The sequence below is a fragment of the Polaromonas sp. AER18D-145 genome (assembly GCF_002379095.1).
Classification (GTDB): Bacteria; Pseudomonadota; Gammaproteobacteria; order Burkholderiales; family Burkholderiaceae_C; genus Polaromonas.
Genome location: NZ_NBZV01000023.1, coordinates 1 through 57,671, shown reverse-complemented (window position 1 = coordinate 57,671; position 57,671 = coordinate 1). Strand labels below are relative to the sequence as shown.

At 58.3% G+C, this 57,671-nt stretch carries 47 protein-coding genes and 1 pseudogene; 19 read left to right on the top strand and 29 right to left on the bottom strand.

Features of this window, described 5'->3' with window-relative positions; all coding sequences use genetic code 11:
* Positions 1–42 precede the first annotated feature (42 nt).
* Positions 43–786 carry an IclR family transcriptional regulator gene (locus B7G52_RS12885; protein WP_096697989.1) on the bottom strand — a complete coding sequence of 248 codons (744 nt, stop codon included), beginning with the start codon at positions 784–786 and terminating at the stop codon, positions 43–45.
* Between the two features lie 148 nt (positions 787–934).
* Here B7G52_RS12885 and B7G52_RS12880 point away from each other — a divergent pair, with 148 nt between their 5' ends.
* From B7G52_RS12880 to B7G52_RS12850, 7 genes are all read left to right on the top strand, one after another.
* Positions 935–2,209, top strand: coding sequence for an aromatic ring-hydroxylating dioxygenase subunit alpha (locus tag B7G52_RS12880; RefSeq protein WP_096697988.1), 1,275 nt, complete (start codon positions 935–937; stop codon positions 2,207–2,209).
* A 39-nt stretch (positions 2,210–2,248) separates the two neighbouring features.
* Positions 2,249–3,226 carry a tripartite tricarboxylate transporter substrate binding protein gene (locus tag B7G52_RS12875; RefSeq protein WP_096697974.1) on the top strand — a complete coding sequence of 326 codons (978 nt, stop codon included), beginning with the start codon at positions 2,249–2,251 and terminating at the stop codon, positions 3,224–3,226.
* 7 nt (positions 3,227–3,233) lie between these two features.
* Entirely contained in the window at positions 3,234–4,013 is a 780-nt protein-coding gene (locus B7G52_RS12870; protein WP_096697973.1) for an SDR family NAD(P)-dependent oxidoreductase, read from the top strand.
* Between the two features lie 50 nt (positions 4,014–4,063).
* The gene (locus B7G52_RS12865) at positions 4,064–5,044 is read left to right on the top strand and encodes a PDR/VanB family oxidoreductase (protein WP_096697972.1); all 981 of its coding nucleotides are present in this window, start codon (positions 4,064–4,066) and stop codon (positions 5,042–5,044) included.
* Positions 5,045–5,388: 344 nt separating this feature from the next.
* Entirely contained in the window at positions 5,389–5,613 is a 225-nt protein-coding gene (locus tag B7G52_RS12860) for a hypothetical protein (RefSeq protein WP_096697971.1), read from the top strand.
* 117 nt (positions 5,614–5,730) lie between these two features.
* Complete coding sequence (locus B7G52_RS12855) at positions 5,731–6,174, top strand: DNA-binding transcriptional regulator (protein ID WP_096697970.1); 444 nt, start codon at positions 5,731–5,733, stop codon at positions 6,172–6,174.
* 283 nt (positions 6,175–6,457) lie between these two features.
* Positions 6,458–6,712: a hypothetical protein gene (locus tag B7G52_RS12850; RefSeq protein WP_141397461.1), complete on the top strand. Its 255-nt coding sequence runs from the start codon at positions 6,458–6,460 to the stop codon at positions 6,710–6,712.
* A gap of 550 nt (positions 6,713–7,262) precedes the next feature.
* Here B7G52_RS12850 and B7G52_RS12845 read toward each other — a convergent pair.
* Positions 7,263–7,643, bottom strand: a complete 381-nt coding sequence (locus B7G52_RS12845) for a hypothetical protein (RefSeq protein ID WP_141397460.1) — start codon at positions 7,641–7,643, stop codon at positions 7,263–7,265.
* 101 nt (positions 7,644–7,744) lie between these two features.
* Positions 7,745–8,047 carry a hypothetical protein gene (locus B7G52_RS12840; RefSeq protein WP_096697967.1) on the bottom strand — a complete coding sequence of 101 codons (303 nt, stop codon included), beginning with the start codon at positions 8,045–8,047 and terminating at the stop codon, positions 7,745–7,747.
* 1,123 nt (positions 8,048–9,170) lie between these two features.
* On the opposite strand from B7G52_RS12840, the gene B7G52_RS12835 reads away from it, so the two are divergent.
* Positions 9,171–9,404, top strand: coding sequence for a hypothetical protein (locus B7G52_RS12835; RefSeq protein WP_096697966.1), 234 nt, complete (start codon positions 9,171–9,173; stop codon positions 9,402–9,404).
* A 55-nt stretch (positions 9,405–9,459) separates the two neighbouring features.
* On the opposite strand, the gene B7G52_RS12830 is transcribed toward B7G52_RS12835, so the two are convergent.
* Complete coding sequence (locus B7G52_RS12830; RefSeq protein WP_205853059.1) at positions 9,460–10,491, bottom strand: phosphoadenosine phosphosulfate reductase family protein; 1,032 nt, start codon at positions 10,489–10,491, stop codon at positions 9,460–9,462.
* On the bottom strand, positions 10,481–10,777 hold the full coding sequence (locus tag B7G52_RS23365; protein ID WP_141397459.1) for a hypothetical protein: 297 nt from the start codon (positions 10,775–10,777) through the stop codon (positions 10,481–10,483). The genes B7G52_RS12830 and B7G52_RS23365 overlap by 11 nt, the downstream gene beginning before the upstream one ends.
* 232 nt (positions 10,778–11,009) lie before the next feature.
* On the opposite strand from B7G52_RS23365, the gene B7G52_RS23360 reads away from it, so the two are divergent.
* Positions 11,010–11,357, top strand: a complete 348-nt coding sequence (locus B7G52_RS23360; protein ID WP_141397458.1) for a hypothetical protein — start codon at positions 11,010–11,012, stop codon at positions 11,355–11,357.
* 70 nt (positions 11,358–11,427) lie between these two features.
* Here the strand turns inward: B7G52_RS23360 and B7G52_RS12820 are convergent, their stop codons facing one another.
* The 16 genes and pseudogenes from B7G52_RS12820 to B7G52_RS12745 form a co-directional block, all read right to left on the bottom strand.
* Positions 11,428–12,021: a hypothetical protein gene (locus B7G52_RS12820; protein WP_096697963.1), complete on the bottom strand. Its 594-nt coding sequence runs from the start codon at positions 12,019–12,021 to the stop codon at positions 11,428–11,430.
* Positions 12,022–12,103: 82 nt separating this feature from the next.
* Positions 12,104–14,092 carry a hypothetical protein gene (locus B7G52_RS12815; RefSeq protein ID WP_096697962.1) on the bottom strand — a complete coding sequence of 663 codons (1,989 nt, stop codon included), beginning with the start codon at positions 14,090–14,092 and terminating at the stop codon, positions 12,104–12,106.
* Positions 14,093–14,333: 241 nt separating this feature from the next.
* The gene (locus B7G52_RS12810) at positions 14,334–15,113 is read right to left on the bottom strand and encodes a hypothetical protein (RefSeq protein ID WP_096697961.1); all 780 of its coding nucleotides are present in this window, start codon (positions 15,111–15,113) and stop codon (positions 14,334–14,336) included.
* A gap of 115 nt (positions 15,114–15,228) precedes the next feature.
* Entirely contained in the window at positions 15,229–15,579 is a 351-nt protein-coding gene (locus B7G52_RS12805; protein WP_096697960.1) for a hypothetical protein, read from the bottom strand.
* A gap of 176 nt (positions 15,580–15,755) precedes the next feature.
* Entirely contained in the window at positions 15,756–16,055 is a 300-nt protein-coding gene (locus B7G52_RS12800; RefSeq protein WP_096697987.1) for a hypothetical protein, read from the bottom strand.
* 264 nt (positions 16,056–16,319) lie between these two features.
* Positions 16,320–16,517 carry a hypothetical protein gene (locus tag B7G52_RS12795; protein ID WP_096670653.1) on the bottom strand — a complete coding sequence of 66 codons (198 nt, stop codon included), beginning with the start codon at positions 16,515–16,517 and terminating at the stop codon, positions 16,320–16,322.
* 38 nt (positions 16,518–16,555) lie between these two features.
* Positions 16,556–16,963: a polymer-forming cytoskeletal protein gene (locus B7G52_RS12790; RefSeq protein WP_170954763.1), complete on the bottom strand. Its 408-nt coding sequence runs from the start codon at positions 16,961–16,963 to the stop codon at positions 16,556–16,558.
* A 29-nt stretch (positions 16,964–16,992) separates the two neighbouring features.
* Positions 16,993–17,538 carry a polymer-forming cytoskeletal protein gene (locus B7G52_RS12785; protein ID WP_096697958.1) on the bottom strand — a complete coding sequence of 182 codons (546 nt, stop codon included), beginning with the start codon at positions 17,536–17,538 and terminating at the stop codon, positions 16,993–16,995.
* A 9-nt stretch (positions 17,539–17,547) separates the two neighbouring features.
* Positions 17,548–18,999 carry a DUF1173 family protein gene (locus tag B7G52_RS12780; RefSeq protein ID WP_096697957.1) on the bottom strand — a complete coding sequence of 484 codons (1,452 nt, stop codon included), beginning with the start codon at positions 18,997–18,999 and terminating at the stop codon, positions 17,548–17,550.
* A 158-nt stretch (positions 19,000–19,157) separates the two neighbouring features.
* Positions 19,158–21,290, bottom strand: coding sequence for an ATP-dependent DNA helicase DinG (gene dinG, locus B7G52_RS12775; protein ID WP_170954762.1), 2,133 nt, complete (start codon positions 21,288–21,290; stop codon positions 19,158–19,160).
* 35 nt (positions 21,291–21,325) lie between these two features.
* Entirely contained in the window at positions 21,326–22,252 is a 927-nt protein-coding gene (locus B7G52_RS12770; RefSeq protein ID WP_096697986.1) for a DNA/RNA non-specific endonuclease, read from the bottom strand.
* 184 nt (positions 22,253–22,436) lie between these two features.
* Positions 22,437–23,123: a hypothetical protein gene (locus tag B7G52_RS12765; protein WP_096697955.1), complete on the bottom strand. Its 687-nt coding sequence runs from the start codon at positions 23,121–23,123 to the stop codon at positions 22,437–22,439.
* A 214-nt stretch (positions 23,124–23,337) separates the two neighbouring features.
* Positions 23,338–23,919 carry a hypothetical protein gene (locus B7G52_RS12760; protein WP_141397457.1) on the bottom strand — a complete coding sequence of 194 codons (582 nt, stop codon included), beginning with the start codon at positions 23,917–23,919 and terminating at the stop codon, positions 23,338–23,340.
* 276 nt (positions 23,920–24,195) lie between these two features.
* Positions 24,196–25,767: an SAM-dependent methyltransferase gene (locus B7G52_RS12755; protein ID WP_141397456.1), complete on the bottom strand. Its 1,572-nt coding sequence runs from the start codon at positions 25,765–25,767 to the stop codon at positions 24,196–24,198.
* Positions 25,768–26,030: 263 nt separating this feature from the next.
* Positions 26,031–26,552, bottom strand: a complete 522-nt coding sequence (locus B7G52_RS12750) for a hypothetical protein (RefSeq protein ID WP_141397455.1) — start codon at positions 26,550–26,552, stop codon at positions 26,031–26,033.
* A gap of 531 nt (positions 26,553–27,083) precedes the next feature.
* Positions 27,084–27,565, bottom strand: a pseudogene (locus B7G52_RS12745) (IS3 family transposase); the annotation flags it as partial.
* Between the two features lie 285 nt (positions 27,566–27,850).
* Between B7G52_RS12745 and B7G52_RS12740 the strand changes: the two are divergent.
* The 6 genes from B7G52_RS12740 (at position 27,851) to B7G52_RS12715 (ending at position 47,749) form a co-directional block, all read left to right on the top strand.
* A complete protein-coding gene (locus B7G52_RS12740; protein WP_096697951.1) occupies positions 27,851–33,175 on the top strand; it encodes a DEAD/DEAH box helicase in 5,325 nt (1,774 codons plus the stop codon).
* Positions 33,176–36,010 carry a helicase-related protein gene (locus B7G52_RS12735; protein WP_371329021.1) on the top strand — a complete coding sequence of 945 codons (2,835 nt, stop codon included), beginning with the start codon at positions 33,176–33,178 and terminating at the stop codon, positions 36,008–36,010.
* 2 nt (positions 36,011–36,012) lie between these two features.
* The gene (locus tag B7G52_RS12730; protein WP_096697950.1) at positions 36,013–41,097 is read left to right on the top strand and encodes an Eco57I restriction-modification methylase domain-containing protein; all 5,085 of its coding nucleotides are present in this window, start codon (positions 36,013–36,015) and stop codon (positions 41,095–41,097) included.
* A gap of 9 nt (positions 41,098–41,106) precedes the next feature.
* Complete coding sequence (locus B7G52_RS12725; RefSeq protein ID WP_096697949.1) at positions 41,107–43,104, top strand: hypothetical protein; 1,998 nt, start codon at positions 41,107–41,109, stop codon at positions 43,102–43,104.
* Between the two features lie 19 nt (positions 43,105–43,123).
* Positions 43,124–46,948, top strand: a complete 3,825-nt coding sequence (locus tag B7G52_RS12720) for an RNA-directed DNA polymerase (RefSeq protein WP_096697948.1) — start codon at positions 43,124–43,126, stop codon at positions 46,946–46,948.
* Positions 46,949–47,014: 66 nt separating this feature from the next.
* On the top strand, positions 47,015–47,749 hold the full coding sequence (locus B7G52_RS12715) for an HNH endonuclease (protein ID WP_096697947.1): 735 nt from the start codon (positions 47,015–47,017) through the stop codon (positions 47,747–47,749).
* A 25-nt stretch (positions 47,750–47,774) separates the two neighbouring features.
* Here B7G52_RS12715 and B7G52_RS12710 read toward each other — a convergent pair whose 3' ends face one another.
* The 4 genes from B7G52_RS12710 to B7G52_RS12695 form a co-directional block, all read right to left on the bottom strand.
* Positions 47,775–48,305 (bottom strand): hypothetical protein, encoded by a 531-nt coding sequence (locus B7G52_RS12710; RefSeq protein WP_096697946.1) that lies wholly within the window; start codon positions 48,303–48,305, stop codon positions 47,775–47,777.
* Between the two features lie 281 nt (positions 48,306–48,586).
* Positions 48,587–50,098, bottom strand: coding sequence for an integrase domain-containing protein (locus B7G52_RS12705; protein WP_096697945.1), 1,512 nt, complete (start codon positions 50,096–50,098; stop codon positions 48,587–48,589).
* Positions 50,099–50,123: 25 nt separating this feature from the next.
* The gene (locus B7G52_RS12700) at positions 50,124–50,576 is read right to left on the bottom strand and encodes a hypothetical protein (RefSeq protein WP_096697944.1); all 453 of its coding nucleotides are present in this window, start codon (positions 50,574–50,576) and stop codon (positions 50,124–50,126) included.
* A gap of 1 nt (position 50,577) precedes the next feature.
* Positions 50,578–51,057, bottom strand: a complete 480-nt coding sequence (locus tag B7G52_RS12695) for a hypothetical protein (protein WP_096697943.1) — start codon at positions 51,055–51,057, stop codon at positions 50,578–50,580.
* A 1,686-nt stretch (positions 51,058–52,743) separates the two neighbouring features.
* Between B7G52_RS12695 and B7G52_RS12690 the strand changes: the two genes are divergently transcribed.
* The 4 genes from B7G52_RS12690 to B7G52_RS23355 all read left to right on the top strand — a co-directional run bounded on the left by B7G52_RS12690 (position 52,744) and on the right by B7G52_RS23355 (position 55,415).
* Positions 52,744–53,817, top strand: coding sequence for a hypothetical protein (locus B7G52_RS12690; protein ID WP_170954761.1), 1,074 nt, complete (start codon positions 52,744–52,746; stop codon positions 53,815–53,817).
* 11 nt (positions 53,818–53,828) lie between these two features.
* Positions 53,829–54,185, top strand: coding sequence for a hypothetical protein (locus tag B7G52_RS12685; protein ID WP_096697942.1), 357 nt, complete (start codon positions 53,829–53,831; stop codon positions 54,183–54,185).
* Between the two features lie 261 nt (positions 54,186–54,446).
* Positions 54,447–54,785 carry a hypothetical protein gene (locus tag B7G52_RS12680; RefSeq protein ID WP_096697941.1) on the top strand — a complete coding sequence of 113 codons (339 nt, stop codon included), beginning with the start codon at positions 54,447–54,449 and terminating at the stop codon, positions 54,783–54,785.
* Between the two features lie 309 nt (positions 54,786–55,094).
* The gene (locus B7G52_RS23355) at positions 55,095–55,415 is read left to right on the top strand and encodes a hypothetical protein (RefSeq protein WP_141397454.1); all 321 of its coding nucleotides are present in this window, start codon (positions 55,095–55,097) and stop codon (positions 55,413–55,415) included.
* Positions 55,416–55,627: 212 nt separating this feature from the next.
* Here the strand turns inward: B7G52_RS23355 and B7G52_RS12675 are convergent, their stop codons facing one another.
* The 4 genes from B7G52_RS12675 to B7G52_RS12660 form a co-directional block, all read right to left on the bottom strand.
* The gene (locus tag B7G52_RS12675; protein WP_096697940.1) at positions 55,628–55,900 is read right to left on the bottom strand and encodes a hypothetical protein; all 273 of its coding nucleotides are present in this window, start codon (positions 55,898–55,900) and stop codon (positions 55,628–55,630) included.
* 89 nt (positions 55,901–55,989) lie between these two features.
* Positions 55,990–56,418: a hypothetical protein gene (locus tag B7G52_RS12670; protein WP_096697939.1), complete on the bottom strand. Its 429-nt coding sequence runs from the start codon at positions 56,416–56,418 to the stop codon at positions 55,990–55,992.
* A 314-nt stretch (positions 56,419–56,732) separates the two neighbouring features.
* Positions 56,733–57,071 (bottom strand): hypothetical protein, encoded by a 339-nt coding sequence (locus B7G52_RS12665; RefSeq protein ID WP_096670597.1) that lies wholly within the window; start codon positions 57,069–57,071, stop codon positions 56,733–56,735.
* 190 nt (positions 57,072–57,261) lie between these two features.
* Positions 57,262–57,671 (bottom strand): DnaB-like helicase C-terminal domain-containing protein (locus tag B7G52_RS12660; protein WP_305790840.1); only part of this gene is annotated, 410 nt, incomplete at its 5' end.

The following is a 57,671-nucleotide window of genomic DNA, read 5'->3' as shown; positions in this document are numbered from 1 at the left end:
GGGCTAAATTACTCGGCCTTTACTCCGGAACTGCCAACAACCTTACAACCCAAACGTTTTCGATAGCTCGCTGGACTCCTCTAGCAAGAGGGCAACAATTTTTTCTATTCTGGATTCGTCTACGCGAGCACTAGGGCCGTAAACCACGAGCGATCCCATTACCTTCGAACCTCCCGTGAAAAACGGCGCGGCCACTGCAACGGCGCCTTGGATCAGTTCGTCTTTGCTGACGGCGTAGCCAACTGACTGGATGCGCGTCAACTCTTGGCGATAGGCCTGCCGATCCTGATCGGTCACCAATTCAGCCAGGTAGTGCTCAGCATCCGGAGAGAACGCCAAAACCACTTTCCCACTTGCACCCAAGGTGATCCTTTCGCGATGCCCGACTCCGCGCTTGAAGCTCAGTGGATGAGCACTGGGTAGCTCCGCTACGCAGATCCGATCGCGGCCCTGCTGTACCAGCAGGGCAACCGTCTCGCCGGTCTTCTCCCATAGTCGATGCATCATGGGCTGGGCCAATGTGGCCATGTCCAGCCCTGAGGTCCAGACATGCGCCAGATGGGCGACCGCAGGGCCTAGTTGAAATTGTTGAGGCTCGCCGGACGAGGCGACGAATCCCCTCAATTCCAGAGTTCGCAGCAGGCGATATAGCGTCGGACGGCTCAGATCGACTCGTTTGAGCACTTCGCTCGCCGTAAGGCCTCGATCTCCTGCCTTGAAGGCCAGCAAGATGTCTAGCGCTCGGTCAACCGCCCGGACGCCCTCTCCACCTTTTTCTGTTGTCACGCTCAATCCCCTAAGAAACAAGATGGTCGGATTGTACTGATTTGTCCACCACGTGGACAAATAAATCAATTATTGATCTATGTCAAACAAATGCCATATAATGGACATGCGTCTCACCAGACGTACAAATCATAGAAGGAGATAAATGATGAACAAGGAAATGTCGGAAACCCTTACTCGCGTTCGCTCGAGTACGCCCATGGGTCAACTGATGCGCCGTTACTGGGTGCCAGCCCTGATGTCCACGGAAATCGCGGCTCCAGACGGCCCGCAAGTGCGAGTGCAGTTACTCGGTGAAAAATTGCTGGCGTTTCGCAACTCAGACGGCAAAGCGTGCTTGATCAATGAGTTCTGCTCGCACCGCGGGGTGTCTTTGTATTTCGGTCGCAATGAAGAAAATGGCATCCGCTGTGCGTATCACGGTGTCAAGTTCGACGGAGACGGCAAGTGCGTCGACGTTCCGTCTTCCCCGCAGGCCTGTGCCCGCATGCACATCAAGTCCTACCCTTGCATCGAGCGCGGCGGTATCGTTTGGACCTACATGGGGCCGGCCGATAAGCAACCTGCACCGCCCGAGTTGGAGTGGTGCACCCTGCCCGAAAGCCACGTTTTTGTATCCAAGCGCCTGCAGCATTCAAACTACCTTCAGGCAATGGAGGGCGGCATTGACACCGCTCACGTTTCCTATGTACACAGCTTCGAAGTCGATACCGATCCGATGCACCAAGGCTGCAAAGCGCTGGACTACATCAAAGCCGACGGCAATGTCGTATTCGAGATAGAAAAGACACCATTCGGTCTGAGCCTGTTTGGCCGACGCAACGGTGAATCTGACTCCTACTACTGGCGAGTGACGCAATATCTGTTTCCCTGGTTCACCCTGATTGCCCCGTTCGGCGAACATGCCCTGGGTGGTCACGTCTGGGTGCCCATCGATGACCACAGCTGCTGGGCGTGGAGCATCAATTGGCATCCGAACAGGCCGCTTTCGACTGAAGAGCTTGAAGCCATGCAGGCCGGGAAGGGCATACACGTCGAGTATGAGGCCCCGGGCAGTTTTACTCCCAAGGCCAACCGCGATAACGACTACGGGATGGACCGGGTCGCGCAGCAGGAAAAACGCGCCTACAGCGGCATTTTTGGCTTCTCCGCGCAGGACTACTCGCTGCAGGAAAGTATGGGGACGATACAGAACCATGAAGCCGAGCATTTATTGCCGACCGACAAAGCCATCGTGATGGCACGGCGTATGTTGCACGAGGCTGCGCTAGGCCTGGAGCAAGGGATTGAACCACCGGCACTAGACGCCAGCCAACAGCGTGTCCGTCCTGCGGGCGTACTGCTGCCAAAGGGCGAAGACCCCGTCGAGTGGGCGAAGGACAACCTGGCTGAAAGTATCAACAAGCCGGTCTACAGCCTCTAAATACACAATACACAACATTTCAAAAGTCAGGAGACAAACATGCAATTCTTCAAAAAAATACGCTGGGCCGCGCTTCTCGTTCCAGCCTTGGCGCTGAGCGTTACCGTGTACGCACAGGAATGGGCGCCCACCAAGCCGGTGCGCATCGTCGTGCCCATCACCGGCAGCACCAACGATGTCCTCGCCCGTCTTTTGGCGCCCAAGCTGCAGGAGGCACTGGGTCAGCCCTTCGTGGTCGAGAACAGGCCCGGTGCCGGGGGCAACATCGGTGCCTATGAGGTTGTCCGCTCTGCCCCCGACGGTCACACGCTGCTGGTGGGCTACAACGGCCCCTTAGCCATCAATGTCTCGCTGTTCGATAAGATGCCCTACGACCCCGTGAAGGACTTGGCCCCTATCACCCTGGCGGTCAAGTCGTCGCAATACTTGGTGGTCAACCCCGCGACCGAAATCCGCGACGTAAAGGACTTCATTGCCAAGGCTAAGGCCAATCCCACCAAATACTCCTACGGTTCGGTGGCTCTAGGCAGTGCCTCACACCTGACGATGGAAATGATGAAGTCGGCGGCTGGCTTTCACATGACCCACATTCCCTACCGGGGGGCTGGGCCCGCGGTCAGCGACTTGATTGCAGGGAACATACAGGCCGGCTTCTTCGTTCCAGGCAATGTTCAAGGTTTCGTCAAGGACGGTCGCCTCAAGCTGATCGCCACAACCGGCCAGGCGCGCTTTCCCAGCACGCCCGATATCCCGACACTGAGTGAGTCCGGGTTGAAGAATTTCGAGGCAACCTCATGGATCGGTTTTCTCGCGCCAGCCGGAACGCCTGCCCCCATCGTCGACCGCTACAACCGTGAGATGGTCAAGATCCTGAAGCAGCCGGACGTCAGCAAGAAGCTGGAGGACATGGAGTTTGAAATCGTTGCGAGCAGCCCCAAGCAGTTCGGGGACTGGATTGGCTCCGAGATTAAGCGCTGGGGCAAGGTCATCAAGGACACCGGGGCCAAGGCCGAGTGATCACATCATGAGCACTCCTAGACTTTCGAACAAGACCGCCCTGATCACGGGCAGTGGTGCAGGAATTGGCGCGGCTACGGCACGCCTATTCTGCCAAGAGGGCGCTGCAGTGATGCTGGTTGATGCAGACGGGCAAGCTCTGGAGCGCACGCGGCAAGCCCTGCAAGAGGAGTTTCCAACCGCTTGGGTGTCGGCCGTGACAGCCGACGTGACAGATGAGCAGGCCGCTCAATCTGCCGTCAATCGTTGCATAACTGAGCGTGGCGGATTGAACATCCTGGTGAATAACGCTGCCATGCGGAACTATTCGGCAGCCGCCGACGCAACGGCGGAGGAGTGGCTGGCCATGGTGAACGTGAACTTGGTGGGCATGTCCCACTACTGTCGCGCCGCCTTGCCGGCCTTGAGACAGTCCAACTCAGGTAGCATCGTGAACGTCTCATCGTGCTACGCGGTAACAGGGCGTCGGGGCATGGCCCTCTACGATGCGACCAAGGCGGCACAGCTAGCGTACACACGGACGCTGGCATTCGAGGAATCCACACACGGGGTCCGTGCGAACGCCGTCTGCCCTGGCGCCACCCTTACCGATTTCCATGTCGGTCGCGCCCAAAACGCCGGAAAGAGCGTCGAGCAGCTCAAGGTCGAACGCAAGGACTCCTCGCTGATCGGTCGCTGGGCCAGCCCTGAAGAAATCGCCTGGCCTATCGTTTGGCTGGTATCGTCCGAAGCGTCGTTCATCACCGGCACCACTCTGATGGTCGATGGCGGTCTTCACATCATGTAAAAGCCCCGGGGTCAGGCGGCGCATGACCCCGCCTTACACGTCACTTGCCCATGTCTTCTCCCAATCTGCAAGCACTCGTCTTTAACCTGAGGTATGAGGCCAAGGGAATTGTTAGTATCGAGTTGCGACCGGCCCGTCCAGATGTCGTATTTCCCGTCACCGAAGCAGGCGCCCACATTGACCTTCATTTGGGCAACGGATTGGTCAGAAGCTATTCGCTGACCAATCCCGGCGACGAGCAGCGGTACGTGATCGCGGTGCTAAACGATAGGAACAGTCGTGGAGGCTCCCGCTATGTGCACGAGCAACTGCGGGTGGGTCAGGTCATAGAAATCTCGGCAGCGCGCAACCATTTCAGGCTCAACGAAACAGCTGAACACAGCGTCCTTCTGGCAGGCGGCATAGGTGTCACGCCCATATATGCCATGCTTCAGCGTCTGCTGGCCCTGGGTCGTTCCGTCGAACTCGTTTACTGCGCTCGCAATCGCGATGAAGCCGCTTATGTCGAGAGCATAGAAGCACTGGCCAAGAACACCCAGGCGGGGAAAGCGCCACTTTCTATTCGGTTGCACTTCGATGACGAGCAGGGTGCAGCCCCAGATCTAAAGCAGTTGCTGGCCGGACGACCACTTGACACGAACTTCTACTGCTGTGGTCCCGGCCCCATGCTTGATGCCTACGAAAAGGCGTGTGAAGCTTTGGGGCAGGTCCATGTGCATCTGGAACGATTTGCTGCCGCGAAGGAGGTACCGCAGGCGGTGGCAGGTACCTACTGCGTCGAATTGAAAAAGTCAGGCAAAACCGTGCAGGTACCACCGGGCGTCAGTCTCTTGGACGTCTTGTTGCAGGCCGGACTAAAGCCAGACTTCAGCTGCCGCGAGGGCGTATGCGGAGCCTGTGAAACCAAGGTTTTATCGGGTGAAGTTGATCACCGCGACCAGATCCTAACCAAGCAGGAGAAGGCGGCCAACAAGTCCATGATGATCTGCGTCTCGGGATGCCGCTCCGGCACCCTCGTGCTCGACGCCTGAGCTATCGTCCGTCGCCTGGTCGATGTCAACTATCCTGACCGGTGGAAGCGGAGAATGAATCGAACTGGTTACGTTGTTGAACGAGCCTTTCTTGCAGGCGGGGCATGTCCCGCCTGGGCGGCACGCCGACGGTAACTTCGGTGATTATTCCCGCTAACTTCGGTGATGCCCAGCACGAAGCCTCACCGCCGGGACCTGGCAAGGGACGCCGCCGCCCAACGCTCAGGCTTTGATCCGAGGGACGATGATCGCGACGTTGAGCGTCCGAGCGGCGAGGTGTAGGGTGACTCAGGAAGTGCGACACGCACCCTTGCGCGAAGCTGTTTGTGGAATATCTTGGAAGCATGAATACCCAAACACATGAAACCACCGGCGCGGCCGCCGCCGCAGTAACCATTCAGCATCGAGATTTCTCCGAGGCGCTGGTCAATGAGCTCAAGGCGATGAAGGCAATCGGGCTGCGGGTGCCGAAGAAGGCAATGACGATGGCCTCTGACCCCGCGACTGTGAGCGCCTATTCGAACATGCGCATCAGCGAAGCCGCCGATCTGTTGATTGACCTCTCATAGGCGGAGCTGGCACAACGCCGACCTTGCGAATAGACAGGGCTGGAACCCGCGGAGGGGCATCCTACAATGGCCAGTCCTTCACTGATGCATAGGCAGCAATGCCGACGCCACCCTGTCATGACTAGCCTAGCTGTTGTTTTAAAAAGTGAAATCACACGGGTTGCCCGGAAAGAAGCCCGCGCCCAAAACTCACAACTGAAAAAGGCATCCTCACAGCACCGGACCGATGTCGCAGCGTTAAAGCGCCGCGTTCTCGAACTAGAAAAGCTCGTGAAAGGCATGGCAAAACGTGGCCCGAAGAGCATAGCGCCTACCGATGTTGATGCAGATGATGGACCAGCGGTCCATCGGTACAGCGCCAAGGGGTTCGCTGCCCAGCGCAAGCGCCTCGGCCTCTCTGCAACGGAGTTGGGCGTTTTGCTTGGCGTCTCCAATCAGTCGGTGTACAAATGGGAAGAGGCCATGACACGGCCCAGGGCCTCCAACATGCCGGCGATTGCCGCTCTGCGACGGATGAGCAAAAAAGAAGCGGCCGAGAAGCTGGCCTCACTGTCGGCATAGGCGCGAACTTGCAGCTGGCTCCAATTGGGCGGGTGGCCTCGGAGCGGATGCTGCAATACGTTGAGGGTGCCCGGCGCAGGTTCATGGGCTTCGATGGGTACAGCGATGCCCATCTCCTGCCGGCGTGGGAGAACTGACCCCAATCGATTGACGGGCAACGCCCGGTGGTTAAACTTCGACCACTTGGCTTTTGCCAGTACGCTGGTCCAGAACCAGCCTTACCTTACCTTGACGGGGACCTCCCGTCAGGGTCGGTTCCCGTCTTTCTACAGAAAGAATGAACGTGAACCAAGTCTTCAAAATCATCGCCGGCGGCAAACAGGTCGGCATCTCCGTCGCTCCAAACAGCGAGGCAGCTCTCGAGTTTGCCCGCAAGGCCCTTACCCGGCGTACGGCTTCGAAATGGGACTCAGAAGCGGACTACCCAGTCCTGACCGCTGAGCCGCTCACGCCTCCAGAGCCGATCACGCAGAACTTCGTGAAGAAGCTGTTGGCGCGAATCTCCACGGTGGCCAATTCGCGCTTCGCGGAGGTCTGACGGGAAATCGAAATCAAAAAAAAGCCCACCCTGCAACGTGTTACAGGGTGGGCTTTTTGCATTGAAATCGCTAATCTTCCAGATGACATCAGTCAGCGGTACCGGCAGCCGACTCCTGGATGTCGAAGATCTTCCGGCCGGCCGCGGTGGGATCGAGCGAGTTCACGACCGTGATACCCGCGTCATCCTTGGTGATCAAACCCAGCGTGTAGGTTCCGTTGGACGGAACACGCACTTCCTGAGCATAAGGACTTGAGGGAATCGAACCCGTCCAAGCATCGCCAGTGGCATGTTTTGTAGGACCCAATCAGCATTTGATAGCTAAAGATACCCCTTTCGGGGATCGCCTGCGTCAGGGCGATGCATCGCTCTTCAAGCCACAGAGTCAATGCATCGCAGGAGGTGAAGGCCACATGGGGGTGTGCCTGCGCTTGTACTGTGAACCAGTGTCCAGCGCGCCTATTCAGCTGCTCGTTCAGCGAGACAAGCACAAGTTGGGAGTGGTGTTTTGTGCAGCAGCGACTCGTATCTGCTTGCAGCATCTTCATGTTCAGGCACCACCTGCCGTCAGTTCCCTGAAGGCTTTGTGAATCGCACCACGGAGCGTGCGGTCCTTAGGCACGCCATGACGGTCCAGTGTTTCCTTGAGCGTCAGGAACGCCGTGAGGTTGCGCTTGGCTTCCTGCAGGCGTTGCTGCAGCACTGGGGAGGTTTTGAGCAGCAAGTCTGCCGGCATGTCACCGTCGAGGATCATCAACGATGCTGCCTCGGAGGTTTCTGCGACCGCCTCGAGGTACGCGATACCCTCCGGTTGGGTAGTAAAGCGATGTGAAACATGCTGGCCTTCAGCAAAAATCACAATCGTATTTTCGATGCTGCTGCTGTCCGGCGCCACCACAGGGGGGACAGTTCCGGGATCAATTTTTGTCATTTGCATTCACTTTTCGTAAGTGTCATGCGGGGCGCCCATGCAGGCGGGCCCGCATGGGTTTGGTTTGGATCCGCGTGAGCCTGGGCGATGCCCTGGCGCAGTTAGGCTTCGGTTGGCGTCATGCCCACTTCAGGGAGGCATTCAACGAGGGCGTCGCCCTGCAAGGTGAAGGCAACGATGCCGTCTTCGCTCAGCGCTTCCGTCTTGTTCCGGAGCATGTAGCTCTGAACGAGCGCGCTTTGCCCTGGCATGAGCGGAACCTGAATTCCGCCCGGCTTGAGGAAACGACCCAACAGACTGGCATCGTCGCTTGGGCGCGGGATGTCCTGAATGACCGGCAACAGTTCGAGCTTGCGCTTTTTCGCGGTGTGGACCGTGATGGGAACGGTGAGGTGGATTTGCATGAATTTCCTGGTGATGGTGGAAATTCATGTCCCGCGGGACTTGAATTCCCGAGGGTTATTGAGGACGTGCTAGAAAAGGTTTCTGCACGCGGATTCGCAAGGTTGCGAAAGCAGTGGAATTTTGCCATGCGGCCGTTACCGCCGCAAACGATGGTGGCCTGCCGCGCCGGCTGGGATCTCCATGCGCTTTGCTCATAAGCATTTGCTTCAACGCGCGGGTATTGGCCCGTTGAACGTCAAGGGCACCGCGCCGGTGGGCCTGATCCTTTGCAATCGCCCACAGTTCGCGTAAACTAAAAGCTTGTTTGATGCTTGCATCACTCGCGTGCCTTGTGTACGCCTTACTTAGGATTTTCAGCTTGCTGACTTTCCGACATCGCTAACCCGATGGATTTGCAGCTGAACACTACGGTGTTTGGCAACGGCTTCTCGACGCTTTGGTCATCTTTAGGTTCACACCTTGAGGGACTCTCCAAAACGCCGTGCCGAGAAATCGGCAGTCATGACGCTCCTTGCGGGCTGGGCGAGTCCTCCTTTTTGCGCTTTTCAACAAGAGTTCAAAAAGGGCGACTTGCCCAGATTCCAGATAGGAGAGTTCCATGACTGCAACAGGTGTGAATCAAACTCGCGGCGTCTCGGCGTCTGCGAATGCAGGTGTATCGAAGGGTGACCTCGTGTGGCTCCGTGCCATGCGGAACTCTCCGGTGAGTCAAACGCCGCTCTACCAGCGTGCGAAAGCAAGGGCGCAAGCCTCTGGTCTCAATCTCGCGGTAGCTTCAGGCTAGTGTCGAAATCTGCATTTACACAGGAAACGGGGGTCCCCAATAAAGGACCTCCGTTTTTTTTGTCCGTTTTCTCTTCTCCCCTCCTCCATTGCGTTACGTCTTCACCACCCATGCCAACACCTTCCATTGCCACTATGGCGGCCGCGCGCCGTGCGCCGGCGGATCTGCCGGGCACCTTTGATCTGAATTCGGGTCGATACCGCCTATGCTCCGGCCCATGCAAGTCCACCAGGCCTGAGACGGGCGGGGTAGAGACATCAGCAGGCCGGTGGCGCTGCGCGGCGTGCTGGACGACCTTCGCTGCTCACCTACGAATCAAATGGCGCTGAGGCCGTGCAATGGCCTGGAAAGTACATGAAATTGTCGAGGCGAACTTCCGGGGCAAGCCGCATCGCTTTCTGGAGTTCGAAAGCGACACCACAGACGAGCTCGATGGCCTGGTGGCCCGTTCTGTCGAAAAGGGCTGGGCCGAGTATGTGACCGGGGCCCGGGTTGGTGCCAGTCAGGTGCAGGTTGTCATCATGTTCAAGCCTCGCGACGTGCAACACACCGCCCTCTCCCCTGGCGAATAGCCAAAAAAAAGCGCGCGTCCGAAGACTGCGCGCTTTTTCCAATCAATTTCCCATTTCAGGTAGGTCCACAGGACTCACCGAAGGCACCAGGTGGAAGGATCCATGGATCCACGAACACCGGCGCGTTGAACTCGCGGCTATTTGCCACCTCGACCCAGAACGGATCGCACTCAAAAGGCGTGCCGGCATCGGCCTGTGCCACAACGCTCATCTTCCGGTGAATCGTGACCTTGAACTCACGCTCATAGGCGGCGATTGTGTTGAATTGTTGAGGTGCAATCTCCCGGAGAGTGGCCCACTGGTTTCGCCCGGAAAATATACATGCCCTGCAGCTTGCCCTGGACCAACCTAAGAGATAGGACACATGTGGGTTTACACGATGGGCTTTGATGATGTCCCAGACTTGGTGCTCCGTCCACGCGTGTACTGGGCGCCAGTGATCGACGTGTCGCTTTACCTTCGTGCCATTGCGGTTGTCGGTGCGATGAGGCTCGAATTGCTTGTAGTTTGCTCGAGAGCGACTTTCCTGCGCCCTCTCACCAGTGACTACCAACGTCTTCCCGTCGAGGAACATTTCTTCGTTGTTAAGGTAGCGATCAAAAACGTCTATTTTCCCAGCCGAGGAACACCAACGCGATTGTAAAGAGGCTGAAACCTGCGGAAACTTTCGCCTGGTGCCCAATGGGCCGTTGCCACCCAGAACACGGTTCACACCGGTCGAAGTTGGAATGGAGACAGGTGCAGTTGCAGAGTCCTGTCGTAGCATTTCCCTCTCGATTCCTCCAACCCTGTAGCTGTAGTTAATCGGAATGCCGAACGCCTTGGCGATCGCTTCACAGTACGCCTCGGTCACAGGCCAGTCCATCAGCGTGCTTTCCCGGCCATCGACCAGGTTGTGATGAAGGCTAAGCTTGCTGCGATCAACCCCTTGGTCGATCAAATGCAGCAGGCACGCCAGAGAATCCTTGCCGCCTGAAAATGCGACGATGACCCTGTCATATTCATCCAAGATGGGGGATGCACTGGCCGTGAGGCCAGTGCTGATCTGCTCTTGGAAGCCAAGATGCAGGCCACTTTCAATGCCCACAGTAGCCCCGCACTTTGCGTTTCGGAACTTGTGGAGCATTCACGACCACATCGCACGCGATCAGCGCATCCACGATTCGCTTTTGGGTCTGAGTCAGCGTTTCAACGACCGAGCTCACGGTCTTTTGCGGATCCTGCAGCAGTTCAACAGCCTCCCCCTGGAGTTTGAAGACATGCGCAGTACGCCCGAATACTGACGGGCGCCTCGTGGCCTTGATGCCGAAGTTCATCAGTTGCGCCACCCAGTTCGTGGGCGCGCAGGATGACGATTTCATAGTGATTTGCATGGGTCCTCCAAAAAAAAGAGGACCATGCCCCGCTGGGATGATCCCCAGTGGGTTGGTAAAGGCGCACGAAACGGTTTGTCTGTGCGCGAAGTCGCAAAAATGCGAAAACAGTGCAATTTTATGGCGGCTTTCGCGCGTGCACAACAGATTGGAGTCGGACCTCATTGACAGTGCATTCACTGGTGATAATCTGATATTCAGACCTCCGAAGTGGAGGGATCAGGAGAGCGAGATGATGTTGGTTGATGGTCGAATTCGGATGTCGGACCAGGAATGGCAGGCTTTTCAGCGCATGAACTGGGCACCTTGGCGCCCGCGCACGCCGGCTGAATTTAATGCGATCTGCGAACTGGCGAAGGTCCGGCACGAGATCGAAAATACAGACGGGATGGGTGGCGTGTATGCGTTGGCCACTGAGAAGATGAAGTTCGGTCCGAACAACGAAGTCAATTTCCCGGAGGACAAGAGACGTCTCGCAGCCATGAAGACGACAGGAACCTGGCTTAATGATGAGCAGCTGGCCGCCTTCGAAGCCGCTGCGCCTGCCGGCCCAGGTTTGACCCTCGTTCCTTCAAGGTAGGATTCAAAGCCAAAAAAAAGCCCCCGGAGCGCTCGCGAGAGCGCTCCGGGGGGGTTTATATTTGTCAGTCTTAAAGTTGCACCACTAAGAAGTCATCGAAGACCTCCGAGCCGGCCTTCCGGATGGCAGTCTCCACGCTTTGCGCATCCGGCGGTTGTCGATACCACAAGTGAATCTCGAAATCGTCGCCGCCTTCTTCCGGGTGGATCCATGCGCTGACGAGATACGTAAATCCTGCCTTCTTCTTCCGCGCACGCAGCTGGAGCGCAGCTGCAAGGGCCTTTTGCCTGCCTCTTGCAAATTCAGCGTTGAGCTTTTTCATGAAGCATGCTTCACACTTGCCTTCGCGGTTTGTGTCACATGCTTCGGGATCGAACGCGGGCTTGCCACAGCAGCTGCAGCTCACGGTCTTCGCTTTGTCGAAAAGTCGTTCCAGATCAGCCGACGTTGCGGATTCAAATGGTGTCGATTTGTCGAGTATGTAAGCGCCGCCGCCGTCCATGGTGATCGCCACCTGCAAGCCGTAGCCGCGATACATCCAGGAGCAAGGCGAGACCTGCAGCGTCAATTTCACGCCTTCAATCTCGCGCTCTAACTTGACGAAGCGCAGCGAGGGCCTCCGCCGTGGCGGCGACGCGGCGCCTTCAGTTTCACTAGTTGTCATTCAATTTTTCCTGTGTTGATGAAACTGCCCCCCAGCGCGCAGCTGGAGGGCATTCCTGGCCAGAAAGGCCGTTATGGGGACTTCAGGACGTGGAGCCTTGAATCCGTGTCTCGTTCGACGAGTCCGCCGTGAGGCCGGCACCAGGTACCAGCGAGCCGGCAGCAGTCAGAAATGCCTTTTTGAGATCCTCTGGTGATCCGCCGGCAGTGGTGGCCAAAAGGTTGGCCAGCGCCAGCCAGAATTCCGGGGCGTTCAGGTCGACGATCTCCATCTGCGGCGAGACATTCTGGACGGATGGTTTCGACCCATGAGCCGCCCCATAGACCAATGCCATCTGCCCGAGGTTGTGGTTGCCGAGTGACATTCGGACGTCCGGAAGCGCCGCCGCGAGCTGGTCTGCCAGGCTTGCGCCCTTGAGTCCCGCGACAATTGAGCGCCACGATTTCCGTGCATCGTCCTCCCATTCTTCGCGGTAGACCTCATGTTCGTCGCGGTAGCTGGACAGCAAGGTTCCCGGGAAGTCCCAGGAGGCCCCCGACTCCGTCACAAAGCAGTTGAACTGAGTGACTTCGCCTGAGCTGTCGTGACCCACTTCTTCCAGGATCCAGCCTCTGTCGACGGCCGTCGCAATTTCAAAGCTCGGGTCTGTGGTGGACGTGACGAGCACCTGCGCTGATTTCACCAGGTATACATCAACGCCGTTGCCATCGAAGTCCGTCGAATCGCTCGCGATGATCCCCGAGTGGGTGATTGCCACCTTGAAGTCGACCGCCGATGGCGTAGCTTCAAAGATCCAGTGTCCTTTATCGAGGCCGCTGGTATCGACCTCGACCACATTTTCGAGCTGCATGACCCGCCAAAGCGCGCCGGCCTGCTCACCTTCAGAGTTGCCGAGGTAGGACGGCACGTCGCGCCACACCTTGACCTCGCCGCTCAGGATCTGCTGCCGGGTGATGAATTGCGTTTCGCGGGGCAAAGATCCCAAACGACTTCCACTTCCCGCCGCAAGGGTTTCGATTGTCGAAATGATTTCCCTGGGAAGCAGCGGAATGTCATTGAGCAGGGTAGGCGCATCGTGCCGAAGGCACGCGGTCCAGTACTTCGCGACAAACGCCTCTGACGGCAGCGCAGCCTTTTGTTCAACCAGGAACTGCTGCACGAGAGTACGCAACGTGATCCGCAGCTCTTCGAGCTGGTCGGCCGCGTTGTACAGGGACTTACGGTCCGGCATGATCGCGGCGAAGCGCTGGCTGTCGAGATGCACAACTGTCTGGGCATAGTTTTCATTCTTGACCTGGATAGGCAGGCCCTGGAGATACAAGGCCCTGCCGGTTACCACGTCAAGGACTTCGCCTCGCACGTTCTGGTCGTGGTCGCGAGCCGTGATGTGCGAAATGTGAACGTGACCAACTGGCGTGAGAACACTTTGGAGGTTCTCGAGGGCGTGCGGTCGGGGGACCGAGACACCATTGAATTGGACATCGATGGGGAAACCCATCGCCAGCTCGATGATGCATGCCTCCATGCGGGAGCTCGCGTTGGCCGTTGAGCGACCGAAATGAGGCCCGACACTTTTCCCAAGGAGGTCCTTGGTGAGGCCTTCAAGCTGGAGGACGGTTCCGAGGCGCACGGGATCGTCGTCGATCACTGCCACGAGCTGGCGCTTGTTGACGATGTCGTCCAGGCTGGTTTGCAGCTTCAATCCGTTGGAACGGAATGTTGCCCGTGAGCAGGCGAAGTGCAACGAGAAGAGGCCCATGCCGTACGGAGAATCCGCCAGCGTGACCTTCTCATCCCAGCCGCTGTCGCACAGCGCGAGCAATTTGCCGAAATCGCTGATGCCGCATCCGTCATCGATGACTTCCAGCGTTTTCGCCTCTGGATCAAAGTTGAACAGGATCTGCGTTGCGCCGGATCGCCTGGCGTTCTGCATCAACTCACCGACCAGCGAAAAGCTGGTGGCAAAAAGGTGCTTCATCGTAGAGAAGAGCTTCTTCTCGTTCACGCCGGCGACGACGCTCTGCTCGGGGATCTGAGCGGGGGCGGTTGCGAGGGTGGTAGTTGTTGTCATGTGAGGTTTCCAAAAAAAATGGGAACCACACATCCCATCGGGAAGGTTGGTTCCCGATGGGTGAAGGCCGCAAGGGCCGAAAAGTATGAGGCTGGCACGGAGGTCAGCGGAACTGGTATGCACCAATAACGGGGTGAATCCTACACCTGGCGGGGGTTGGCCGCAAACGGTGGCGGCCTGTTTCCCCTGCCGCGCGGGCAAAAAAAACCGCCTGCCTGAAGTGGCAAGCGGTTTTCAATTTTTAGTCAACGATCCCGGACAGAACGTCTTTTGCTGTCGGGAGGTTCGATGCCATGGTTTCGGCCCAGGCTTCGAAAGTTTCAGTCGTCGATCCTTGCTTGCTGGCCTTTGCCCAGTCCTTTTCGGTGAAGGAGCTTTTCGCTTGTACCCGGGTCATGAAGGCAGACTGCATGGTCGAAACGACGCGGACCAGTTCCGTGCCCAGCCCCTTTTCAATCGAGGCGAGCATCGTGTTGTTCACCAGCACCTCGTCGCCCTGATAGAAGAGCCAGTAGGGGGCCCCGTCGAGCGCAAGACGGGTGATCGGAGTCCTGCCGGCCGTAAGCTCCCCGATGACATACGCCGTCAAGGGATCTGCTCCTCCCTCCAGGTCATTTCCAGAGAAGGCGTCCACAAACGGGTCGATGCCGCGAGGCACGTCGAGCATGTAGATGCCGTCACGGTCGCCATTTACGGCCCGGTGGACGCGTGCGGCTTCAAGCCGCAAATCCTCCGAGTCAAAGGGCCCAATGATGTAAGGCGACACGTCGCCGTCCATGATCAGCAGCCGGCGCGCGCTGCCATTTTCATGGTCAAACGCTTTGCCCTGGGTGTAGTTTCCGGTGCGGAGTGCTTCCAGCACGTCCGGGCTCGGTTCGGCGCTTGCGCCGGCAACCTTGCCGTCGATGATCATGCCCTTCGTGGCGGCGATCAATTGCTCGAGCTCATTCTTGACGAAGGATTCGATTTCAATTTCGGAGTCCGATGCCAGCAAAAGCTGGACGGTGATGATTTTTGCCATGTTTTATCCTTGGTTTTCGCCCGCCCAATCGCCGTTTGGCATGTGAGGGAGGGTCTGGTTCTGGTAGGTCGGGCCTGCGGGTCGAAGGGCTGCTGCGCGAGCAGCCCGAGGTCGACTAGCGGGCTTGAAACGTTGTCGCGCCCGACTTGTGGAGTGCGATTAAATTGGCAGCGACGGCAGTTTGGATTTCTGTGTAGAGGACAGGCTGGATCATGTCGATCGCAGCGTAGATCGCTTTCCAGGTTTGCCTTCGAGTGCGCTTGATCACCCAGTAGGTAACGCGCCACTGATAGGTGTTGGCGTCCCATTTGATGCGGCTTGGTGCATCGTGGCCGAACTCGACCGTGGGTAGAGCCTGTAGGGCTCCGTCGATCAGCTCGACACGCCGTTTAAGCAGGCTGAGCAGCTCGCGCGGGCGTGCATCGTGAAGTCGTGAGTCAACGTACTGCGTGAAAGTGATGGCCATGCTCAGGGAGCCATCCAGGGGAATTTCTTGGGATTCATGTCGTTTTGAGTTGGTAAACGATGAACGGCACCCTTCCCTCGACGGGAACGTGTTGCCCGGTCAAGGTGAACTAGGGAATGCAGAAACGAAAAAGGGTTGAGCCGCCGAAGCGACTCAACCCGATTTCTTGTTTACTTTCAGTGGAATGTGCGCACGCGATGGAACAGAGCAGGAACCTGCTTGCGATCGCCATACAAAAACACTTCAAGTTTCTCACGCACCCAGCCAGAAATGGAGGGTGAATTGAGAGCTTGCACCAGCACCGCACGGTGACCGGCATCCATGACGGCATCGAGCAGTGCTTGCACTGCAACGGGGCCACCGCTTTTTGCAGCACTGTTGAGAGTGCTACCGGCTTCTTCGCTCATCGACTGCAAAACGTAACCGATGTGGTCGCAAAAACCTGCGTACTTTGATTCATAGACTTGGCTCAACATGTTCATCTCCATTAAAGGGAAAAACGGGAGAACCAAGCAATGTCCCCAAAGGGAACGCGTGGTTCCCGTAAGGGGTGGATAAATGCTGACAGTTGTCAGCGGATTCGGAAAATCCGAAAGCGATCTAATTTAAGCAGAGGGGGTTGGCACTGTCAACAGAGAGCGACCAGTTTGGCCCGGATCAGGAGAGCTTCTGCTTGAAATTTCCTGAATCCCGGGGTGTGGCTGCTTTGGTCCCGGTGCTTATGAGTCCGTGCCGGGCGATCAACGCAAACGGCGAATGAGTCCAATGGCAGCGACCACCGCCGCGGCGAAGCACGTGCCGGCAGTAAGGCCGTCAGTTTTGCCATAGCCGACCTGCATCGCAAGCAGGAGAAAGGCCACCGTGAGGACTATGGAAAGGCCAACCTTGCTCCTGAGCGCGAAGGAGGCCACCAGAAGAATAATCACGACGATCAGCACGGGTGAACCTTCTTTCGGCTACGTCTGGTCCGAAGTTTTCAGAGCTGAGCGTCAGGGCCGTTCATTTGGCCCGTCAGGCGAGCGCCTGGGTGAATGTCGAGGTGCTTGTCGTAGCGCACGCTTCCGTGGACGATCGAGGTGGCCGCCAGCTCGACGGCCTGCCGTGCGTGCAAGTCGTCTTTGACGGTGCCTTCCACGTAGATGAAGTCGGCAACCAGCATGTCGGTGACGACTACAGCGCCTACGCTGATATGGACCGTGCCGCCGACTTTCATGTCGATCTTGCCGGTGTAGTTGCCGTCGATGCGGATGCAGAGGTCAGAGGTGGCCTCAAGCGAGCCGTTCATCGTTGCCGCCGCCGGCAGGACGTTGACGGCGCCCGCGACCTTCCCTGGTGGGACCAAGCGCATGCGGACGGCGTTCTGTTCTTGTGGGGTGTTCATCATTTCGAGCATTCCTTTGTGGTGGGTTGGGATCAGGCGGCCGCTTTTGCCTTCTTCATGGACGCCTCAACGTCAGCGCCCTCCTCGATTGCCAGGCGGGTGTAGCGGACCTCTCCCGTGCAGGTCGCTTTTGGGCCGAAGCTCGCGAGGCCTCCGCTGGCTTCAATGACCCCGTCGGCCTTCCCTTCGATGCGGATGTTTGTCGCGTGTGACTCGCCGCTCAGCACGCCAGCTACTTCGACGGTGATGCTGAAGCCTTCGGCGGCGGTCACCTTGCCTTCAAACTCTCCCTGAATGCGCATGTTGCAAGGAAGGTCTGCAGTCCCTTTGAACTTCATGCCAGTTGGGATCACGCACTCATGGGCCAGACGAGCAGCTGCAGGCGCGAGGGAGTCGTCGGTGCCGAACTGGCGCGCGGGTTGGGGCACACGGAGGAAGGACGTGTCGGCACGAGCTGCTGCCGCTGCGGCGAGCACGCGTAGTGGGCCGGCTCCATCGGCGGCCATTTCAGGCTGGGCCTGCTCAGGTTGGACTGCTGCGTCTAGTGGCGAAGTTTGGGCGTGCGTTTCATCATTCATGGGACTCTCCTATTGGGGGGTATGGCTCTGTTGACCCGAGCCGTAGGCATAGAAAACGTCGAGGTGGACCCGTATCCGGCCGAGGATTGCATTCGCCTTCGCCTGGTCCCCGTCATCCAACGGCGGAAGGGGCGGGACGCACCGGTCGATCTGCTTTCCTGCCGGCGTCCAGGCCCAGCGCGGCACGCCCTGCCCGGCCAGCGCATCTGCCAGGGCCGAGCGGGCTCCCACATATTCCGGCGCCGCGCCCTTTGGCAAGATCTCCAGGGCGGCGCGCGGCACGGGCCGGCCATAGGGATCAAGGACGTGACGCAGGATCCAGTCAGGAGCTGTGCGCAGGCTGGCCTGTTCGGCGAAGAGGTTCCGGCTGAACTGGTAATGGCCGTGGATCAGCGCATCGATCAGAAGATTTTCGTCCGTGTTGTTGGCAGGGATGAACACCGAGGGGTGAGTCGGCATGATCCACGCCGCGCGGGCCCACAAGCCCCCGCGCGAAGTCGTCTCAACGTGGAGGAACGCGATGGTTTCTGGCTGCCGAACATCGACCCATCCTGCAGGGCGCGGCGCTGCCAGCTCGCTTGCCTGTAGGACGCGCCGAAGCGGCGTGCGGCAGTTGCGATTGAGGAAGTCAAAAACAGCAGCATTGATCCCAATAGGCTTGTGCAAATGGCGCACATGCAGGGCTTTGGATCCACCTTCAAGGTCAGTGATCCGGCGCAGCGGCGCGATCAGCAGCCCACTCTTGACCTGGCCACCGCTAGGGACCGCCAAAGCGGCCACAAATCGCTCCAACTCGCGGTTGAGCTCGTCCCTTGCGTTTTCCCGGTACGGCCGGGGAATGAACATGTGCCGGCTCAGGGGCTCACCCTGGACGGTGATCCGGTCAGACGCCTGGGCCAGTTCATAGCGAGCACGACCCCAGTCACGATTCCACTTCGGGTGCCAACGATTCAGACTGGCTTCCGCCCACAACAAATTCAAAAGCGTACGGAGGTTCAACTCCTCCGGCTGGTCGGCCCGCTCGCCCGGTTGCTCGACCCTGGGCAGCTGGTTACCAGAGGCACCCGGATAGTTTGTTCGGAAAAAGCTGAAGCTCAGTTCAACCCCTTTCGTCCCGTCGGCGATCTGCAGCCCTCCACGGGTCTCGACAGGGGCAATCGCCTGGCCAATGTCTCTGAAAAAGATGCAGTTGGAGTCATGCAGGTGCCCCTCCTCCGGCCAGACGGCAAGGTGGTACTTCCCCTCCCGTAGCCTGACCTGCAACTTCAGAGGGCTGCGGCGGCACTTGCAAAGAGCGTGGCCATAGCGTTTGCGTGCGTCATCCAGCGCGTGCTGGAAGGCGAGGATTTGGGAGGGGTTGCCGAGTCGGGCGAGATCGAAGAACTCACCGGCAATGAGGATGCCAATGAATCTGCCCTGCGCGGACTTGTCGGTGAGGTGTGAAAGTGTGGCAGTGGCCACGGCAAAACTCCGGTGAAGTCACAGGCCCATTGTGTGGCCGGGTTCTCGCATTCAGCGCTCTTCTACACGCCATTTCTGCCCTGTTGAGCATCTTTCGCCCTGTCCAGGGGGCCTGTCACTTGCCTGCCGCAGGCCCTGCGCATCGCGCGCGCAGTGAGCTAGCCCCGGGGAGACTCTTCGCCATTGGCGCGCATGATCACCTGAAACGGAGGCATGCCGCTGAGAAGCCGTCTCCCGTAGCCCGTGTCCACCAGGCGTTTGTCATAGCAGATGACCGTGCCGGTGTCTTCCTCGGTGCGAATGAGTCGGCCGACCCACTGGTTGAGCTTGACCCCCGTCGCCGGTACGGACAATTCGTTGAACGAATCGCGCCCCTGGGTGGTCAGCCATTCGGCGCGGGCTTGCCCGATGGCATCAGTGGGTGGCTGGAACGGGAGCTTTGCGAGCATGAGGGTCTCGCAATAGGCTCCAGCGAGGTCGACGCCCTGCCCAAAGGATTGCAGGCCCAGGATGAGGGAGGGCTCGCCGGCGTCCACCCGTCGTTTGTGCTCCCTGATAAGCGCCGAACGGGACATGCTGCCCTGAACCAGTACCCTGGCCGCCAGCGATTCCGGCATGCTCTCGTGGGTTTGTTGCATGTGCTTCTTTGAAGTGAAGAGCGCCAGTGCGCCGGATTTCACATCTGCCGCGTCCACCAGGAATTCGCCGATGACCTCGCGGTTGTATTCCGCAATGTCGCGTGCTGAACTTTTGGTCCGGACCACAACAAGGCGCCCCTGGCGTTTGAAGTCAAACGGGCTTTCCACAGAAAGAGTGGTCACGTCCGGATCATCCCTGAGGCCGATTTCATTGAGGAGGAAATCAAAGGAGCCGCAGCTGGTCAATGTCGCGGATGTAATGAGGGCTGACCGAACCTGGCTCCAGAAGACCTTGGCGAGGTGCTTGCCGGGGTTGAGGGGGCTTGCATGGGCCTTGACAGTGACATAACCCGTTTCGTCACTGAATGAGAGCCATTTTGCGTTGGGTTCTTCCGCATGCTCGAGCAGAAGAGTTGCGGCCTGCAGGGCGCCATCCAGGCGCGGAGCGAACGCCCCCAAGGCTGAATACATCGTTGTCAGGCGTGCAGCGTCACCGGGGGACTCCTTCAACAGGGTGTTGAGGGTATCGGCCAACCCGGTCATGTGTTTCGCAAGGGCGTTGGCGGTCGCCTGGACATTGAGCAGCGGTTGCTCAAGGTAGTCAGGAATGGCTCCATGCTCGAAGCGGACCGTATCCTGACCTGCGGGCCGGTCGACAGGGAAGAGTCCCATGCCGATCGCCTGCAGCTCGTTGAGCGCCCGCTTTACGCTGCGTGTGAGCTCTATTGCTTCCGCCGTGCTGTCATAGCGAATCGCGGTTCCAACTTTCTGGACGCGTTGCGCGAGCTGGTCGAGCCAGCGGAGGTTGGTGAGGTCCATTTCTGCGGTGAATTGACCGCTGGCTACCTCGGCCAGGGCATGGCCTTCATCAACTATGAGGAGCGTGTCGCTCAAGTCCGGCAGCACTTTGGTACCCAAGGAGGCCAGCAGCAGCGCATGGTTCGCGACGATCACATCCACATCGGCAAGGCGCTTGCGCGCCTCGTAGTACGTGCAGCCCGAGAACATCGGGCAGCGCCGGCCGGTGCAGGTATGACGATCGGCGGCAACTGTTTCCCATTTCAGGCCGGCCCCTGCGATTCCGACCGTATCCTTCTCACCGTCCCACTTGCCGCTGGCCAGGTCCCTCGCAAGTTCGCGATGCAGGACGATCGCGCTCTCGCTCGCGGCGGTGGGGGAGCCGGGGTCCTTTGATGGATCTTGCTCCGGTTCGTCGTCGAAAAGTCCATGCAGGTCGCCGCCCTTCCCGCTTGTTGAGCGCTCAAGTTTGACCTTGCAAACGTAGTTGCTTCGTCCCTTGGCGAGCATGAAGGTGAACGGCTTGTCCATCAGCGCGGAAAAGCGCGGCAGGTCCTTCTCGACCAGCTGCTGCTGCAGGGTTATCGTTGCCGTCGAGATAATCACCCGCGTTTTCCGCTGGATGGCCGCTGCGATGGCCGGGACGCTGGCCGCAAGGCTCTTGCCGACCCCCGTGCCCGCCTGGATGACCGCGATTGAGCGTGTCGGGGCTTCTGACTCGCCGAGGGTGCCCGAGGCGAAGGTCTTGGCGACCTGCCGCGCCATGTCGCGTTGCCCCGGCCGCGACTTGAACACAGGGTCGCCCCCGAGTACTGTCTCGTAGGCCTCAAAGGCGATTTTTGCGGTCGGGTTCATCTGATCAGCTTGGCATGGAAAGGCCGCTGCGCAAGTCAGGGCTGGGGCTTTATCCCGGGGAGGTACTCGATTCCGGTGAGTTCCACCAGTTCGGTGTAACTGATCGGTGGATACACACGGGTTTGGCTTGTATTCTCGCTCCAGTGCGCCCATGCACGATTGGTGCTGGCGTCGTACACGAGCTTGAAAATGTGGGTGGGCACGGCCACACCGGAGCCAATCGTGCAGGCCACCGCGTCATATCGGTATGGAACCCGGGCGCCTGCAAGGCGGGCGGCCGCAGCTACAATAGCCTGCGGATTTGTCGGCACAGCAATGCCGGCACCGGCCAGCACTTCCTTGGCTTCCTTCACGAACGGGCAGTGGTTGCGCAGGTAGGCTGGGCCGGTGATGACATACACGTTGCCCTTCGCGCGCAGTGCGTATTGGCGTGTGGCCTTTTCGATGGTGACCCATGCCTTGGCGTTATTCACCTGGTTTTGCGGGATGATGTTCGCAAGGCTGAAGCTTTGGGCCATCGCCTCAGCGTTGTTCATGTCAGCGGCAGCTGAAAGGTGATCCCGAGCATAGGTGCTCCCTCGAAAGTCGTTCAGTGACGCCCGATCGCGGGAGGGAATCCGCGCCTCTTCGTAGAAGGCGTCTGTGCGCTGCAGGTTCCGTGCATCCTGAATGCGCTGGCGCGAGAGAACTTCGGCCGAATAGACGGGATTTTTGGTCTTGCCAGAGTGAAGCACGGCAAATCCGTTGAAACACAAGGCCCGTGCGCGGGGATCGGGGCTGGCGATGGCCGGGGGCTCGCCGTAGGCAAACTGATCCCTGCAGTTGCCGAAATGGCCGGTGTCCTGGACGTTTCGGGTGATGGCTGGTCGAGGGCGCGGGGTGTCTGTGAAGGCCTGGGTGACATCGTGGGCTGAAACGCCCAACATGGGCGCCACAAGCATGGCCAGTTTGATAAGGGACATGGGACTCTCCGTAAAAATTGGCAGATATATCTGCACGGTTTATCTTCTCACTGTCCGGTGCGCTGTCAACCGCGCAAGGTGCCGCGCGGGGAAGAATAGCTGAGGCTGGATCGGCTAACGCCACGCAGCGAAGGGGCGGAGATCAATCTTCGGACGGCGCGCAGCGCGCGGCTGCACGACCGGCCTACTTGGTGCCTGACCGGCCTCGTGGCTTGCGCTTGTTCAGAACAAGATGGAGGTCAAAGATTGACGAAAGTGCTACGCCGCCGAGAAGGGTCGATATTTCGCCTTCGTGGGGGGAATGCTGTGAACCGTCGCCTCCGCCGATCCGCTCTATCCAGTAGGCCTCGTTGCCCTTGCCTTCCTCTTCCTCCTGCAGGTACTCGTTGTGGATCCATGAAAGGTTCCCCATACGCCCTCCGAGGCTCAGGAATCTGGCATGCCAGGCCCTGCGCATCCAGGTCATGCCCTCGCGGGTCAGGTGTGCGGCCGTGCGCCTGCCGATGGGCGTCTCGCCGTCCTCCGCATCCCGATCAACGTCTGCCGGCAGATCTGGTGGCTGATCACTGGCGAGGACGAACAAAGTGACGGCACCGATCTTGACCAGCCCGCGCAGTGCTCTGCGAACGTATTTTTTCTTTGTGGTTTTGTGCGCCCCGCCTAGAACCCGGGCGACCAGCTCTTCAAAGGAGATCCCGCCCGACTTCAAGTAGGCCCAGGTGAGGACGGTTGTGCGTTCGAGCGCGGCACTCTGCGCGGGAACAACGTGCATCAACTCGCACAAGTTCGGCTGCAGTGGATACCAATGGGGCGATGCAGGCGCCTTGGCGGCGGCGGCTATCTCGTCAAGTGGGATTGCCTCGGCGTCCATTGGGATGGAGAGAGACGGAGCCGTGTCCGCGGAGGCAGCAATGACCGAATGTGAGTGCACTCAGCCATTGTCTGGATGAAGATGCGCGTTCTGTCCTGCTCAACAGTGCAAATCCTATGCGTTGAGCGCAAGCGCTGGAGGTTATGAGCCCTGACGCCGTCCGCACCGGCGGTTGGCCGCGATCCGATGGCCAGCTGCAGCGGTGAACGAACCCTTAGGGCGTGTCGACAAACTTTTCGCAGTCAAACTTCAGGACGTTCCATGCCTTTTCACCGCGTGTCATGTCGTTTTGCATGTAAACCTGCCTCATGTACTGCGGGGTGTGATTGGGGTTGGCGGCGCGGTGATAGTTCTCCACCAGGACCTCCTTTTCCGGATCGAGTGCCCCGTAGCCGGCCCACAGTTCATGTTTGCCATAGCCGGCCATGCCACAGATCAAGAGGTCCTTGATGACCACGAACGACTGGGTGCTGAGATCCTGGACGGTTGCAGCAGGTGGGAACAGACCGCCCTCGCTCCCAACCCACTGGCGACCATCGAACAGACCCCGGACGTTGCCATCGGTTCGCAGGCCAATGTAGAAGTTGCCCGGCCGCCCGGTGTCCTGACCAGCAGGGGAAATGAACACCGTCACCCGTTGCGCGCTTGCTGGGCCGTCGAAGCATTGCTTCTTCCACGCCGGAGCCGGTGTGTCCGACGGACAAAAGTATTCCATGGTCGATCGGGCATCGGCATGGGCGGAGGTCGCGCAGGCGAAAAGTGAAAGGACGGCCGCGATGGCGTGTCGTGTCTTCATGTGGGGGCTCCGGGTAGGTTCGATTTCCATTATTGAATCGACGGAGGCTTGAAGATGATGCGCAACGAGTCGGTTCTGGCTTGTTGAGCGTCACCACCTTGCCTCGGCGTTTGGCCGGCGCACCAGCGGAATTGTCTGGACGCTTCTGCCTGATTGACAGTTTCTCCGGGGAAACTAAGCGCTATTTGGTCTTTCAAAGTTCGACCAGCTCATAAAACGGGCGGCACAAATGCAAATCCCCCGCCAGCAGCTGGTCGGGGGATTGCAATGGGTCTTCTAAAACAAGCATACCTGGGCAGGGGCTTGCTGTGGAGCTGTTACCTCGACCTCCAGAGCGTTCGCGTTCGCGACGCCTGGCTTTCTCAGCACCAGCAACGTTGTCGGTACATCAGTTCCGGACGCCTTGAAGGCGCCGGCGGGTACCTGTTCGACTTCCCCTCCCAGAGCTGCGACGAACGCCTGAAACCTCCGCGCGGGTGCCGTATCGTGGGTTTGCCACGTAGTTGACGCGATGCCTGACAGGACGCCGCCAGGCCGAAGGAATTTGAAAGCGTGAATTATGTGTTCGGAGTCCCTGAAATGCGCGAACGGCGGATTCATGAGCACGCGATCGTAGATTTCCGAAGGCGTGATCGCAAGAAAGTCCCGCGGCCCGTCGAGCTGGAAGCCCAATGCCTTGAGTTTCTTGACGTTTCGGCCCATCAACTCATAGCACGTCACGTTCTCACGCCCGACAATTTCAGCTGCTGCCATGGCCAACGCGCCACCACCAGCGTTTGGCTCAAGCACCTTCATTCCTGCCTCAAGGCAGGCCTTCGCGACAACCCGAGCAGTCAGCGGCGCAGGAGTTTCGAAAAACTCATATTCCCTGGAAGTGAAAACCTCCCCTGTCCGGAGGATTTCCTCCAGCACCGGAGCCGGATCGTCCTCAAAGACGTGCGCCTGCCTCGATGTCGACCACTTGCCGCCGATGTCCTGCATGAACGCATTGACCTTTGCGTAGAACGCGCTGGCCAGCCGCTGGATGATGGAGACTTCATGTCCCTCGATCACCACACCACCTAGCACGTCCAGGATGTTCTGGGGCACGCGCGTGGGACGCACATCGAACTTGCCGGGCTTGCGCTGCGGGGCTTGAGGCCCCGACGACGCAATTCTGCCGGCCGCCCAGTCCAGCTTCACGCTGCACACCAGGCTCTCGTGGTCGCGGCCGGTAAACATGGCCGTGAGCGCGGAGCCCCGGTAGTCAGGCAGAAGTTTCAGGGACTCCAGGCCGGGGATGTTCAGCGCATGGAAGTTATCCGCCTTCGCCATCAGCTGGGCGGCCTGCTTTTCCAGCGCCGGCGAGCCGCCGGTGTTGCCAATTGCCAATGTGGTTTGATGCCAGGCGTTGGCCAGCCCGAGCAGCACCTGCGCATTTCGCACGAGATCCTCGCTCGTGGGGTGGTTCGGCGCCATGCGGCGCAGCACCATCCACGTGTTGTCCAGATCCAGAGCACGGGTGTAGAGCTCTTCGGCATCCAAGGGGGTGTGAGTGGAAGTTCCGCTCTCGCCGCCGCGAAAAACCAGCCCCATCGCCACCAGAAGGGCCGACATGCCATCCGGCAGGCGTTGGCCAGTGTCCAGGGCGATGCTGAGCTTGTCGCCCGCATACGTGGCCTTGAGCAGCGGTGTATCCGCGCCAGGAAGCCACAGATCGCGATGCGTGCCTTCGACGGTGCCGTCCACAACTCGACAGTACTGGGGATCGCAGGTGAATTCGCCTTCCCAGGCCGCGAAAAGCGAACGCACGGCGAGGAACGGCAAGATCGACTCGATCATGCAAAGTTGTTTGAGAAGAAGTTTCATTGGAGATTCGACTTTTTAAGACGAAGCACCGCCCCAACGGGCAGGGCCCCGGTGGGTTGAAACGGATGACTCGGTTGAGCCGTTGAGATAAGCGAGCCGACAGCGTTGCGCTGCGACTCAAGGTGAAGGCTGACTGGGTCAGCGAAATCGGTCTATGCCGAAAGCTTTTTGATTTGACCAGAGGCACCAAACCGCGTCAAACGGTCGTGGCCAATGGTCTCGCGAGAGATACCGCAGGACCCGCCGGCGGCCGTAGGCGCCGGTCAGGAAGCTGCGGCGAAGGGCGGCGGCTGCAGCAGGTGTTTGGTGAAGACCGGAGCCTGGACGACGGTGAAGCCGGTCTGGTCGGAGGTGCCCAAACCGTACGGGGCGGGCAGCTCGTGGGGGGATACGACGCCAACGGGTGCCACGAAGTAGAAGCCCTCGGAAATCAGCTCACAGGCGGCGCGCTGCTGGCGCTGTGCCATCGCGGCGAGAAAGTCCGAGCGGGTGACCACCACCTGGTAGACGCATGGGTTCGCCTGCGCCTTGTCCTGAGTTTGTCGCAGCGAGAAAACGTCGGCGTGCACCGGTGCGATGTCCGTGCTGGTGGCCCAGTTGATCATTTCCGCGGCGGCAAAGACTTTGAACTTCACTTCTTCCCACGTTTGTCGACCACTTTCCTTCAAGTAGGCGACCAGTTTGCTTACCAGCGCCGCATGGCCACCACTGGCTTGGGTCGATTCCCCGTCATTGGAACTTGAGGCAGGCGAATGGCCCGCTGTTACCGCTCGATCGGCATGCATGTGTGAACTCGCTTTCGATGATGTGTGAATGACTGCATGGCGGCGGTTTCCTGTTGTCCAGGACCTGCGGCTTAGTCATGCTCGCCTGCGTAAGCACTTTTCGGAGGCGCCGATTGGGTTTCAAGTAGTGACCCCAATTCATTATTGCCAGAACAGGCGCTTGAACCTGCGAAGCAACGAGGTACTTTCCACTCAAAGAACGCAGGCGTTCTGCAAGCCGCCCTACTTGAGGCATGCATCGATTAGAAGCGTTTTTTCTTACGTGCGTGTGAATTTGGTGACCGTGGGCAGGTTACTGGATTAGGTGCGAGCTTCCTGCAGCAGGCCATTTGCCGCGCCAATGAAATAAGGCCGGTGGGCCAGCTGCGATTGCTGCAGCTTTCCCACCGGTGTTCCTTGCAATTAAAGTCGTAAACAAGCATCTAGGTTTCATGCGCCTTTGCGGCGTTACGATTTGACAACACGTCATTCTAAAGTCGTAAACAACTTTATGCATTGGACTTCCCACGGAACGGTTGACAAATCCTGGCCTCAAACTGAGGCACGTTTAAATGCCTCGGGGCTGATGCCGCCCAGGTGACTGTGGCGACGACTGCGATTGTAAAAAACCTGGATGTAGTCAAAGACATCCGCACGGGCAAGGTCACGGGTCTTGTAGATGCGTTTGCGGATACGCTCTTTCTTCAAGCTGCTGAAGAAGGATTCCGCCACCGCGTATCCCAACAATTCCCCCGGCGGCGCATGCTGGGCTCAAGGTTATTGGCCTAACAGAAACGCTTCCAGTCATCGCTACCGTATTGGCTACCCTGATCGGAATGCACAAGGACACTCTGCGTAGGCTTGCGCCTCCAGACAGCCATCATCAAAGCATCCAGAACGATTTCACGGGCAATGGTGAGCTTCATTGACCAGCCTACGATCTTTCGCGCATGCAAGTCCATGACCACGGCCAAGTAAAGCCAGCCCTGCCAGGTGCGAATGTAGGCGATGTCCGTGACCCACACCCGATCAGGTGCACGCGTATGGCCAAAGAACTGCTCGCACGTGCCGGCCGAAAGTGCATGGCCCCAGAAGTAATGATGACGACTAACCAGGCTGAACAGGATTTAGCCTGGCAGCCATGACAGAAATGCCGGATTTTCGAAAAGGTCGTCTGCGCGGTCCATAACTGGGATCTACACGGATGAAGAGGCAACCAGTAACCAAATCTGGCCCAAGCCAATTTTCCCCTCAATCAGTCGGATGCTTCACGCCTGAGGGCTGGCATACTGTGCCAAAAAGCAATATGGGGAGTCATTTTGGACGTTTTCGAATTTCGTGGACATCTGGTTAATGAATATTCAGATTTCACCCGCAGCTTTACCCGCATCAAAGCGGATGACATCCGCACCTTTGTGGATGCCGAATACGACTCCCAAAAGTTCTGGCCAGAGCCGCTAATCCAGGTCAACCCCAACTTCAAAGAGGGCGGTACCGTCGAGGCCTTTGTTCAAGCTGGCCACCTGCACCCTTTGTGCGCGGACATTTTTCGCTTTGGTAAAAGCGATTCATCTGCTGGCCATTCCTTGCCCCTGCACAAACACCAGGCGGAAGCCATCAGCTTGGCGGCGTCTGGTGAGAGTTACGTGCTCACCACCGGCACTGGGTCAGGCAAATCGCTCGCTTACTTCATCCCCATCGTCGATGCCTGCCTGAAAGCCAAGCAAATCGACCAGACACCGCGCACGCGGGCCATCGTGGTTTACCCCATGAATGCTCTGGCCAATAGCCAGTTGGAAGAGCTCAAAAAGTTCCTTGGCGCTGACCCCGCTTCCCGGGCCGTCACGTTCGGTCGGTTTACCGGTCAGGAAGACACTGAAGAGCGCGAGGCAATGAAGGCCAACCCGCCAGATATCCTGCTAACCAACTTCATGATGTTGGAGTTGCTGCTGACCCGTCAAAACGCCATTGACCAGCAAGTGGTGGCCAACGCCAAGGGGTTGCGGTTCCTGGTGCTGGATGAATTGCACACCTACCGTGGGCGGCAAGGGGCCGATGTTGCCCTTCTGGTCCGTCGAGTTCGTGAGGCACTTGCAGACCAGCTCATTTGTATCGGCACGTCCGCCACCATGGCGACCGACGGCACTGAGATGGAGCGCAATGCCGCCGTCGCGGGCGTTGCAACGCGTTTGTTTGGCACTGCGATTCCCAGCCGAAATATCGTCACAGAAACGCTCAAACGCACCACCCCCGAAGCTGAGACTGAAAAAACGGTCGCCCCCAAGCTGGCCAGTGCCATCGAAGCAGGCGTTCCAGCAGACCTGTCTTTTGCCGACATGGCCGGCCACCCCGTATCGGTTTGGGTAGAACTGACGCTGGGTTTGACATATGAAAGCAACAAGCCGCGCCGGGCAAAGCCAAAGACCCTCAAGGACGCCGCTGGCCTGCTGGCGGCGGCGTCCGGCCTGCCGGAGCAGCAATGCAACGATTACCTGCAGAAGTTCCTGCTGCGGGCCTACAACGTTGTAGACGCCTCCGGCAAGTCACTGTTTGCGTTCAAGCTGCACCAGTTCATATCTGGCGGGGGCAAGGTCTACGCGACGCTGGAGGCCCCAGGAAAGCGTGCTGTAACCCTGTATGGACAGCAGTTCGTCGCGGGCGACCGTGCACGGCACCTGTACAACGTCCACTTTTGCAGAGATTGCGGCCAAGAATACGTGTCGGTCTGGGACGCAGAGGGCCCGGAGGGTCGGATTTTGCAGCGCCGCAACATCGATGAAAGACAGCACGAGGACGACGGCATCAAGTTCGGCTTTTTCATGCCTGATGTTGAACGTCAATGGAATGATGCGGATCCGGAGCGATACCCCGAAACTTGGGTGGAGGAGCGAGCCGATGGTGAGTGGCGCGTAAAGAGCACCCAAAAGAAATTCGTTCCCCAGGCTGTCAAAGTTCGCCCTGATGGCGTCTCCACTACCGCAGAAGGCCTAAATGGCTGGTTCATCCCTGGCAGCTTCCGCTTTTGTCTGGCCTGCAACACCAGTCACGCAACCGCAGGCAAGGATTCCTTGCGCCTGACATCCCTTTCCGGTGAGGGTCGCAGCTCGGCCACCACCATGCTGACGCTGTCTTCGCTTCGCTATCTGTACGAGCAAGACCACCAGCTATCACGTGAAGCCAAGAAAGTCCTTGGTTTCTCAGACAACCGGCAAGACGCAGCGTTGCAGGCAGGTCATTTCAATGACTTCTTGCAAGTTCTGTTGACGCGCGCGGCATTGTTGTCAGCACTTGAGCGAACCTCAGGAAAACCACTGTCGGAAAAAGAAGTCGCCAATTCCGTGTTCGAGGCCCTTGGTTTTGACAGAGACGACGCCGCCGTTCGGGCGGAGTACATGCAGCAACCGGATGTCAAGGGCAATGCGCGGCGCCAAGTGCAGGACGCCATGCGCTCCATCTTGGGTTACCGCAGCTTTTACGATCTACGTCGCGGCTGGCGGTTCAATAACCCCAATTTGGAGCAGTTGGGCCTGGTCCGCATCACGTACCAGGACATTGACGACCTGGCCGCTGATGAAGGGGAATGGGCAGATGCCCCTCAGGTGCTGCGTTCAGCAAAGCCGGCAGAGCGTGCAATGGTGCTGCAAAAACTGTTTGAAACCATGCGCCAGGGCTTGTGCATCGCCACACGCTACCTGGACCGCACGGAACTTGACCAATTGCGCACGCTCAGCTTTGCCAACTTGCGGGAACCGTGGGGGTTCACAGAAGATGAGCGTCCATTACCTGCCAAATGGTTTATTACGTCACGCCCAGCCGATGACAACAGACCACGTGGACGCAAACAGAACATCGAGGACTATCTGGTTATTGGGTCCAGCCGGTCGCGCTTGGGGCGCGAGCTGCGCAAAGGAAGCACCTGGGGTGGCGAAAATCCGTTTTACAAGCAAGTCAACGACAAGTCCTATCCGGATGTCATCAACGCTTTGCTCAGGGCGGCGGAAAGCTACGGATTGGTCCGTAAAGAAGAAACTGATGTTGGCCAGATGGGGTGGCAACTCAATGGCAGTTCCTTGCTCTGGGCGGCGGGTGACGGTCGCAGCGTAACGCAGTCGCATGACAACATCTTTTTCCGCAATCTGTACCGCAACATTTCACGACTGTTAGCCGAGCCCGCTCACCAGCTATTTGATTTTGAGGCCAGAGAACACACAGCGCAGGTCGAGCAGGAAGACCGTATGGAGCGGGAGGCGCGGTTCAGGTTCACTGAGAAGGACCGCAGTGAATGGATGAAAGCGCATGGCACGGAGCTCAACTGGCTACCGGTTTTGTTCTGCTCGCCAACCATGGAGCTGGGCGTCGACATATCGTCCCTGAACACGGTTTACATGCGCAATGTGCCGCCAACGCCCGCCAACTATGCCCAGCGCAGCGGTCGTGCGGGACGGGCTGGGCAGCCAGCGCTCGTCATCACTTACTGTGCCGCCCAATCGCCGCACGACCAGTATTACTTCCGTGACCCCGTGCGCATGGTGCATGGTCAGGTCAATCCGCCCACGCTGGACCTCGCCAACCGCGAGCTCGTACAGAGTCATATGCAAGCCATTTGGCTGGCTGAAACTGGCAAGAAACTGGGCAACAGCATTCGCGACTTGCTCAACATGGACAAGTCCGACGCGCTGCCCATCACGGATGACCTGGAGTCAGACCTGGGCAAGCCTCAGGCCCAGAAACGCGCCCATCAGCGCGGCTTGGCCGTGCTGGCCATGCTCAAGGACGAACTCACACCGGAGCGTGCGCCCTGGTACACGCCAACGTGGCCGGAGTCCGTATTTCAGCGGGCCTACCTGGAGTTCGACGGTTCCCTGAATCGCTGGCGTGATCTGTACCGCGCTACCGCACGGCAGATTGAACTCAACTTCAAGATTGAAAACAATCCCGCTGCCAGCGAACGCGAACGTCGCGAGGCCCAGCAAAGGCACAATGAAGCTCGCAAGCAGCGTGACCTGTTACTGGCTGGTGACAGTGCTTTCAATAGCGACTTTTATACCTATCGCTACCTTGCCAGCCAAGGCTTTCTTCCCGGCTACAACTTCCCGCGTCTGCCGCTGCTGGCCTATATCCCCGCACGGCGCGGCAACATTGGCCGCGAAAGCTTCCTGTCCCGCCCAAGGTTCCTGGCACTCAGTGAGTTTGGTCCCTATAGCTTGATTTATCACGAAGGCAGCCAGTACCGGGTGACCAAAGCACTTCTCACCATCACCAGCCAAGACCAGGTCTCTGAAGGTGCCAAGCTGACCACCGAGGTCGCGCGTTTGTGTCCATCGTGCGGTTACGGCCACTTTCGCTCGCAGCGCGACGCGGATCGTTGTGTTTCCTGCGATGCCTCGCTCTCAGGCGCCGAAGAGGTCAAGAATCTTTATCGCATCGAGAATGTGTCGACCAAGCGGGCTGAGCGCATTACCGCCAATGAAGAGGAACGCACACGCCAGGGCTACGAAATGCAAACCACGTTGCAATTCGCCGAGGCGGACGGCAAGCTGCAAGTGGTCATGTCCGAGGTGTCCGATGCTGAAGGGCCGTTGCTCGAACTGCAATACGGTCCCGCGGCCACCATCTGGCGCATGAACTATGGATGGCGTCGGCGTAAGGAGAAGTCCGTCCGAGGCTTCATGATGAACCCGGTCACGGGTCACTGGGTTGGCGGTGTGGATGAGGCTGGCGAAGAGAATGGTGATGACGCGCCCCCGGATAAGACACCTCCACAGCGCATCGTCCCCTTTGTCGAAGACCGCCGCAACATTTTGGTGGTACGTCCTTCACATCGACTCGGCGTGATGTCTGCGTCCTCTATGACCACGTTGCAATACGCCCTTAAACGCGGCATCGAGGCGGTCTATCAACTGGAGGAAAGCGAGTTGGTCGGCGAGCCCTTGCCAAACCGCGATAACAGGCAGTCCATCTTGTTCTTTGAGGCTGCAGAGGGCGGCGCAGGTGTGTTGACCCGTATCGCCACTGAACCCCATGCGCTCGCGGCCGTTGCTGCCGAGGCGCTCGAAATCCTGCACTTCCAGCGCCCGGAAGCCGGCCAACCCTGGACCCAAAAGACGCTGGTCGAGGAGCTGGACGAGCATGGCAAGTCCATTTGTGAAGCGGGTTGCTACCGTTGCCTGCTGTCTTATTACAACCAGCCCGACCACCCACTCATTGACCGAAAAGATGCTGTGGCCAAAGGCTTGGTGCTCGACATTCTTTGCCGATTGACTGCATCCAAGCTTGCTCTGGGAACGCAGGGGCGTGCCCCTGAGCAGCACAGCGCTGAACTAGCCCGCATGTCCACCAGTTCACTGGAACAGGCTTGGCTGGTTTATGTTGAGTCGCATGGGCATCGTAAACCCGACCGCGCACAGCACACCATTGAGTCAGTCCATACTTGCTCCGACTTTTTCTACGACGACTACAACCTGGTTGTCTTCATCGATGGGCCGCATCACGACAAGACTGCTCAGCAGGACAAGGATGAAGCCATTGACCGCAAGCTTGATGAGCAAGGATTCTTGGTAGTCCGCTTCCCGAAAGAGCAGGCTCTGTGGCCTCCCATTTTCGCCAAAAATGCCGACCTCTTTGGTGCTGGCCAAAACGAATAAATGATGAATGCTATGACCGCTGAGTTCTACCCGGGCAGTCTTGTCTCCGCCCGTGGCCGCGAGTGGATAGTGCTGCCTTCGTCCAATCAAGACACCCTGCATCTGCGCCCTTTGGGTGGTGGTGAGAACGATGAATCGCTGATTTACCTGCCGCTAGAGCGCCAACCCGTCCAACCCGCCACCTTTCCATGGCCCACCATCGAGCAGGCCCGCAACCATGCCGCCAGTCAGCTATTGATGGATGCGCTGCAGCTCAAGCTGCGCAATGGGGCTGGGCCGTTTCGAAGTTTTGGCAACATCGCCGTTGAGCCGCGCGCCTACCAGCTCGTGCCACTGCTGATGGCCATGAAGCTCTCAACCGTGCGTTTGCTCATCGCCGACGACGTAGGTATCGGCAAAACCATCGAGGGCGCACTAATTGCCCGTGAAATGCTGGACCGCGGTGAAATCCAGCGAATGACGGTGCTGTGCCCGCCGCACTTGTGTGAGCAGTGGCAGCGCGAGCTGGCCGACCGTTTTCATATCCATGCCGTGGTGGTGCGCAGTGCCACTGCCGCTCGTCTGGAGCGCGAACTGGCACCAGGCACCTCGGTGTTTGACGCCAATCCATTCACCGTGGTCAGCCTGGACTACATCAAGTCTGAACGCCGACGCGAAGCATTCCAACGCTTCTGCCCCGAATTCGTCATCGTAGACGAGGCCCACACCTGCACCCATGGTGGCCAAGGTCGGCAGCAGCGCTACCAGCTTCTCAAGGGCCTGTCTGAAGACGTCAACCGCCATATGGTGCTGCTCACTGCGACGCCCCACAGCGGCGACGAAGATGCCTTCTTCAATTTGCTTGGGTTGTTGAAGCCTGACTTCACCCAACTCAAGGACTTGGCGCCCGGTGCGCACACCGACCTGCGGGATGACCTTTCACGCCATTTTGTGCAGCGCCGCCGTCCCGATATCGCAGAGTGGCAAGACGCATCGATGTTCCCGGAGCGTAAAACAACCGAAATCACGTACCGACTTACCGGGGCTTGGGGCCAGCTCTTTAACGACGTGCTGGACTATGCGCGTGAATTGGTGGTACGTGCCGAAGGGCAGGGCTTGCGCGAGCAGCGCATGGGCTGGTGGGCCGCTCTGGCACTGCTGCGATGTATTTCTTCATCCCCTGCCGCCGCCGTCAATGCCTTGCGCACCCGGCTGGATGGTGCAGCCAAAGGCGAAGATGCCGACGAACTGTCCTTGGAAGACATCGAATCCCAGGCTGGCGACCGTGTGCTGGATGGCATTGACGATGCCCTGTCCACCGACGACATTGAGCCCGCCGCTCAAACTGAGGACAGCGCGCTCTTACAGCAACTCATTGTCGATGCAGAAAAACTTGCCGGCGATGCCAACGACCCCAAGCTTGCCAAGCTGCTGGAGCATTTGACGCTGCTGGTCAAGGAGGGCTTCAAACCAGTGGTCTTTTGCCGCTACATTGCCACAGCTCACTACTTGGCCAACTTTCTGCGGGGCAAGTTTAAGGATGCGACCGTTAAAGCGGTCACGGGCGAACTAACCCCAAGCGAACGTGAAGCCGCAGTCGAAGAGCTGGGCGACACGGAAAAGCGCATTTTGGTGGCCACCGACTGCCTGTCTGAGGGTATCAACTTGCAAGGCTTGTTCACCTCCGTGGTGCATTACGACCTGAGCTGGAACCCCACCCGCCATGAGCAGCGAGAAGGTCGCGTTGACCGCTTTGGTCAGAAGGCCCGAGAGGTCCGCAGCACCATGCTGTATGGTGAAGACAACCCCGTCGATGGCGCCGTGCTGCAAGTCATCCTGCGTAAGGCCGAGAGCATTCGCAAAGAGTTGGGCGTGCTGGTCCCCATGCCAGACGACCAGGGCAAGCTCACCAAGGCGCTACTCAATGCCGTGCTGCTGCGCAAAAACAATCACATTGGCAACCAAGCGCAAACCGCCCTCGACTTTGGCGAGCCAGCGCGCGACATCGAAACCGCCTGGCAAAGCGCCCGCGACAAGGCCGCCAAAAATCGCTCTATCTTTGCCCAGCGCCGTATCAAGCCAGAAGATGTGCTGCCCGAATGGCGCAAGTCTGCAGCCGTTCTGGGTGGCGAAGATGATGTGGAACGCTTTGTTACGCGCGCCGTGGCCAAGCTTGGTGTCCCATTAGAAACCTACAAGCAGCACAACAAGCTGCACCTGGATCAGTTGCCAACCTCCATCAAGGAGCGGTTGGCGGCTGATGGATACACAGGCACATTGCGCGTGAACTTTCATCAACCTGCCGACCAGGGTGCGATGTTCATCCACCGCACCCATCCGCTGGTGGTCGCTCTGGCTGACACCCTTCTGGAGCGCGCACTGGCCTCGCAAGATGCGTCTGAAGACGATGCCGTCGCCCGTGCTGGTGCTGCCTTTGTGGGCCACGTCACCGCAAAAACCACTGTGTTGCTGCTGCGCTTACGCCACCAGCTCACCGTAACCCGCGGCACCCAGACCCGATTAATGTTGTGCGAAGAGACCGTGGCGGTTAGTGCTTCCGGTAGCGATCCAATCGCAAGTCTGCCCGCCTATGAGACCCAAACCCTCTTGGGCATGGATGCCGTCCGCAACATGCTGCCAATGGTCCGTGACCGCCACCTTCAGCAGGCGCTGGACGCCATTCCAGGTTGGCAACCGCAACTGGAAGCCATCGCCCGCGAACGTGCCCAAACCCTGTTGCAAGACCACCGCCGTGTTCGTGAGGCTGCTGATGCCAAAGGCACTTACCAGGTCACCGCCAGCTTGCCGGTGGACGTGATGGGTGTTTACGTGCTGGTTCCAGCAGCGGGAGTTTGACCATGGCACGCAATACTACCCAACTGATCTATCAGGCCATCCGTATCGAAGGCGGCCTGATTCCCGCCGACGAATTGGCACGCCTGACCACACTGCAAACGCCCGACAAAACCGAGCAGACCGATAGCCATTACCGCATCCCGAAGGGACTCAAGCTACGCGATGAAGTCGCGCGGTTCTGGAAAATTGGCCAAAGCCTGTGGTCAGACTTTCAAAACCAGCGTCAACGTAATGACTTGGATGCGCACCAAACCACCCTGCGCAACTTCCTGGTTCCATTACTGCGCGATGTGCTGGGCTTCAGCGACCTTACCGTTGGTGCAACGGTAGAAGCTTCAGGCCACACCTACAACATCGGCTATGCCGCCAGAGACGGGCGCTTACCCATCGTATTGGCTGGCCACACCCAGCTGCTGGACGCACCCGCAGAGCGTTTTGGCGAACTCAACCCCGACACTGGCAAAACCCGCCGCCGCTCACCCTTCATGCTGGCACAAGAGGCGCTCAACGCATCTGACCAGTCGCTGTGGGCCATCACCAGCAACGGGTTGACCCTGCGCATCCTGCATGACAACCCCAGCCTGACCCGTCCGGCCTATGTCGAAGTGGACTTGGAGGCGTTGTTCTCAGAAGATCTGTACGCCGACTTCACCGCCTTCTGGTTGCTTGCGCATGCCAGCCGCTTTGGAATCCCCGAGGCCGAGTCCACCGACTGTCCTTGGGAGCGCTGGCGTGCTGCCGGCCAAGAGGCGGGTGTCACCATCCGAAGCAACCTGCGCTACCAAGTGGCAGATGCCTTGCGCGCCCTAGGAACGGGATTTTTAAGCCACCCGTCCAATACCCACCTGCGTGAGCAGCTACAAAATCAGGAGCAATTTCAGGGTCTGAGCAAGCAAGCTTTCTTTGAAGAGCTGCTGCGGCTGGTTTATCGCCTCATCTTCTTGGCCACGGTGGAAGACCGCACTGACGCGTCCACCGGTCAGTCACTCATCTTCACGCCGGGTTCAACCAAAGAAGCACAACGGCGCTATCGGGCTGGCTACTCCATCACCTGGCTTCGAGACCGTGCTGTGCGACGCAGCAGCTTTGATACCCACAGCGATCTTTGGCAGGCCCTCAGCATCACCTTTGACGGTTTGGCGCAGGGACAGAGCTCGCTGGGTCTTCCAGCGCTCGGCGGCCTGTACGCCGCTGATCAATGTCCGAATCTGGCTCATGCCCACATTGAAAACCGTTGGTTGCTTAAAGCCATTTTTCAGCTTGGATACTTTCGCCAAACCACGGGCCTTACGCGGGTGAACTACCGCGACATGGGCCCAGAAGAACTTGGCAGCGTTTACGAAAGCCTGCTGGAGCTGGTGCCTGACATCCAGAGCCTGAGCCAGCCACACGCTGCCAAGCTTGCATTCGTGGGCGATGACGACATTGAGGCCTCTACCCAGGGCAACACCCGCAAGCTTACCGGTAGCTACTACACCCCCGACGGCCCGGTGCAGGAGCTCATCAAGTCTGCGCTCGAACCAGTCATTGCCGACACCGTCAAAGCCAATCCGCAACAGCCGGTAGAGGCCTTGCTGCAGCTCACAGTCTGCGACCTTGCATGCGGCAGTGGTCACTTTTTGCTGGCAGCCGCGCGCCGCCTAGCTGACGAAGTAGCCAAGCTGCGTGCGTCAGACGGTGCGCCCACGCCTGCCGACTACCGCCACGCGCTGCGGGATGTGGTCAGCCACTGCATTTACGGCGTGGACAAAAACCCCATGGCCATTGCGCTGGCCAAAACCGCGCTGTGGTTGGAGGCTTACACGCCGGACATGCCGCTTACCTTTTTGGACCACCATTTGCAGGTGGGCGATGCGCTGTTGGGCGTGCTGGACCCCAAAGTTCTCAACAACGGTATCCCCGACGAAGCCTACGCCGTGCTCAGTGGCGACGACAAAGCCACCGCGTCTGCACTCAAAAAGCAGAACAAGCTCGACCTGAAAAGTTGGAAAGATGTGGCCGCGGGCGACTTGTTTCAAGCCAGTCCATTGGCTGCACAAGCTGATGCGGTGGAGCACCTGTCTGACGATAGTTTGCAAGGCATTGCTGCCAAACGCAGTGCGTGGCAACAGGCTACGGCCCTAGCCCAGCAAAGCACACTGGCCCGCTTGGCCGACACCTATGTGGCTGCCTTTTTGGCCCCAAAAGTGCCATCAGATTTGGCGCGGATTCCACTATCGGGCTACCTCTGGGGTTTGCTGCATCCCGCAGCGGGCCAAGACGACAAACATGATTTGGCGCAGGCTGCGTACCGGCTATGCCGTGCACACAGTGTTTTCCACTGGTGGCTGGCTTTTCCGCAGGTGGCTGCCAAGGGTGGGTTTTCGGTCATGCTGGCCAACCCGCCTTGGGAGCGCATCAAGCTGCAAGAAGAAGAGTTCTTCGCAACCCGTAGCCCCTTGGTGGCCAGTGCCAAAAACAAGTCGGAACGTGGCAAACGCATTGAGTTGCTCCGGCAAGGCTTGCTGTTGCACACGCTTTACCCGGATGTGGAAGCCGCCGAGGGTCTGCACCCACCCAGCTTTGCGGAGATGTACCTGCATGAGGAATTCATCATGGCCCGGCGGGGTGCAGAGGCCATCAGCCTGTACGCGCACGACAGTGGACGTTTCCCGTTGACAGGCGTGGGAGACGTCAACACGTACGCGCTGTTCGCGGAGAGTATCTTTCAACTCGTTGCGCCGCGTGGTCGTGCAGGGTTCATCGTTCCAACCGGCATTGCGACTGACGACTCGACAAAAGCTTATTTTGAGGCGGTGACACAGAGCAACCGTCTCGTCGCTTTGTATTCCTTTGAGAATGAAGAGTTCATATTTCCCGCTGTTCACCACGCAATGAAGTTTTGCCTGGTCGTGATTGGAGGTTCCGACTCCGCTATCGAAGCTGCAGATTTTGTCCACTATGCGCGCCAGGTCAGCTATCTCTATGACAAGGCGCGCCGCTTTGCGCTTACTCCTGCGGACTTTCGACTCATCAACCCGAACACTAGAACCTGCCCGGTATTTCGGACCCAGCGTGACGCTGAGTTAACCAAGAAGATTTACCGCACGACCCCGGTGCTGATTCTTGACCGTGCGGGGCCGCAGGGCGAAGACGTGAACCCATGGGGAATTAGTTTTCAGCGAATGTTTGACATGTCCACTGACAGCAATCTGTTTAGCGACACCCCCTCTGCCCCTGGAAGCCCCCCACGTTTGCCGCTGTATGAAGCCAAGATGGTTCACCAGTTTGACCACCGCTGGGCAACCTACGTGGATGCGCCAGACCAACCCAACGGTCTCGATACCGTTGACCTGAGCGACGTCCAGCGCTCCGACCCGGCTTGCACCGTACGCCCACGCTACTGGGTGGACCAAGCTCAAGTTCTGGCCCGCATCGCTCACGTACCCAGTCGGATCGCCAACGCGTGGTTGACATGGCATGAAGCCGCTCAATCAGCAGCATCCGCTGCAGCCAGCGACACGGATAGCGCTGCCTTGCGGGATACCCTCAACGTAGGCGTAGACAACTTGACTTTGGCGCTGGCGGGTTGGGCCGCGGGCGAACTCTTTCGCCGGAACGCGGGTCAGCCCACACCAGCTACGTCGACCGAAAAATCTGGTTGGTCAAGTGCCGTTGCCTGGCAAGCCACACAAACAGCCGAAGCCACGCTTGCTGCGCAATACCCGGTCTTGGCAATCGCTTTGAAGCAAGACGACACCAGTGGCAAAAAGGCCTTGCCTGCGTTCACCAAGTGGGCGCTGCAAGATGCCGAAATGAGTTTGAGCGATGCTGACTTGGCTGAATTGGAAGCCTTGCAAAAACCCTCAGCGGCAAATGCAATTGGAGGCGCGACGGTTGTGATAGCTGCTCACGTACATACACCCAGGGTTGGAGGTCAATTTGACTTGAAGTTTATGGATGCGTGGATGGACCTGCGCAGCCCGAAGTGGCTGACGGGGTGGCGCAACATTACCAACGCAACGAATGAGCGTAGCTACATTTCCACTGTTGTACCTCGTTTTGCTGTAGGGCACTCAATGCCCCTTTGGCACGTCAACACGCCCGCAAAGCTAGCCGCTGCATACCTCGCGAACATGTCGGTGCTTGTGTTTGACTATGTCGTTCGACAAAAATTAGGTGGGACAAACATGACGCTTGGTTATGTCAAGCAGTTCCCTGTACTTTCACCAGACCGCTATATCGAAGCCGACCTCGCTTACATTGCTCCACGTGTACTGGAGTTGACCCACACCGCGTACGACATGCAATCCTGGGCCGAAGACCTCGCCGACTACGACCCGCGCCCACCCGAACAGCGACATACGCCCTACGGCTGGCACCCCGAGCGCCGTGCCCAACTTCGCGCCGAACTCGACGCCTACTATGCCCGTCTCTACGGACTGACCCGAGATGAACTTAGGTACATCCTTGACCCTGCCGACGCACCCTTTGGCCCCGGCGGCTCACTGCTCGGCCCTGATTACCCGTCAGAGACTTTCCGTGGGCTCAAAAGTAAGGAAGAGAAGGCCTTTGGGGAATACCGCACGCGCAGGCTAGTTCTGGAGGCATGGGACAGTTTGGCGGCCGATGCCGCTTCAACGCCGATTTACTCCGAGCACGGGGTAATTAGCAACAAGAGTGATGCAGATTTGGCGGGCCTGATTGCCGCCATTCTTCAGCAAAGTACCGTGGGCATCTCCGTTGTGGACATTCAAGCAGCCATCGTGCATTCACGCACGTCCGCCACTTACCTTGAAGCCGCTGATGCGACTCGATTGGACGTTCTTGCCACTTCCGTGGCCGTATTGCTCTTGGATTCTGCATTAACTTCAATTCCACCCATTGTTCAGCGTCTTGAGGCATGTGGCGCAGTTGTCAAACGCAGGACTGGTGACACCAACCTCTACTCGATAGGTGCTGGCCCGCTACCGGCAGATGTGATCAGCCGCCCCGAACATGTCGAACTTGCGCAGCTGATGCTGCGGCTTGAAGGTCGCCGGGCATCCGCGCGTAGCGAATTGGGTGCTGACACAGAGCAGGATCGTCTGATACAGGCCAATCGTTAAGGACAAAGTATGGTAACTTGGCTGCAAAATTTCCCAGCAATTCGTTCACTTCCCCGCCTCTGGGTGGAGCGAGTCTGGCTACTTGCATCGCGCGAGCCGCTGGAAATCACCCGGATAGTGAATCTGCAGCCGGGTGTCAACATCGTTTGGGCGCGGGAGCCGGATTCGGATGAGGGTTCCTGCCTGGCCAGCGCCGGGCATGGTGTTGGCAAGACCTCGTTTTGCCTGCTGTTACGGTATCTGTTGGGTGACGATGCTACGGCAGTCACTGCCCTGCGTGAGAAGGCAGCGGCGAATTTTCCTAAGGGTGGCGTGGCTGCCAAGGTCAATATCGATGGCGTGGCCTGGTTGGTGTACCGCCCCTATGGGGCTTACAGCCATTCCTTTGCCAAAATTGGCGACCAACTTGAGGACTTGTTTGACGCCCAGATAGAGGGTGATTTTCAAACTTATCTTTCGTCATTTCGTACGGCCTTCATTGGCACACTTGCTGCTCAAACGCTGCCAGGCACAAATCAAGAATTGGAATGGCAGCATTTGCTTGCCTGGTGTGTACGTGATCAGAAGACGCGGTTTGACGGCTTCTTTCACTGGCGCGAGGGTGATGGCCTGGGTTTTCGTCGCCCGCGTAAGGACCCGCCGTTGTTCGTTAATTTGGTGTTGGGCCTTCTGGATGCTGAGGCTGACAAGCTGATGCGTACCGTGGAATCAACCCAAGCGGAACTGAGCAAAATTGAGGCCCAGATCCCTGACCTTGAGCGGGAGCCGGTTTTTGAACTGGCCCGACTTGAGCGGCAACTCAGAGCGCGGGTCGGGTCTAGTGACGACGAGCCGGTTCACGAGACGACTGTTGAGAGTTCGCTGGAGTCCAGGGTTAGGGACGTTTTGGCTCGCGCCGAAGAGGCTGAAAGGAAGTGGGAGCGGGAAGCCGCTGCCGCTGAAAACGCAATGGCCCCGAATTTGGTGAAGCTTGCTGAGTTGCAGGCCAAGTTCACAATGCTTGACTTGGAGAAGCAGCAAACTCAGGCATTGGTCAATGCCAACGAGGCGGAGTACACCCGGCTAACAACGGCGATTGCGGAGCTCGACCGCCTTGCTGGGTATTGCACGCATGGGCTGGTTGACTTTTCGGACTGCAACCACATCAAACTTCGGCGCGCTGCCCCAAACCTACCCTGGCATATGGACACTAAGGCCGCAAAAGCAGCAGCGCCGCGACTCTTGGCCGATTTGAAAGCTGACACCACTTCCTGTGAATCGGTGCAGAGGGCAAAGGAGCAACAGGAGCGAATCGTCAATGAACAGCGCGCTGCTGTCCGGCGAATTCAAATGAGAAGCGCGACAAGTGCGACGGGCCGTGAGCAACTTAAAACCCAGTGGGCTGATTTCCTGCCACTTTTCGCGCAAAGGCAGCAGGGCGCAGATTCCCCCGAACTGAAGCGTGTGAAAGACAAGCAGAAGCTGTTCTTGGGTCAGCTTGATAGTCAGAAGGCCGCACTGGTGCAGCGCAGGCAGCAATTGTCGCTGCGGGAAGAATCGTTGAGGTCGTTAACGAGATGTCTGGCAGAGCGGCTGTTGGGTGAAACGGGACATGGTCGCTTCATTGCAGATTCAGACAGCCGACCATTTGATCTATCGGTTGGTGGAGAAGCGTACCAAGTTTTGGAGGTTTTGCTGGGTGATGTGACTTGCCTTCTTGATGCGGCCACCTCGACCGGTAGCATCCATCCTGGATTTCTTGTTCATGATTGTCCACGTGAGGCGGACATGAGTGCGGTGCTGTACCGGAATTTCTTGATGATGGCTTCGGAGGCAGACGAGCAATTAGCCAACGGCGGCAACGTTCCATTCCAGTACATCGTTACAACGACATCGGCACCACCTGTTGAACTGCGTGGTGCGAGGCATGTGGTGCTCGAATTGCTGCCTGGGAGCGAGGAACATTTGCTGTTTAAGCGAGCGTTGGAGACAAGCTTGCCGGGCATGAACACTCAGGGCCAGATATGAAAAATTGGGCAGTCTTTTCATGAGCATCGTCAGGGAGAAGTACCTCAACCTTGCGCCACGGGCTGAGTACCTTCACGATATCGTTGTTTTGGCCCAAGCATGGAAGAAATCTCATACCTATATTCGACGTCATAACTGGTACGCGGACACGCTTGAACTGGATTGCTCAGCCGTGGATCTTGACAACAAGCTTGGTGAATGGGCAGCAGCGTTACTTCAGGGGGACTATCAACCCAAGCCATCATGTGTAGTGCCTGCACCCAAAAACGCTCCCTGGGTCTTCAGTGAATCACTGCCTGGAGGGTGGGGGCCGAAGGTGGGTTCTGCAGGTTCGGTTCTGCGGCCACTCGCTCACCTGGGTATCCGTGAACAAACGGTCGCAACGGCATTGATGTTGTGTTTGGCCGATTGCATTGAAACTGCGCAGGGTAACCCGGCGGAAACTCCAGAGCAGGCCGTAGTTAATGGCGTTTACAGCTATGGCAATCGCCTTTACTGCAACTGGTCCAGCGAAGGGAATCGAGCGAGATTTTCATGGGGAAACTCGAATACCTATAGCCGATATTTTCAAGATTATCAACAGTTTGTCGTTCGCCCGAACGCTATGGCGCGGGTCGTTCATACCCAGAAGGCTGACGATGAGTTGGTCTACATCGTCAAACTCGACCTCAGCGCTTTCTATGACAACGTCGATGTTGACCGTCTCGTAACCTGCCTGCAGCGTGAATACACGGCATTCCGCAAGTCAGATAAATCGCGGCCTGCATCAGACGCTGCATTTTGGAGGCTCGCCCGCCAAGTGCTTAGCTTCAGTTGGCGCGAACAGGACAGGGCATTGGGCCATTTATTTAGAGATGAGAAATTACCGGATGGCCTGCCACAGGGATTGGTGGCAAGTGGCTTTTTGGCAAATGCCTATATGTTGGATTTCGATAGAGCGATAGGCGCTGCATCCAAGAAAACATCTCGCATTGAAGGTGATTTCGAAATTCGCATTCACGACTACTGCCGATACGTCGATGACTTGCGACTCGTCGTTTCTGTAAAGGCAACCGAAGCGGACGAGTCGAAGGTCGCACAAACGATAGCCAAATGGATTCAGGGCTACCTCGATGATTTCACATCTGTAAAAAGCGAGGAGACTTCACGTCTGCATGTGAACAGTGAAAAGACTGAGCTGGAACTCTACAGTGCGGTGGGCGGGGAGTCCGGCATCGCGGCAAGCATGAAGTCCATGCAGCAACAGCTGAGTGGACCGTTCGACCTTGCGACACTTCAGCAAGTTGAAACGGGACTCAACGGACTCTTGGCGCTTGCGGAACTTGGATTAAAAGAGGAGTCGCCCTCGGCATCGTCAGAGTCGTTGCCCATGCTGGCCGCTGTGGCTCGCCCCAAGCTGGAGGTACGGGATGACACATTAACCCGATTTTCAGCCTATCGTCTAACGAAGTCGCTTCGCATGCGTAGAAGCATGACCGATCTGAGTGAGAAAGATGGTGAGGTTTCGGCGAAAGATGCGCTGCTGCATGATTTCGAGGTGGTTGCCCGTCGCCTCGTTGCTGCCTGGGCGGTAAATCCATCGCTGGTTCAAGTGCTTCGGTATGCGTTGGATCTTTATCCGTCCCCCGACCTACTGGCACCAGTGGCCGATGCCTTGACTAAGAAGCTTATGGTCGATGGGTTGTCCCCCAAGGAAGAGATGGTGATTCTTTACGTGCTGGCCGAACTCTTCAAGGCGGGCGCAACGGAAGCCGGCCAACGCGCAGCGCACGATGCCGCATTTCAGGTTGGTGATGTGGGCGAATATCGGGTTAGTTTGGTGGGCCTCGCACAGACCGTGCTGGAATGGCCAGACGTGCCTTGGTACGTGCAGCAACAGGCTGCCTTGCTTTTTGCGACGGTAGGATATTCGACAGACGCGCTGTCTTCTGGGGATGAATTACGGTTTCATCGAACACTGCACGAGTTCCTACGGACTGAGAGTAAGAGCCGTTGCGTTTCCACTAAAGACGAGGTTTCCGTCTCCCTTGTGGGGTATCAACTGCGTGGGGAGCCCGCGGAATACATCAACTGGTTCAAGAGATTCGCTTTTGGCCGAAAGAGTCGACGAGATGTCTCCGATGCCTTGCAACTCATTGGGCAAACAGACCAGAACTTGTTCGCTGGCATAACGCGGCCAGGGCAGGGAAAAGCCGCAGTAGACGCAAAGTTAATGCCTGGATATTTGGGCCAGTATGTCGATGCCCGCTGGCCAACCAATCCGCCGGAATTGCCGGTTAACGCTTGGATTTCGTTTGCAAAGGTTATCACCCATCCGGCGGCTGTGTTCGATCAAGAAAATGCATTACTTCAACTGGCTCTAAAACTGGCCAATTTGCCTGGGGCGTCTCTTAAGATGCCCGAGCGGCTAACCCCATTGACACTTCACCTGCAGTGTCAAGACTGGCATAAGTTGAAAAATCCGAATGCTGATGTCCTGTCCGTGAAGTACGAGCCGGGTCCGGATGAGCGTGATCCAGTCCATGCAACCCCGAACTGGTGTACACGCGATAAAGCTTGGATGTACGCGTTTGGTCGGCTGTTAAGAGCTGCTGCAACTGGTGAGCTTGATTTCACCGCACGTCAGTGGCTACTTCGAGATGAATCGGGTTGGTACAGCGGCATACGGAGTACCTGGCAGAAACGTCGAATGGGTATGTTGCATACATCGACTGCGCTTGTTGGAACGACGTCAGCCATTACGCCTTGGTTTTCCAAGCTGCTGCTCGGGTTGCTACGCTGGCCAGGAATCACAGTGGACGGAGCCTTGGCTGACATAGAGGCTGTGAAGACGCCGAAGGACTTTGCTGTTTTTGTCCAGAGTCGCCTCGATCAACAAGCTCAACTGTTTGGTGCGAGTTCGAATGTCCCGGTATATCGGTACCCAGTGGAATGGCCTCTGAAAGCGAGTCGACAACTCAGGATCGTTTTGGTTCAAGGCCTTATGCCTGCCAACAAGGATTTTGACCATGGCTTAGCAGGGCTAGCAGATCCTCGGTATCGCGAACGTCACCGCAACCACACGGCCGCATTGCTGCACTTGGCGTACCGGCAACTTTTGGCCCGTGATTCCGTGCTGGGAAAGGACCATAAGCCCCAGGTTGATCTCGTTATTTTCCCGGAATACACGATTCATGTGGATGACCAGGACCTGATGCGTTCGTTTTCAGATGCAACTGGCGCTATGCTTTTTTATGGGCTTCTTGGTGCCACGGCGCCCAGAACCGTGGAGCCAATCAATGCGGCGCGCTGGTTGGTCCCGCAGCGACGAGGCGATCGGCGTTCGTGGGTGGAGGTTGACCAAGGAAAGTGGCACCTAACCACGGAAGAGCAGGAGCTGAAAGTGTCGCAATGGCGTCCGTACCAGGTTGTCATTGAGCTTTGTTGGAAAGGCGAACCCGGTTACAGAATATCTGGGGCCATTTGCTATGACGCTACGGACATCTCCCTTGCGGCGGACCTCAAGGATGAGAGTCATGTGTTTGTGATTGCCGCGATGAATAAGGACGTCAAGACATTTGACAGCATGGTCGGAGCGTTGCGGTATCACATGTATCAGCATGTGCTGATCGCAAATTCCGGCGAATTTGGTGGATCAACTGCACAGGCTCCCTACGACCAGGAACACAAGCGACTGCTATCCCATGTTCATGGGGCGCAGCAGATTGCAGTCAGTGTTTTCGACGTAGACATCGATGACTTTGGTCCGAAATTAAATGCCGCTGATCCTGGGGCCGTGGTTTTGAAGCATATATCCGAGCGGATTGGGAAAACCCGCCCCGCAGGATTGAAAAGGAAAAAATGACATGAAAGAATTCCTCTTTGTGGCGTTCATTCGAGACTATTGCACGAACCATGCGGGAGTTGAGGAGTGAACCCTCTGGAACGAACTCGTCTGGAAAAAGCCGCCGCCGACTGCGGCTTTGAACTCTCGCCTGAGTTGGTCGACGGTGGACTGGTATATCGTTCGGCCCAGTTCCCAGAAATCATCACCGTACGGCCGACAGGCGATGACACCTTCACGCTGCAAGCATCGGCACTAATGCTTTTGCCACTGGCGGATGAGTCTGCCGATGGGCTCAAGGTGCACGGCTGGAATGTCCTCTACCAAGTTCTCGACAAGGCCGCAGCCACAGCTAGAACCATGCCCAACCGCGTTGCGCAAAAGTTCCAGCAGGTGACGGCAACGATGCCAAAGGCCACCGAGGCCGAGCGCTTGGTCGTACAGCGCGTTGGTCAAAACCTGTTTCGTGGAGCGTTGTTGGATTACTGGCAGGGTTGTTGCTGCGTGACAGGCTTGGCGATATCCGAACTTTTGCGGGCCTCTCATATTCAGCCATGGGCGTTGTGTGACGCCGATGAGCAACGCCTGGATGTCTATAACGGCCTCTTGCTTTCGCCAAATTTAGACGCTTTGTTCGATGGTGGTTGGGTTACCTTCACGTCAACAGGCTCAATTGCCATCGCATCTTCACTGCCTCGGACCGCACTGGAGCTGTTGGGCGTGGGCCCGGATTCGCGAATTCAGGGGCTCAAGCCTAAGCATTCACTGTATTTGGAATTTCATCGCCAGCGGGTGTTTCGGGGCAATGGAGCCAGCCTGTGACTCATATTCCGCCGTTTTCTTCTGATCATATCGAAGCGGTAGCACGTGAGGTGTCAAACGTGGGGACGCACGGGGGGCCCGCGCCCGTAGCCGTTCTTGCGGACTTCAGGGGCTTCGCGGAAAAATTGCAATACGCATACTGCATACAGGGCGACCTCAAGGGCCAGGAAGAACAAGGCGGCTGGGTGCAGTCCCAGAGGGGATTCCGTGAGGCCGAGCACTGTGGTGGCTGTTCCCGCGAAAGCGACCAGCGAATGGGCGCCCAGGACTGCGCAGAAAAGTGAGTCGCTGCGGGGTTGCTGCGCAAGGTGAACGAACCGAGCACGAACAAGGTCGCAATGGTCGATGCAAGAAATACGAGCCAATCGGAGCCGTGAACGACGCTCCAGCGCAGGGCCGAGGCGATGAAGAACACGAGCAGAAACGAGAGGTCGCTGATGCCGGTGTCGGTGATCCATCTGTAGGCGGGCCTGCCGATGGCGATGCGCCAAAGGTGCCAGCCCATTGCACCGATCCAGGTGAAGGCGATCTGGGCGAGGATGTTGAGGAGGTTCATGTTGGTTCGGGGGTGATCAATTCAGCTTCTCACCGATGAGCGTTCTGTCAATGCCGTGGATTTGCCTGGCAAATGTTTGGCGCCCGGTCGATGGGCGGCATTTGGGCTGATGGCACGGCGTTACTACATCTGATGGCGGGTTTTCAAGCTGGAACGGTGTTATTCGTTCTGTGGGGCTGGGCCGAGGTGTTCCGGGTCGCTCTGGTCAACTGGTTCGCCCTCCTCCCTGTCGCCCTCTCTCGTGAGGAGCTGGTAAGCAGGCAAGTAAGGGGGCCGGCCTTTCACCGGATGATGATTTCGAGGGCATCGTCTGGGGGCGACTCGTCGTGGTGCTCGCTGAGATCGACGGGGCGACCGTAGAGCTCAAGGATGTTCTGCTTGAGGACAAAGCGGGTGTTGGTTTCCAGCGGGCGGCGGTGTTCAGTCCGCACAATCACACGCAGCTTCTCGTTGGCATTAACTTCCAGGCCCTGGGCGAAGCGGCCGCCGAGCCAGACAGCCGACAGGCCAGCTGCGCGAACGGTGCGCTGGAACTCGGTGTTCTCTTCCGTGCGCTGGATCCAGTCAACAATCCGGGCCTTGCGGGTGCGCTCGAGCATGGGCAGGGAGCCGACATAGGCCTGCGTCACATCCGCGCGGAAGTGCCCGAGCTCGCGGCTGACCTGTGTGCGGGCCTCGAGATCCGCATCACGGATGGCCTGGGTGACCTGCAGGGGCGCATCGCGGTGGACGGGCGGGGCCATGCCGGCGATGCTGGCGTAGCGGCGCGCGGCGTACTGGTGGCGCAGGCCATGGGCCGTCACGCCCAGGGAGGCGCGGGTCACGCCGACCATGCCGAGCTGGTAGTAGAAGTGGTTTTTGCTCTGCAGCAGGGTTCGGCCCTGTTCGGACAGGGTGCCCTTCCTGTTGCGAGCGGCATAGAGCTTGGCGCGCTCGATCACGTCTCGTTGCCATTGCCGCATGGCCGGATCGTCCTCAAAGCGCACGTCGCGCGGCAGGCCGCCCTTTGTGCCGTGAACAATGCGCAGGACGTGGCCCTCGTCGGCCGCTGCCGGGTTGAGCTGGATGGACTCTTTCATCCGGAGGCCAAATGCGGCCTGTACTTCCAACTGGATGGCGGTCAGGGGGCTGCGCCGCTGCAGCTTTTCCAGCACCTCGTGAAGATCCACGTCGTTCTGGTCCCAGGCAAGGCTCTCGGTGGCCACCGTATGCCGCCAGTTGGGAACCTCCACACCCTCGCGGTTGAGCCAGGTGCGCAGGTCATGGCCCTTTGGGACGATGTTTTCCTTTCCTATGAAGGTCAGGAACCTCCTCAGAATGGATATCTTGTTCTGAATGGTGCCGCTACCCTGCCCTTGGGCGAGCCAGTACCTGATGAGTCGCAGGACATGAGCTTTGCCGATCTCGCCAAGGTTGCGCACGGCGGCGCGGTCGGCGCGCAGGTCGTCAATCATGCGGATCATGCCGTCGCTGTAGGCGCTGCAGGTGCGCTCGGACACGGGGCGCTTGCGGCCGGTACCGGACTTGATGACGAATTCGTCGAAGAACATCGCGAGCTGGGCCTTGGGGTTGTCAGGGTGGCGTTTCTGAACCCGGGCCAGGACGCCCATGGCCGCGCCTGCCGCGTTGCTGGCTGACTTGTCCCTCCGCTTGATCTCTTGTGCCTCTTCGCGGATGCGCCTGTTGATCTCGCGCGTTGTGGGCTCACGGCCGCCGGCGCCCAACTGATCGCCAGCAAGGTCCAACGGAATCGTTCTGTGGTCGGTGCGCAGGTCTCGCAGTTCGTGCCTCATCTCGCGTCCTTTCGTGTTTCAGGGGTCAGTAGCACGGTTCATCGTCAAATTCGATCTGGGCCTGCGCATGGACGCGGGCTTCGCGTTGGGCAATGAAGCTGTAGGCCTGGTCGACGCTTTCCGGATCCAAACGCGGAAAGGGGCGGAATCCTTTTGAAGAGCTGACCCAGATCGCGCGAGTCCACCGAATGGCGCCGGTGTCGTCGGCGCTGGGCCGGGGCGGGCTGGCCCTCAGGGTCCAGTCTTGCCACATGACAGCTTTGCCGGCGGACAGGGCATCGAAGATCGAGCGGGGGTCGAGGGTCGCAACGTGCTGCACCGGTGCTTTGTCCGTCACTTCGAGCCAATGGGCGCTCAAGCTGATGATCTGGCGTGCCGGCAGGGGCAGGCAGTAGATCCGCGCCGCCAGGGGGGCCGTGGAGTCTTCCCCCGCCGATCGGGCGTGCCTGCAGAGCACATGGCGTTGCTTGCGCATCATTTCAGCCTTTGGCTGCATCGCAGAGGGTTGCGTTCAGGCCCTGAGATCCGGACGGTACCGAATGGGCGGGCTGTCCCAAGGGAGGGGTGAGCTGGGCGCGGCGGGCCGGCATGCCATGTTGTTCAGCGCACGCGGTCCCAATTGCGAGGACCTTCCTCAAGGCATCCAGTGCCCCGCCGGGGTGGTCGGCGCTGGCCAACGCGTCCTGGGCCCGGCGCAGATGCACGCTGATGAGCATCAACCAGGTGCCTACCTCATGAGGGTTGGCCACGACGGTCCCATGCTTGGCGTCCTGGTAGGCACGCTCGCCCGCAATCGCCTGGAACGCGGACGCGCGTCGCTCGTGCCCCTCAGTCACTTCCGGTGGCAACAGGCTGAGCCTTTGGGCCAGCAGGAGGGCTGCAGATTGCTGCGCGGACGCGGGCAACTGCTCGATCGCACGGCACAGCTCCTGCGCTTCCGTCAACATTTCTTCAATCATCGTTTTCTCCTGCCAGCCGGAATCCCTTCACATCGACGCGGCTGAAAACGTCGGGTGAGCTGCCAAAAATGGCTTTTGTTCGTCGCACGCATAGGTAGAGCCGATGAGGTGCAGCTGCGTGACGTGGCTGTGCCTCCGGGCGCGGTGAAGTCGGTTTGGGGTGCGCTGGTCCCCCGCAGGATTCGTCCTACGGCGCGCTGGTGATGTGTTGCCTGGCTGTTGCGGCCCCAGGCGGGCTTGAAAGGTCAGTTGTTTCGCACGGATCGTTAGCAAACTCTCCTGCCTATCCCGTTGCGACCGGGGGGCAACTCCTTTCGGAGTCTCCTGTGCCGCGAGAACGGGCGACACAGGGGGTTACTGGCATCAGCCAGGGCTTTTAAGGAAGCCAACCTTCATCCGGCTCTCGCCGGTGTTCTTGATCCCACTCAGTACGCACTGACGTTGCGCACCCCAATGTCATCTGTTTATGAGCTATCACCTTGTAAGCCTCAAAAGGCTCCCGTCCTCAAATGGACAGGCGGATAGCGCATCTCGCTGCGAGCGCCTTAAGGCCTCCAGGGAGTAGATGGTTGGAACGTGGAATTGAATTCGCTTTAACCGCTTGCGCGGCTCCGCCCATCGCCCTCACCAGAGGAGCTAAGGATGGCAGGCCCAGATTCGGGCGCTGAAGAGTTTGCTAGTGAGCGCTGTTCGTTTGAACGGCACTTCCTCCAAGGACAGTCGATGACTTCCGAGGCTTTGGGTGTATTCGACCCGTGCGATTGCTCGCGAAGATTCAGAACGCGCCTTGCGTTGTGAGTTCTAAGCTGAGTTTGCTCTGTTGAGCGATGTTGTCCGAGGGACAGAAGTAGTTACGACTACCAGCGATCCCGACAAGCGGGGCCAATTCACATGTGGAGTTGGACTTTGATGGATGCTGCCACTGGGACAGCGAGTTGGCAAATTGCCAGCACGGATGAAATGTACTTCGTTTGGTTTTGTCGTGCAAGTGATTGTGGACAAAATGCGGGGAGGGAGCGGTTGTCCACAGAGTCAACTTTCGGCTCAGTGTGAATCTCAGGGGCTTAGGGGTCCAGGCAGGACCAATACGGGCGCGGGGTCCGTGTTCTCTCAGTCTTGAGTCAGTTGATGACATGGTCCGGTGAGTGGGCCTGTGGACAAGACGATCGGCCCTGCAGTGTCGGTCATCCTGGCGCACTCCAAACGTGGGCCTCGCGAGCCGGTTGAAAGCTGCGCTGCAACGCCGAAGCCTTGATAGTGGTGGTCTGCATCGGGCAGGCGCAGGTGCAAGCTGATCAGCACGCTCTGGGGAACTGCGATCCAGAGCGCTTCATTGACCAGGAATGTCCACTTTCGGGCTTTCTGTGTCCAGTTCTACTCGGCCGGCTGCACTTTTCGTGGTGCCTTGCGCCGCATTGGACAGGAACGTCCGGTCTTGGGCTTTCTGCGTCCATTTCGTCGGTCGAGCGATGCGATTGCGGGAGGCGAATGGACAGAGGTGTCCGCAATTGGGCTATCTGCGTCCACGTTGCCCGCGTTCACGGCAACTAATACCGCACCGTCGCGTTTCCGTGGACAGGATTGGCCACTATTGGGCTTTTTTTGGTCACGATCATTTGCCGCGCGCTGGACCCGCCTCTACCATTTGCGTCAACACGACTTGTGTTGCCTTTATCTGGAGAGTCCATGAAACCCGACACCCCTGTGGTGGTCGACGTTCGAGCAATTGACGTTGGCTACTTCTCTATCAAGCTGTCCCTCGGCCGCAAACTGGTTGGTGATTCAAGCACCATTGCGACCGCCCTCTTCCCCAGCCTCGCACCGCGGCTGCCGGCAGGACTGACACCCCAAAGCGCCCTTCACGGAAAGCCTGATGGCTGCGTTGTGGCCGTCGAGGACGTCAACTACTTTGTCGGTCGCGACGCAATCCTGTACAGCTCCGGACGCGAGCCACGTGAAGTTCTTGCGGACTACAGCCAGACAGACAAATATCTCGCCCTAATGCGTGGGGCACTGCACTATATTTTTCAGGATGCGCAGGCGAAGTCAGAGCTGGTGATCCGGCACCTGGTGCTGGGCCTGCCGCTCAACACCTTCGGCGAGAACAGGGACAAGCTGGCCCAGCGTGCCATGGGCGAGCATCTTCTTCCCGATCCAGTTCACCCGGGCGCGCATCGCCGCATCACGGTTGAGCGCGCCTCGGTCATTGTGCAGCCGCAGGGCGCACTGGTCAGCTATGCCGCCAATCACACGAAAACGTTTCAGGATGGCTGGGTGCTGGTGGTAGATCCGGGCGGCGGCACCCTTGATTGGTACGTGGCACGTGGGCGCCTGCCCAACTGGCAGCGGTCGGGTGCCTACCCCAAGAGCATGCTGGCCTGTGCCTACGCGGTGGCAGACAAGATTGACGCGACCTGGCGCGACAACTTCGAGATCATCGAGCGGATCGACAAGGCAATCCGCGAGAATGCGCCGTCATTCAAGACGGGCGGCCAGACGTACGAGTTGTCGAATTTTGCTACCGGGATTGAAGCCGTGCTGAAGGAGTCGACTGACAAGATGGTCGCAAAGCTCGGTTCGCTGGACAATCTTGACACGATCCTTTTCACCGGCGGCGGCGCGAAGGTCTACCACGACTTCTTTTCGAAGCGTTATCCCAAGCTCGCTCCGATCATGGCCATGGACGACGACCCGGTGTTTGCCAACGTCAAGGGCTTTCATGTCGCCGGCGAGATCATGTCCATGCCGGTACGGGCCTAAAGGGGGATTGAATGTCTTCCGCAGCGACCGATGACCGAGAAATCCGTTTGAGGATCTTGATCGACCGGGACATGCCCGATCTGTTTGCCCGTCTTGGCGGTGCGAAGCGCCCGGCCAGGGAGGTGATTCACCTCCTGCGACTTGGCATCCAGTTTGAGCGGTACTTCAATGGAACCTCTGCCCCCTACCTTACAAGCGCAAGCCCTATTCCGGCGGAGCGAACTTCGGCGGCCGCGGGAGAGCCTGCCAGTGCACCGGTACGGGCCGTGGCGCAGAAGGATGCAGCGGCCGAGAGCATGGCCTTCGTCGAGCAGACGGGGCTTTCGGCTGACTACTTTAATTCGGCCCCACCCGCCTATGTTGATTAGGTGGCGCAGATGGGAGAAAGGAAAGGCCGGACAGATCCGGCCTTTTTTTTCCTGCAATCTGGGCGGGGTGTGATGCGAAAGCAATATTCACATCGGCATAGGCCTAAATTGCATGCCGTTCGTTCGGTGGCGGTTGACGCCGGCGCTGATGAACATGCGCAGATCAGTTGGAAAATCCTTCGACTGGGGGGGGGTTGACGGGAAGAGAAACTATGAGAACCTGTATCTACAGAAACAGAATTCATTGCGAAAGGGTCTGTCATGAACCAAGTTATTTCCCTGGAAATCACGTCGGAGGACTTCCGGCAAAACTACGTCCCTGAGCCGATTGTGCCGGTCAATGGGCGCCACTGGATGCTGGACTTCGCTCCTGCACGCGACCTGCTCAAGGCAACGCTTTTGAAGCGCACGCCCAGCGCAGAAGCGCACATGTTCCGTGAGCGTGGCGCGAACATCCAGGCGCTCGACGTCAGGCTCGATGAAATGATTGATGTGTTGGGCCTGCGTGGCGAGCCGCGTCCTGTTGGCCACGTCGATTGCATCACTGCTTCGGTCAAGCTGCTTGTCCGGATGTTTCGGGAGGCGGTTAGCCTTCGTTAGGAGCGCAGAGGCCGCATCAAATGTGGCTTCAGCGAGTTATCCACAGGAGTGCTTCGACACCGGGCCGTTTTCGGAGCCGTGATGCATTTCGCGAGAGTTATCCATCTGTTCGCGTGGATAAGTCGGGCCTCATTTGACGTAAAGCCTTTGCCCATGCGGGCGGAGCTGGGAATCCTATTTTTTAAGCAGCCCGGGTTCATTGCATCTACGGAACGCGATGCGAAGGACCTGGTCAGAAGTACTCCAGTAGTGCGAAAAGAATGAGGCAAGCAACATCATTCGCCCGAGCGAGGTGAAAAACTGCTCAAAATGACGATAAGCAAAGAGCCGAGTAGCGTGCAATGCGCATCGGCTGCGCCAACGGGAAGTGAAATGCCTGATTTGACTAAATTGACCGATGAATGGCGTCGCCTCGCACGGTACAGCGTCTACCGAACTCAAGGTTTCGCAGTTCAACGCTCTGAAGTGAAAACGATATTGCATACGGATCAGACATACGCTCAGGCTATCGTCAAGGTCAGTTTGGCAGAGGCAGCGCTTCGGAAGGAGCCCGGCTATCGCCCGTGGGTGATGTCGAGAGCTCTTATCGGCATGCAGTTGGAGAATCCCATAGCGATTCGGAAAGCATGACCTGGAACTGCAGCGCGCCACTTCGATTTCGTTGTATTGACCCCTGCCTAAATTCTTGAATCTCCGCCCGCTGGGCCAAAAAAAAGCCCCGTGCCTGTCATGTGACGGGTACGGGGCTGTGGGTGTTTCTCGGGTGACCAGCTCATTGAGCCAGCAGTCATCACGTTGTGGGGATCTCCACGGGCCGGATAACGCATTGTTGTTGGGACCGCTCACTGGTGGTGGCGGTACTCGTGCCTTAGACCTGCAGGGATGTGGTGAATGTGAACCCACTCCTTGCCAGCCTTCCGGGCGATGCCGATGAGCTCCTGGATCTCTTGCGGGCCTTCGCCGAAGTCCTGTTCGGGTGGCAGGACCTTGACCAGGAAACCGTCGTGGGTCTCGATCTGAACAAGATCGGTTGCGTCATTGGCGAGCAGCTCCAGGGAGAACTTGCTCAGGAGGTGCCCGTTGACCGTATAGGATTTTTGCGGAATTTGATTCATGTCTTTATGGGTAGGCGGAAGCTATGCGCGATGCACAGCTCCGCTACTAGCCTTGTTGTTATGTCGAAGTTGACCAGCCCTACCGGGCTTCAGTCTGGTCGGGGCGTGTGTGCGGCTTGCGCCGTCACCCGCACCGGAGTCGAATTTGCTTGTTGCGCGTGAGTACGCGCAACTTGCCGGCCGCCGGATGATGTCGCGACTGCGATGGCCACCGGAGCTTCCTCAACGTCACCGTAGACGGGGAGTTCAGACGCCACCGTGCCGTCGCAGTCCAGCATCAGCCAGTTCTGCTGATGCCGCTGGGCGTACTGGATGCAGGCCTTGAGGTCAGCCGGCACTTCATCACTAATGGTGAGTCCGTCGGCTTCTGTGGGCACATGCACGAACCAGCCCCAGGGGCCTTTTGGATAAATGAGTGCGCCGTCCACGAGGTCCTGGTTCAGCAGGGTTCGTGTTTCGGGTTTGAGGTGGGCCGTGGACAGGTCCAGCATCGTGAAAGTCGTTGGCTGACTTTGCATTTGATTCTTCCCAAAAAATATGGGGGAATCGCCCCCGGAGGGAGAGATCCCCCCGTGGGTTGTTAAAAAAAATGCCGCTGAATCGCGGCATAGTTTGGTTAGGCTTCGGCGTGTCGTTTGAGACGTGACCTGTTTCGTTCCTGGTTTCGTTGATGCAACCGTTTGTTGCCCTTCCCTACCCAACGGGCAAGGAAGAGCGCCGCAATGATCCCAAGCACCTGGAAGGCGTTGAAATATGTGAGATAGGTTTCACTCATTGTGGGTCCAAGTTCAGGCATGTTGATGACCTCATTATAAGAAACCGGTGGACTTTTTCAAGCCCTCCTGTTCCGTCTACGAGGCCGCCGTTCATCAGATTCCTGTTCCAGCTCGTGCACGCGGAATGCGAGTGCGAAGCTCAGGCGCAGAAAGATGAGATACCAGGCTGCGGCAGCGATGAAGGTTTCCGGAGAGTTCTCCTTGTAACCAAGCAAGCCACCTACTGCTGAACCGACGTTTGCGATGTCTTTGACGACGTCTCGCAGATTGTCGACGGAAGCGCGCCGCTGCATGAATGCTTTGACGTTCTTCACCAGGTAAGGTCCGACCTCAACTACAAATCCCAGAAGTGCGCATGCAAGTCCGGGGGCCAAAGCCAGAAAGACACTTTTCATAGTAGCTCCTTGGCTTACACCAGACGGAGCTACCCCAACAGGGAAAGCCCTGTCGGGTGATTTGGGCATGCATGAAGCATGCGTCGTCGCGAAATGCGAAAACGTTCAAACTATCGCCGACTAGTCTGGATTCGGCAAATGATCACGACCAATCGCCTCGCCCGGCGATGGCCAGAGCTTCAAAAATGGATCAAAGCTCCTGCAGGCTGGAGAATTTGGTGATTCGATTCTGGAAAGCAAGTTTCACGGTGCCGGTCGGGCCGTTACGCTGCTTGCTGATGATGACCTCGGCCACACCGGGCTCCTTGCAAGCGTCCTTGGTGTAGTACTCGTCGCGGTAGATGAACATGATGATGTCGGCGTCCTGCTCGATCGCGCCGGACTCGCGCAAATCGCTCATCATGGGGCGTTTGTCGGTGCGCGACTCGACGCCGCGGCTCAGCTGTGACAGCGCAATCACCGGGCACTGCAGCTCCTTGGCCAGCATCTTCAGGCCGCGCGAGATCTCGCCAACGGCCGTGGCACGGTTTTCCTCGGCCATGCCGCTGGACACGCTCATGAGCTGCAGGTAATCGACCACGATCAGGCCGAGCTTGCCGC

Excerpts from the sequence above, each read along its gene's own strand:
- B7G52_RS12685 (WP_096697942.1), top strand. The coding sequence starts at position 53,829 with ATGTCTTCCGCAGCGACCGATGACCGAGAAATCCGTTTGAGGATCTTG.
- B7G52_RS12865 (WP_096697972.1), top strand. The coding sequence starts at position 4,064 with ATGTCTTCTCCCAATCTGCAAGCACTCGTCTTTAACCTGAGGTATGAG.
- B7G52_RS12735 (WP_371329021.1), top strand. The coding sequence starts at position 33,176 with ATGATGAATGCTATGACCGCTGAGTTCTACCCGGGCAGTCTTGTCTCC.
- B7G52_RS12860 (WP_096697971.1), top strand. The coding sequence starts at position 5,389 with ATGAATACCCAAACACATGAAACCACCGGCGCGGCCGCCGCCGCAGTA.
- B7G52_RS12720 (WP_096697948.1), top strand. The coding sequence starts at position 43,124 with ATGAGCATCGTCAGGGAGAAGTACCTCAACCTTGCGCCACGGGCTGAG.
- B7G52_RS12820 (WP_096697963.1), bottom strand. The coding sequence starts at position 12,021 with ATGACAACTAGTGAAACTGAAGGCGCCGCGTCGCCGCCACGGCGGAGG.
- dinG (WP_170954762.1), bottom strand. The coding sequence starts at position 21,290 with ATGAACCCGACCGCAAAAATCGCCTTTGAGGCCTACGAGACAGTACTC.
- B7G52_RS12840 (WP_096697967.1), bottom strand. The coding sequence starts at position 8,047 with ATGCAAATCCACCTCACCGTTCCCATCACGGTCCACACCGCGAAAAAG.
- B7G52_RS12790 (WP_170954763.1), bottom strand. The coding sequence starts at position 16,963 with ATGATGAACACCCCACAAGAACAGAACGCCGTCCGCATGCGCTTGGTC.
- B7G52_RS12880 (WP_096697988.1), top strand. The coding sequence starts at position 935 with ATGAACAAGGAAATGTCGGAAACCCTTACTCGCGTTCGCTCGAGTACG.
- B7G52_RS12730 (WP_096697950.1), top strand. The coding sequence starts at position 36,013 with ATGGCACGCAATACTACCCAACTGATCTATCAGGCCATCCGTATCGAA.
- B7G52_RS23360 (WP_141397458.1), top strand. The coding sequence starts at position 11,010 with ATGATGTTGGTTGATGGTCGAATTCGGATGTCGGACCAGGAATGGCAG.
- B7G52_RS12845 (WP_141397460.1), bottom strand. The coding sequence starts at position 7,643 with ATGACAAAAATTGATCCCGGAACTGTCCCCCCTGTGGTGGCGCCGGAC.
- B7G52_RS23355 (WP_141397454.1), top strand. The coding sequence starts at position 55,095 with ATGACGATAAGCAAAGAGCCGAGTAGCGTGCAATGCGCATCGGCTGCG.
- B7G52_RS12670 (WP_096697939.1), bottom strand. The coding sequence starts at position 56,418 with ATGCAAAGTCAGCCAACGACTTTCACGATGCTGGACCTGTCCACGGCC.
- B7G52_RS12870 (WP_096697973.1), top strand. The coding sequence starts at position 3,234 with ATGAGCACTCCTAGACTTTCGAACAAGACCGCCCTGATCACGGGCAGT.
- B7G52_RS12815 (WP_096697962.1), bottom strand. The coding sequence starts at position 14,092 with ATGACAACAACTACCACCCTCGCAACCGCCCCCGCTCAGATCCCCGAG.
- B7G52_RS12770 (WP_096697986.1), bottom strand. The coding sequence starts at position 22,252 with ATGTCCCTTATCAAACTGGCCATGCTTGTGGCGCCCATGTTGGGCGTT.
- B7G52_RS12665 (WP_096670597.1), bottom strand. The coding sequence starts at position 57,071 with ATGAAAAGTGTCTTTCTGGCTTTGGCCCCCGGACTTGCATGCGCACTT.
- B7G52_RS12750 (WP_141397455.1), bottom strand. The coding sequence starts at position 26,552 with ATGCATGCCGATCGAGCGGTAACAGCGGGCCATTCGCCTGCCTCAAGT.
- B7G52_RS12835 (WP_096697966.1), top strand. The coding sequence starts at position 9,171 with ATGGCCTGGAAAGTACATGAAATTGTCGAGGCGAACTTCCGGGGCAAG.
- B7G52_RS12785 (WP_096697958.1), bottom strand. The coding sequence starts at position 17,538 with ATGAATGATGAAACGCACGCCCAAACTTCGCCACTAGACGCAGCAGTC.
- B7G52_RS12700 (WP_096697944.1), bottom strand. The coding sequence starts at position 50,576 with ATGATGCGCAAGCAACGCCATGTGCTCTGCAGGCACGCCCGATCGGCG.
- B7G52_RS12810 (WP_096697961.1), bottom strand. The coding sequence starts at position 15,113 with ATGGCAAAAATCATCACCGTCCAGCTTTTGCTGGCATCGGACTCCGAA.
- B7G52_RS12765 (WP_096697955.1), bottom strand. The coding sequence starts at position 23,123 with ATGGACGCCGAGGCAATCCCACTTGACGAGATAGCCGCCGCCGCCAAG.
- B7G52_RS12695 (WP_096697943.1), bottom strand. The coding sequence starts at position 51,057 with ATGATTGAAGAAATGTTGACGGAAGCGCAGGAGCTGTGCCGTGCGATC.
- B7G52_RS12705 (WP_096697945.1), bottom strand. The coding sequence starts at position 50,098 with ATGAGGCACGAACTGCGAGACCTGCGCACCGACCACAGAACGATTCCG.
- B7G52_RS12855 (WP_096697970.1), top strand. The coding sequence starts at position 5,731 with ATGACTAGCCTAGCTGTTGTTTTAAAAAGTGAAATCACACGGGTTGCC.
- B7G52_RS12725 (WP_096697949.1), top strand. The coding sequence starts at position 41,107 with ATGGTAACTTGGCTGCAAAATTTCCCAGCAATTCGTTCACTTCCCCGC.
- B7G52_RS23365 (WP_141397459.1), bottom strand. The coding sequence starts at position 10,777 with ATGCAAATCACTATGAAATCGTCATCCTGCGCGCCCACGAACTGGGTG.
- B7G52_RS12675 (WP_096697940.1), bottom strand. The coding sequence starts at position 55,900 with ATGAATCAAATTCCGCAAAAATCCTATACGGTCAACGGGCACCTCCTG.
- B7G52_RS12875 (WP_096697974.1), top strand. The coding sequence starts at position 2,249 with ATGCAATTCTTCAAAAAAATACGCTGGGCCGCGCTTCTCGTTCCAGCC.
- B7G52_RS12690 (WP_170954761.1), top strand. The coding sequence starts at position 52,744 with ATGAAACCCGACACCCCTGTGGTGGTCGACGTTCGAGCAATTGACGTT.
- B7G52_RS12800 (WP_096697987.1), bottom strand. The coding sequence starts at position 16,055 with ATGTTGAGCCAAGTCTATGAATCAAAGTACGCAGGTTTTTGCGACCAC.
- B7G52_RS12710 (WP_096697946.1), bottom strand. The coding sequence starts at position 48,305 with ATGAACCTCCTCAACATCCTCGCCCAGATCGCCTTCACCTGGATCGGT.
- B7G52_RS12680 (WP_096697941.1), top strand. The coding sequence starts at position 54,447 with ATGAACCAAGTTATTTCCCTGGAAATCACGTCGGAGGACTTCCGGCAA.
- B7G52_RS12755 (WP_141397456.1), bottom strand. The coding sequence starts at position 25,767 with ATGAAACTTCTTCTCAAACAACTTTGCATGATCGAGTCGATCTTGCCG.
- B7G52_RS12760 (WP_141397457.1), bottom strand. The coding sequence starts at position 23,919 with ATGAAGACACGACACGCCATCGCGGCCGTCCTTTCACTTTTCGCCTGC.
- B7G52_RS12805 (WP_096697960.1), bottom strand. The coding sequence starts at position 15,579 with ATGGCCATCACTTTCACGCAGTACGTTGACTCACGACTTCACGATGCA.